This window comes from Rhodopirellula sp. UBA1907 (assembly GCF_002337565.1).
Classification (GTDB): domain Bacteria; phylum Planctomycetota; class Planctomycetia; order Pirellulales; family Pirellulaceae; genus Rhodopirellula; species Rhodopirellula europaea.
Genome location: NZ_DDGH01000090.1, coordinates 1 through 46,521, shown reverse-complemented (window position 1 = coordinate 46,521; position 46,521 = coordinate 1). Strand labels below are relative to the sequence as shown.

Annotated in this window: 32 protein-coding genes and 1 pseudogene; 20 read left to right on the top strand and 13 right to left on the bottom strand. The window is 55.9% G+C overall.

What is annotated here, in order from left to right; translation table 11 throughout:
* Window positions 1–189: pseudogene (locus B2R17_RS20770) on the top strand (hypothetical protein); the annotation flags it as partial.
* 369 nt (window positions 190–558) lie between these two features.
* Window positions 559–1,788: a DUF1559 domain-containing protein gene (locus B2R17_RS20765; protein WP_008672112.1), complete on the top strand. Its 1,230-nt coding sequence runs from the start codon at window positions 559–561 to the stop codon at window positions 1,786–1,788.
* A gap of 118 nt (window positions 1,789–1,906) precedes the next feature.
* Here B2R17_RS20765 and B2R17_RS20760 read toward each other — a convergent pair whose 3' ends face one another.
* On the bottom strand, window positions 1,907–2,098 hold the full coding sequence (locus tag B2R17_RS20760) for a hypothetical protein (RefSeq protein ID WP_007336362.1): 192 nt from the start codon (window positions 2,096–2,098) through the stop codon (window positions 1,907–1,909).
* A 378-nt stretch (window positions 2,099–2,476) separates the two neighbouring features.
* Between B2R17_RS20760 and B2R17_RS20755 the strand changes: the two genes are divergently transcribed.
* Both B2R17_RS20755 and B2R17_RS20750 read left to right on the top strand, forming a co-directional pair.
* Window positions 2,477–4,012 (top strand): hypothetical protein, encoded by a 1,536-nt coding sequence (locus tag B2R17_RS20755; RefSeq protein ID WP_037254274.1) that lies wholly within the window; start codon window positions 2,477–2,479, stop codon window positions 4,010–4,012.
* A gap of 16 nt (window positions 4,013–4,028) precedes the next feature.
* A complete protein-coding gene (locus B2R17_RS20750; protein WP_286765478.1) occupies window positions 4,029–5,519 on the top strand; it encodes an AAA family ATPase in 1,491 nt (496 codons plus the stop codon).
* A 22-nt stretch (window positions 5,520–5,541) separates the two neighbouring features.
* Here B2R17_RS20750 and B2R17_RS20745 read toward each other — a convergent pair whose 3' ends face one another.
* The gene (locus B2R17_RS20745; protein WP_008652688.1) at window positions 5,542–6,492 is read right to left on the bottom strand and encodes a ribose-phosphate diphosphokinase; all 951 of its coding nucleotides are present in this window, start codon (window positions 6,490–6,492) and stop codon (window positions 5,542–5,544) included.
* On the bottom strand, window positions 6,485–7,228 hold the full coding sequence (locus tag B2R17_RS20740) for a sugar phosphate nucleotidyltransferase (RefSeq protein WP_008672106.1): 744 nt from the start codon (window positions 7,226–7,228) through the stop codon (window positions 6,485–6,487). The genes B2R17_RS20745 and B2R17_RS20740 overlap by 8 nt, the downstream gene beginning before the upstream one ends.
* A gap of 659 nt (window positions 7,229–7,887) precedes the next feature.
* On the opposite strand from B2R17_RS20740, the gene B2R17_RS20735 reads away from it, so the two are divergent.
* A complete protein-coding gene (locus B2R17_RS20735) occupies window positions 7,888–8,274 on the top strand; it encodes a flagellar biosynthesis anti-sigma factor FlgM (protein ID WP_236616184.1) in 387 nt (128 codons plus the stop codon).
* Window positions 8,271–8,759, top strand: a complete 489-nt coding sequence (locus B2R17_RS20730; RefSeq protein WP_008672104.1) for a hypothetical protein — start codon at window positions 8,271–8,273, stop codon at window positions 8,757–8,759. Before B2R17_RS20735 ends, B2R17_RS20730 begins: the two co-directional genes overlap by 4 nt.
* A gap of 102 nt (window positions 8,760–8,861) precedes the next feature.
* On the opposite strand, the gene hemL is transcribed toward B2R17_RS20730, so the two are convergent.
* Both hemL and hemC read right to left on the bottom strand, forming a co-directional pair.
* On the bottom strand, window positions 8,862–10,181 hold the full coding sequence (hemL, locus tag B2R17_RS20725; RefSeq protein WP_008672102.1) for a glutamate-1-semialdehyde 2,1-aminomutase: 1,320 nt from the start codon (window positions 10,179–10,181) through the stop codon (window positions 8,862–8,864).
* 57 nt (window positions 10,182–10,238) lie between these two features.
* Window positions 10,239–11,219 carry a hydroxymethylbilane synthase gene (hemC, locus tag B2R17_RS20720; protein WP_286765483.1) on the bottom strand — a complete coding sequence of 327 codons (981 nt, stop codon included), beginning with the start codon at window positions 11,217–11,219 and terminating at the stop codon, window positions 10,239–10,241.
* A gap of 217 nt (window positions 11,220–11,436) precedes the next feature.
* On the opposite strand from hemC, the gene B2R17_RS20715 reads away from it, so the two are divergent.
* Window positions 11,437–14,289, top strand: coding sequence for a protein kinase domain-containing protein (locus B2R17_RS20715; protein WP_286765477.1), 2,853 nt, complete (start codon window positions 11,437–11,439; stop codon window positions 14,287–14,289).
* Here the strand turns inward: B2R17_RS20715 and B2R17_RS20710 are convergent.
* The gene (locus B2R17_RS20710; protein ID WP_286765476.1) at window positions 14,286–17,528 is read right to left on the bottom strand and encodes a glutamate-ammonia-ligase adenylyltransferase; all 3,243 of its coding nucleotides are present in this window, start codon (window positions 17,526–17,528) and stop codon (window positions 14,286–14,288) included. The genes B2R17_RS20715 and B2R17_RS20710 overlap by 4 nt on opposite strands.
* Before the next feature lie 496 nt (window positions 17,529–18,024).
* On the opposite strand from B2R17_RS20710, the gene B2R17_RS20705 reads away from it, so the two are divergent.
* Complete coding sequence (locus B2R17_RS20705; RefSeq protein WP_008672095.1) at window positions 18,025–19,713, top strand: RNA polymerase sigma factor RpoD/SigA; 1,689 nt, start codon at window positions 18,025–18,027, stop codon at window positions 19,711–19,713.
* A gap of 55 nt (window positions 19,714–19,768) precedes the next feature.
* Here B2R17_RS20705 and B2R17_RS20700 read toward each other — a convergent pair whose 3' ends face one another.
* Both B2R17_RS20700 and B2R17_RS20695 read right to left on the bottom strand, forming a co-directional pair.
* A complete protein-coding gene (locus tag B2R17_RS20700; protein ID WP_286765475.1) occupies window positions 19,769–20,983 on the bottom strand; it encodes a chorismate synthase in 1,215 nt (404 codons plus the stop codon).
* Window positions 20,971–22,245 carry an LL-diaminopimelate aminotransferase gene (locus tag B2R17_RS20695; RefSeq protein WP_286765474.1) on the bottom strand — a complete coding sequence of 425 codons (1,275 nt, stop codon included), beginning with the start codon at window positions 22,243–22,245 and terminating at the stop codon, window positions 20,971–20,973. The genes B2R17_RS20700 and B2R17_RS20695 overlap by 13 nt, the downstream gene beginning before the upstream one ends.
* A 286-nt stretch (window positions 22,246–22,531) precedes the next feature.
* On the opposite strand from B2R17_RS20695, the gene B2R17_RS20690 reads away from it, so the two are divergent.
* The 4 genes from B2R17_RS20690 to B2R17_RS20675 all read left to right on the top strand — a co-directional run bounded on the left by B2R17_RS20690 (window position 22,532) and on the right by B2R17_RS20675 (window position 26,540).
* Window positions 22,532–23,377, top strand: a complete 846-nt coding sequence (locus B2R17_RS20690; protein WP_008656119.1) for a sensor histidine kinase — start codon at window positions 22,532–22,534, stop codon at window positions 23,375–23,377.
* A 292-nt stretch (window positions 23,378–23,669) separates the two neighbouring features.
* Window positions 23,670–24,770: a redoxin domain-containing protein gene (locus tag B2R17_RS20685; protein WP_286765473.1), complete on the top strand. Its 1,101-nt coding sequence runs from the start codon at window positions 23,670–23,672 to the stop codon at window positions 24,768–24,770.
* 287 nt (window positions 24,771–25,057) lie between these two features.
* Window positions 25,058–26,008 carry a thiamine-phosphate kinase gene (gene thiL, locus B2R17_RS20680; protein ID WP_286765472.1) on the top strand — a complete coding sequence of 317 codons (951 nt, stop codon included), beginning with the start codon at window positions 25,058–25,060 and terminating at the stop codon, window positions 26,006–26,008.
* A 19-nt stretch (window positions 26,009–26,027) separates the two neighbouring features.
* A complete protein-coding gene (locus tag B2R17_RS20675) occupies window positions 26,028–26,540 on the top strand; it encodes a glycine cleavage system protein H (RefSeq protein ID WP_286765471.1) in 513 nt (170 codons plus the stop codon).
* An 84-nt stretch (window positions 26,541–26,624) separates the two neighbouring features.
* Here the strand turns inward: B2R17_RS20675 and B2R17_RS20670 are convergent, their stop codons facing one another.
* The 3 genes from B2R17_RS20670 to B2R17_RS20660 are packed head-to-tail and all read right to left on the bottom strand — an operon-like array spanning window position 26,625 to window position 30,786.
* Window positions 26,625–28,823, bottom strand: coding sequence for a sialate O-acetylesterase (locus B2R17_RS20670; protein WP_286765470.1), 2,199 nt, complete (start codon window positions 28,821–28,823; stop codon window positions 26,625–26,627).
* A gap of 41 nt (window positions 28,824–28,864) precedes the next feature.
* The gene (locus B2R17_RS20665) at window positions 28,865–29,725 is read right to left on the bottom strand and encodes an SDR family NAD(P)-dependent oxidoreductase (RefSeq protein ID WP_286765469.1); all 861 of its coding nucleotides are present in this window, start codon (window positions 29,723–29,725) and stop codon (window positions 28,865–28,867) included.
* Window positions 29,722–30,786 carry a PmoA family protein gene (locus B2R17_RS20660; protein WP_286765468.1) on the bottom strand — a complete coding sequence of 355 codons (1,065 nt, stop codon included), beginning with the start codon at window positions 30,784–30,786 and terminating at the stop codon, window positions 29,722–29,724. Before B2R17_RS20660 ends, B2R17_RS20665 begins: the two co-directional genes overlap by 4 nt.
* Window positions 30,787–31,023: 237 nt before the next feature.
* On the opposite strand from B2R17_RS20660, the gene B2R17_RS20655 reads away from it, so the two are divergent.
* The 4 genes from B2R17_RS20655 to B2R17_RS20640 all read left to right on the top strand — a co-directional run bounded on the left by B2R17_RS20655 (window position 31,024) and on the right by B2R17_RS20640 (window position 36,934).
* A complete protein-coding gene (locus B2R17_RS20655) occupies window positions 31,024–33,021 on the top strand; it encodes a DUF1549 and DUF1553 domain-containing protein (protein WP_339887377.1) in 1,998 nt (665 codons plus the stop codon).
* An 86-nt stretch (window positions 33,022–33,107) separates the two neighbouring features.
* Window positions 33,108–34,415: a DUF1501 domain-containing protein gene (locus B2R17_RS20650; protein WP_008656135.1), complete on the top strand. Its 1,308-nt coding sequence runs from the start codon at window positions 33,108–33,110 to the stop codon at window positions 34,413–34,415.
* Window positions 34,416–34,427: 12 nt separating this feature from the next.
* Window positions 34,428–35,477, top strand: a complete 1,050-nt coding sequence (locus tag B2R17_RS20645) for a DMT family transporter (RefSeq protein WP_286765466.1) — start codon at window positions 34,428–34,430, stop codon at window positions 35,475–35,477.
* Between the two features lie 647 nt (window positions 35,478–36,124).
* Entirely contained in the window at window positions 36,125–36,934 is an 810-nt protein-coding gene (locus B2R17_RS20640; protein WP_236616178.1) for a hypothetical protein, read from the top strand.
* 365 nt (window positions 36,935–37,299) lie between these two features.
* On the opposite strand, the gene B2R17_RS20635 is transcribed toward B2R17_RS20640, so the two are convergent.
* Both B2R17_RS20635 and B2R17_RS20630 read right to left on the bottom strand, forming a co-directional pair.
* Complete coding sequence (locus B2R17_RS20635) at window positions 37,300–38,733, bottom strand: sulfatase-like hydrolase/transferase (RefSeq protein ID WP_286765465.1); 1,434 nt, start codon at window positions 38,731–38,733, stop codon at window positions 37,300–37,302.
* Window positions 38,734–38,816: 83 nt separating this feature from the next.
* Window positions 38,817–40,490 carry a sigma-70 family RNA polymerase sigma factor gene (locus B2R17_RS20630; protein WP_007331910.1) on the bottom strand — a complete coding sequence of 558 codons (1,674 nt, stop codon included), beginning with the start codon at window positions 40,488–40,490 and terminating at the stop codon, window positions 38,817–38,819.
* A gap of 763 nt (window positions 40,491–41,253) precedes the next feature.
* On the opposite strand from B2R17_RS20630, the gene B2R17_RS20625 reads away from it, so the two are divergent.
* From B2R17_RS20625 to B2R17_RS20610, 4 genes are read left to right on the top strand one after another with little or no spacing between them, the layout of a single operon-like run.
* Window positions 41,254–42,864 carry a hypothetical protein gene (locus B2R17_RS20625; protein ID WP_286765464.1) on the top strand — a complete coding sequence of 537 codons (1,611 nt, stop codon included), beginning with the start codon at window positions 41,254–41,256 and terminating at the stop codon, window positions 42,862–42,864.
* A 12-nt stretch (window positions 42,865–42,876) separates the two neighbouring features.
* On the top strand, window positions 42,877–43,947 hold the full coding sequence (locus B2R17_RS20620; RefSeq protein ID WP_008656158.1) for a hypothetical protein: 1,071 nt from the start codon (window positions 42,877–42,879) through the stop codon (window positions 43,945–43,947).
* Between the two features lie 58 nt (window positions 43,948–44,005).
* Window positions 44,006–44,251 carry a 50S ribosomal protein L27 gene (rpmA, locus tag B2R17_RS20615; RefSeq protein WP_007327901.1) on the top strand — a complete coding sequence of 82 codons (246 nt, stop codon included), beginning with the start codon at window positions 44,006–44,008 and terminating at the stop codon, window positions 44,249–44,251.
* A gap of 25 nt (window positions 44,252–44,276) precedes the next feature.
* Window positions 44,277–46,292, top strand: coding sequence for an ATP-dependent helicase (locus B2R17_RS20610; RefSeq protein WP_008656162.1), 2,016 nt, complete (start codon window positions 44,277–44,279; stop codon window positions 46,290–46,292).
* Window positions 46,293–46,521 lie beyond the last annotated feature (229 nt).

Sequence of the window (46,521 nt, the reverse complement as noted above, 5' to 3'; positions counted from 1 at the left end):
GTTCTGATGGGCGATGGAGCCGTGAAGTTCATTACCTCATCGATCGAAGCTGGTAACCAGAACAACCCAGTCGTGCACCTGGGTGGCAACGCGGTCAATCTGAATCAACCGGGTTCGAAGAGCCCGTACGGATTGTGGGGCTCCTTGGGGTCTCGCGCATCTCGCGAAGTGATCGACGGCGAGTTCTAAGACTGCTTTTCACTGCTGAATCACCACGAACGCCACGTTGTCACTCAGCGTGGCGTTTTTCATTGGCTGGATGCCAAACTCACATTCCGTCTCGAAAACTGGTAGACAACCGAGCGTTTTCCGCACCCGGTTCGTCCAATCCTGGGATTTCAGATGAAAAAACTCTAGGAAAATGAGATTTGTTGCGGCGAGCTGATTCTTCGTTTCGCCAAGGAACTAACGGTGTTTACGGCGGCGAAGCGTCCGTTGTTGGGCTGATTACGGACTGGATGCGTCATTTGAGCATGGCATAGGCTCAGGAAATTGAATGTCTATGGAGAAGTATTTTGTCAGATCTTTTCCGCACTTCTTTATCCAGGATATGAACAAATGGTCACAAAAGGACGCTTTCAGCGTGGTTTCACTTTGGTCGAGCTTTTGGTTGTCATTGCAATCATCGGCGTGTTGGTTGGGTTGCTCTTGCCGGCGGTTCAGGCGGCTCGCGAGGCTGCTCGCCGAATGAGCTGCAGCAACAATTTCAAGCAGCTCGGTCTTGCCATTCACAACTACCACAGTGCCTACAACGGGGCCCCAATGCAAGGCGTCGGGACGGACGTGGGCAACGGCAGCCACAATTGGTGGACCAGCTACAACAACCACAACTACTGGCGATTGAGTGCTTTGGTTGGGATGACTCCGTTTATGGAGCAACAGGGGATTTGGGAGCAAATCACCAATCCGAATTCAGAGCGGACCGATGGCAACACGGGTGCGGGGATTGGGACGCCGACGAATCCATGGCCGCCAATGGGGCCAACTCCCCAGAACATTCAGTACAAGCCATGGGCGACGGAGCTTCCGACTTTGCGCTGTCCCAGTGATCCGGGCAAAGGTTTGCCTAGCTTGGGACGTACGAACTACGCGATGTCGATGGGGGACTCGTTCTGGTGGACCATGCACGGCGACCTCAGACCAGCGAACTCGGGAGCCGCAAACAATTACGCGCAGCATTCTCGCGCGGCCAACCGAGGCTTTTTCGTGAAGCACAAACAGGTGAAATTCCGCGACGTGCTGGACGGATTATCCAACACCATCGCTATGGGAGAAATCGCGACGGACCTTGGTGACCTGGACAATCGAACGCGTGCCAAGCGTCACCCCGATCGCCAGCCGGCGCAGACCGCGATACGTCAAAATCCACGGCTGTGTATCGAAAACGGAACAATGATTGATCCTCAACGGCCACAGTTTTGGACAGCGGGGGCTCTCGAGGGAGTCAGCAAAGGGCGTGGTTTTCGCTGGGCAGATTGCCAAAACGCTCAATCGCAAGTCCACACAATTCTGCCTCCCAACAGTCCCACCTGCATTCCTCACGATTCGAACGGGCCGTCAATCATGACGGTTTCCAGTCGTCACCAAGGGGGAGCACACGTGTTGATGGGAGATGGTGCGGTCAAGTTCATCACGGCTTCGATTGAATCAGGGAACCAGAACAATCCCGTGGTTTGGCGCAACGGGAATGATGCCAATATGAATCAAGCTGGCGCACAAAGTCCGTATGGTTTGTGGGGCGCACTCGGTTCACGAGGTGCTCGTGAAGTGATCGACGGCGAGTTCTGATCCACCGATGTTTGCAGGCTGCTTTTCCCGGCAGCAATCGCTCATTTGTAAAAGAAGAACGCCACGTTGTTTTCAACGTGGCGTTCTTCTTTTTATTGCGGCTGTTCTGTTGTGCGAATCACTCCGCGGCTTCCATGCCTTCCTGAGCTGCCTTCTCTTCTTCGGCGATCATTCGTTCGTAATCTGCGATCGCATCAAGGTCCGTTGAGTCCACGACGGATGCTGGTTCATCGGATCCGCAACCTGGCAATGCACAGGCGCCGAAGGCGATCAAAGAGGCGAAGCAAACGCCTTGGAAAACTTGTTTCATCGATTTGTACCGAAAGGTGAGTGGGAAGTTCAATTCAGGTGCAACTTAGCAGAGTCCGTGCGAACTGAGAATTGTCCCGGCTCGTTGGAGGGACGCGAAAGAGGACGCGAATGAAACGAATCGCGTGAAACTGGTTCGGCGGTTGTTGTTTGCTTGATCCGTCTTGTAGTCGCCCGCAAAGTTTCGCTATTCCGGATTTTCCTCAAGATCGTTTCTGTGTGATGTCGATCCGTGGAGGGGAGATGTTGCGCCTGGAGAGTCCTGTACGTGGAGGATGTTTCCGTAGACCACTCACGTTCCAAAACGAGAGAAGTACGCATGACAACCGCGTCCAAAAATACAAATCCAAGCCGTCGCTCCAATCCGTCTCGCACGGAGATGGATGAAATGGCGCCAACCTTGCTTCGATTGCCAGACCTTTGTCCGCCGACGGGTCCGGAAGAGACCTTTGTCGAAGACTCATCGGCTCCGGAGAAGTTGGAAAGCGATGCGGGCCTGTCGATGCAAGACATGCTCGACGCTGCAACGGAAGTCCCAACCAACTTGGACACTACTGCCAGCGTTTCGCGTTTGCCTAACTTGGTGCCGCCGCAGACGCCCGTGACTTCACCTGAAGTGACAACACCCGGTTCAGCGAGTGGCGTCCGCACGACTCAAGACACAACGTCCCAGCACACAACGCCCCAACACGCGTCGATACAAAACGCGACGGCTCAGAACACACCGTCGGTGCAACCGGTCTTATCGCCGCCCAGCGCCACCGCAACGGTCCTGGCCGATTCCAAGCGCACTGAAGCGGCGCCTAAAACGTCGTGGAAAGAAAGCTCGGAGACGTTTGGCAATCGAGCGTTGGCAGTCGTCGGATCACGCAACACGTTGCTGGTTCTGCTTGCAGTACTCGCGTGCTGGGCAGTGTTCGCGCCGCGACGAAATCCGAACGCTCAGCAAAATTCTGAAGCTTTAATTGCGAAGGACCCCGAGGTCGATCGTTCGGCTGCGAAGAAAGACGATCTGTCTTCGGTCAATTCAATTGCGAGCGATAATGCGAATACGCGACCGAAGAAACACTTTGATGATCGCAAAGCAGCGAACAATGTCGCAGTCAGCGAAAACACCAATCCAAAACCGAGTGTCGGTCAAGTCAAACCCAGGCTTTCCATGACCGCGGGAACTCCGAAGCATTCGGTTAACAAAACAACCTTGGGCCAACCATCGGCGACCAACACAATGGGAGCAGCCCCGGGTGGAACCAGTTTGGTTCAATCGCAATTGGCTTCTTCGACGATGCAGCATGGCGTCAATGCAGATGCTCCTTTTGGTTCGGTGCCATTCCATCAAGAAGTGTCAGCTGAAGCCGTTTCGCCGTCCGTTCGTGAACCTCAAGTCGCTTCGTCGCCAAGCAATGTCGGCATGTCACTTGATGCGTTGGCTGCAAACTACGCTGCTGGTTCTCCATCGGAAATCACCGCCGAAGAGTTCGACGCGAATGAGGCAACCACCAGCCAAGGCACTTCGTCTGGCAGTGAAGCATTGACGACGGATGTCTCACCGACTGACACGCCATCGTTCGAAGAAACTCCACCTGCGGTTCCAGTTCCACTGCAGACCGGAACGCCGGGGCCAATTTCAAACTGGATGGACTACCTGCCACCGATGCCATCGGAGACGGGTGATCAAGCATCCAACGCTGCACCTGCTGACGCTGGTTCGCCGGCAGCGACCGTTGCCGAGCAGGTTGCTGGAGCAAACGAATTTCCCGCAACTCGGTCACCAAGCACTCCCGATTTCCGCTTTGCATTGCCAGGCGATGGGCCGGAGGGTTCTGTCGGAAATCAAACCCCGGCAACGAGTGACCAACCCGAAGCCCGAGTTGCCGCACCGCCTTTCTATCCCGATTTTAATCTGCGCCGCTGAGTGACAGGGAAACGTGATGACTCAACCCAACAACTTCATTCAATCGCATGCTCGGAATCGTCGCTACGTTTCCAAGACGGTGGCTCAGATGCAGGCGGTCGATTCGATCGAATCCGTCACCGAGTTGCCGCGAACGAATGACACTGCCGCTCAGGAATCGTTGACCGGTTTGGAGCGATCCGAACGTGTCACCCGCCGCTTGGACGAAGCCGTTTTGCGACTGGATCGTGCGGCTTCAATGCGTCGCCAGCGAGAAACGGAAGGCACCGTTGCCGGAACGACATCGGAGCAAGCTGCTCCGGTAAGCGAACCGGTTGTCCCTGCACCGAAGGCTCAGTCGATCCAAAAGTCGTCCTCGACAATTGACCGACCATCCGATCGGTTGAAGCCGGTGGTTGGTGATCGCCGCGACGATGTGACCGGAATGCAGTTGGATGCTTCCGTGGCCGAATCGTCTTCGATCTGGATGGAGACCGCTGACCAGTCGACTCGTTTGCGGATTGATCGTCCGGTGAACGCGGAAGAAACGGCTCGGCGAATTGGCGAACCATTGATTGTTTCTGGCGTTGCAAAGGTTCCAGTTGCACCGGTGTCGGACACCAACACCATTGAGACGGTTGTATCGCAACCAGTCGCCTACACTTCGGCACCAAGCCAAGCTCCGAAACGAGAGCCTCAACCACAATCGATGCCCGAAGTCGCGAGTCGCGCGACTCAGACGATGAGTGAAGCGGAACGTTATCTCGCCGAATCGATGCGGCAGCAGACCGCGACCGCGACAGAGCCCGCACCTTCGATCGAACCAGAACCAATCGCCGCGGTTGAAACAGTCGCCGCACCAATCAAAGAGCCGGCGGAAGTTGCCAAGCGACCGTTTGTCGCTGCATGGCAAGTGAACGAGTTGGATATTCCGGATACCGTTTCTGAATTGTTCTTGTGTGGGACGCTGGCCGATCAACTTGGGCAGCACATTGTCGACGCGCAGCAGGATGGACTGGGATCGATTGCCATCACCAGTGTTCTGCCCGGTGAAGGTCGATCAACCGTCGCGATGGGCATCGCCCTGAGTGTCGCTTACACGGGGATGAAAGTTGCTTTGGTTGATGCCGACAGCAACGGTCCAACTCTGGTCGACGACTTCGCTTTGGAGTTGGATCACGACTGGATCGACGCGATTCGCGATGGCATTCCCGTCGAAGAAATTGCCGTGGCGTCTGAGTCGGACGCGTTGACCTTGATTCCACTGCTGCCGGGAGCGGACGAATTGTCGCCCGCGTCGAGCGAGTTGGAGCAGGTCGTCGAGCGACTCAAGCAATCATTCGATCTGGTGATCATCGACTGTGGCACGTCCGCATTGTCGACCGCGAGTCTTTGTGACTCGGCCTTGGTCGTGCGTGATGCAAGCCGAACGGACGTTTCGGAAATCGAAACGCTCGTTGACGAACTTCGTCGAAACGGATTGACCGGAATTGGCATCGTCGAAAACTTCTGCCAAGACTCCGAGTGACCACCGGTCGCTATGCGACTGATCAGCGTTCGCGAAAAAGTTCGCTGATCGATTGGTCGTGGTGAATTCGTTTGATGGCTTCGGCCAACAGCGGTGCCACCGAAAGCTGAACCAGGTTGGGCAACAACTTTTCGCCCGTCACTGGAATCGTGTCCGTGACGGTAATCGAATCAATCGGAGCGTCACGCAGTCGTTCGATGGCGGGACCGCAAAGAACGCCGTGAGTGCAAGCGATGTGAATCTCTTTCGCACCCGCTTCGTGAACCAGTCGGGCCGCACCGCAGATCGATCCGGCCGTGCTGATCATGTCGTCGAACATGAGAGCCACTTTGCCTTCGACGGGGCCGCCGATGATCGTGTTTTGGCGGACTTCCAAGGCGTTGGTACGACGTTTGTCGACGATGGCCAAATTGCCACCGAGTCGTTTGGTGTGGCCGAGAGCTCGTTTGATACTGCCTTCGTCGGGACTGACGACGACGACTTCATCGCCGGCGAATCGGCGGCTGACGAAGTGATCGTTGATGACTGGAGCGGCGTACAGGTGATCGACGGGAACGTCGAAGAATCCTTGGATTTGTGCGGCGTGCAGATCCATGGTGAGGACGCGATCGGCGCCGGCTCGCGTGATCAGGTTCGCAACCAATTTCGCGGTGATCGGCACGCGGCCTTCGTCTTTACGATCCTGTCTTGCGTAGCCAAAGTACGGAATCACGGCGGTGATCCGCTCGGCACTGGCACGCTTGCAGCAATCGATCATTGTCAACAACTCAATCAAGTTGTCGTTGACGGGCGGGCAAGTCGGCTGCACCAGGAAGACGTCGCGACCGCGAACATCTTCGTCGAGTTTGCAGTAGTTTTCGCCGTCCGGAAATTGGCCCAGCGTGATGCGGGCGGGTTTCAGGTGCAGGTGGCGACACAGTTTGTCAGCGAGGTCGTGGTTTGCTCGGCCACTGAAAATTTTCAGTTCACGCATAACCCATCGCTCGCATTGTTTGGTCGACCACTTGGAGTTCCTCGGGGTTGTTGATGGAAAGCGATTCGCAATCCTTCAAAACGGGCAACGCTTCGACGGGGCGTCCGGCTTCGTGAAGCAGGCGTGCACAATCCGTCAGGTAGTATTCGCCTTGGGCGTTGTCGTTGCTGAGTTTAGAAAGCGAATCGAGCAAGTCCGCGTTGTTGAACAGATACGTGCTCATGTTCACTTCGCGAATTTCGCGTTGTTCGTTGGTGGCGTCTTTGTGTTCGACGATGCCGGTGAATTGGCCGCTGTCGTCTCGCACGATTCGGCCCAGCCCCGTCGGATCGTCTTTGGTCAAAGTGCCGAGCAGCAACGCGGGGCGGGTGGCTTGGAAGTGCTCGATCAGCTTGATCAGGCTGGACGATTGAATCAGAGGGGAGTCGCCTGCGATGACGAGCGTGAGGCCATCGTGGTCGGCCAGCTGATCGCGGCACATTTGAACGGCATGCCCGGTTCCCAGCTGCTCGGTTTGCTCGGCAAAGGTCAGCGAATCATCGTCGCGGGTTTGAAGCTCTTTTCGCACCAGGTCCGCTTCGTAGCCCACCACCGCGATTTTCTTCTGGATGCCAGCTTTGTCGGCAGCGTCCAGGACAAAGTGAATCATGGGCCGATCGACGACGGGGCACAGAACCTTGGGAAGTTCGCTGTTCATGCGAGTTCCCTTGCCGGCGGCGAGGACGACCAGGCACACATTGGCGTTGGAGTTCGCCGTCGGGGGAGCGGAGGACTCTGAATTCGTTGTCATCGGGGATCCGAAATTACCGTTGCGGCGATGGGGATAGCGAATGGAAAACGAGTGGGGTCAACATCGTCCCTTGCCAGTACCTTTCGGGCAAGCCGGTAGCCGGACCAAACTGCCCATCCCCCGGGACGTGAGCGGTAAACTTCGGCGGTGAGTTGTGAAACCCAATCGTTTCACACCCAACTGTCACGGGGCAGCCGAGATCCGGTCAGGTGTTTTGGGAGTCGAGAGACGCTTCTCGGGTGGCAACTCGTGAGGCTTGAATCAATTCGTTTGCAAAAGCCAATTTTTTTGGCTGCGTTGACCTTGCCGGCGGTTTCACGCGATTGATAGTGTGACCGAACAGAATTTTGCCCAGAACTTTTGCTCAGAATTCAAATGAGACTGCAGGCCATCGGCGATTCAGGCCGATATCAGACGTGTTCTCGAAACTGCGCTTGCGAAGTCTCCACCGATTCTGACGGATTGATTCCTGGGACAAGGATTGCAACGCTGATAACCGAGTCGAGAGTTCCCTGATTGGATGCGCCCCGAGCGCACTCCCATGACGGATCGGTTGTCGCACCCACAATCCTTTTCAAACTTTTGTCGATCGATCGACATGCCAAATGGGCCACGAAGGTCCGGTATGTGATCCGGTTGTCAATTCCGCTTTCCGCCCGGGAGCACGCGTCAAGATGCAAATTTACGGTCCATTTCGACTTTCCACGAGCCAAGCCGCCTCGTCGGTTTCCAAGCCTGCTGCCAATGCCGGCGCGAACCGTCTGAAGCCGGACGCCACCACGACAAGAACCTCCGCGCCCGTGGACCAACTCGATTTGTCCAGCGCCGCGACCTCTGCGAATCGTTTGGATTCCGCGTCACCCATCGCTGGTGGTGGTGAAATCCGAATCGATCGCGTTGCTGACATTCGTCGTCAAATCGCCGATGGAAGCTACGACACTCCGGAGAAGATGGACGCGGCACTCGACCGCTTCCTCGATGAACTGGCGTGACCCAAAGCGACGTTCGAGATCTCGATTCGCTCGATGCCCTTCGCCAGGCCGTCGAGCGTTTGGCGGACCGCATGTGTCTGTCCAGCCAATCGATTCACGCGACATTGAATCGTGTGGATGAACACTTCTCGGTCAATCAAGTGACCTACTGGCGAGATCAAACCCGAGTCGCCGAACGCGAGCTGACCTCCGCGCAAGATCAGCTCAGCCGAAAACGTTCGACGGTGCGTCCCGGCGATCGTGTTCCAGCGACGGAAGAAGCCAAGAACGTGGCAAGCTGGAAGAATCGCTTGCGGTTGTGTCAAGAAAAAGAACGCTTGGCTCGCCGCATATCCATCGAGATACAGCAAGTGTGCGAGAAGACTCGAGGCCCATCGGCCGCGCTCACTGAACTTGGTGAAGTCGCCCTGCCCACCGCAGCGAATCGATTGCTGACATTGATCGATCGCTTGCGTGCCTATCAAGACGGGCAGAACCCCGGCTGATTGAACTGAGGCGTGATCGTAAACGCGATCGGTTCTGGATCATTCGCCGTCCGCTGCTTGGGCGACTCCGGTTGGATCATCGCCAAACCTAGATCGCCAACCCTACAGCGACTTCAGAACCTTTTCTGCCGCGCCGATGGTTTCGTCGATCATGGCCTCGGTGTGCTGTTGGCTGAAGAACAACGCTTCGAATTGACTGCATGGCATGTAGATGCCTTCATTGATCAATCCCCAGAAGTAACGGCCGAAGGCTTCTCGGTCGCAACGATCCGCCACGTCCCAGCAATCGACCGGTTCGGGATTGAAGAACAGTGTCAGCATCGCACCCGCTTTGGCGACCGTGTGAGCCATTCCTGCGGAGGTCGCCGCGCGATCCAGGCCATCAGCCAAGCGATCCGCCAATCGTTCGAGTTGTTCGTAAGGAGGGTTCTCTTTCAACAAACGAAGCGTCGCCGAACCGGCCGCAACCGCGACGGGGTTGCCGCTCAGCGTACCGGCCTGAAAGACTTTGCCCGCCGGAAGCACTTGGTTCATGATCTCGGCTCGACCGCCATAAGCACCCAGTGGCATCCCGCCGCCAACGATTTTGCCGAGCGTGGTCATGTCGGGCGTGACGCCGAATCGTTCTTGAGCCCCACCGTATGCCACACGAAAACCCGTCATGACCTCATCAAAGATCAGGATCGATCCATGCTTGGTCGTCAAATCACGAGCAGCGTTGAGGAATTCCATTGTGGGCAGAACGCACCCCATGTTTCCCACAACGGGTTCTAGGATCAAAGCCGCGATGTCGTCGCCGTGCTGATCAAACGCGTTTTGCAATCCAGGCACATCGTTGTACGAAAGGACCAAGGTGTCCTCGGCCGCACCGGGTGTGACACCGGGCGAATCAGGTGCACCCAGTGTTGCCGCGGCGCTTCCGGCTGCGACAAGCAATGAGTCGACATGTCCGTGATAGTTGCCCGCGAATTTGATGACCTTCTTTCGTCCGGTGGCTCCGCGAGCGACTCGCAACGCACTCATGGTCGCTTCCGTGCCGCTGTTGACCAAGCGAACTTTTTCGATGCTGGGAACGGCTTCGATGATTTGTTCGGCGAGTCGCGACTCGGCTTCGGTTGGTGCGCCGTAGCTGGTTCCTTTTGCAGCGGCATCCGTGATCGCGCTGATGACCTCGGGATGAGCATGCCCCAAAATCATTGGTCCCCACGATCCGATGTAATCGATGTATCGGTTTCCATCGATGTCGTACAAGTACGGGCCTTCAGCTCGCTCAATGAATAAAGGAGTGCCACCCACGGCACCGAATGCTCGGGCGGGTGAGTTGACGCCACCGGGCATCAACGCGGATGCACGTTGGAATGCGGCGACGCTTTTGGGACCAGCGGCGGGACGAGCAGCGGAAGAATTCGCAGGTGAGTTCATGGTCGTAGGTGGTGGTGAAGCGAAGTGATGTTTTCGTGCGGAGTGTGTCGCTGGACGTCAGTGGTTGTCTCGAACGTTGCTGATCAATTTGTCGGCACCCTTGTCTCGCAATCGTTTGGCAACGAGTGCTCCCAACTCGTGGGCTTCGAAAACTTGTAAATCGGCGTCGTTCGGTTCGACAGCGAGGCGAGCGTCCTCTTGCAAGCGTTGTTTGCCGTCGGCTGACATCACGATTGCCCGAAGGCATAGTTCGGTGCCCTGATCGGAAGTTTCCAATTTGGCATGGCAAGCGATCGGGGCCAAGCATCCGCCGTGTAGTTCGGACAGCACCTTTCGCTCCGCCGTCGCAGCCAATCTAGCTGCCGCGTCGTTCAGGCTTGCGATCGCATGCATCGCCTCGGCGTTGTCGCTTCGAACTTCGATTCCCAAAGCACCTTGGCCGGGGGCGGGGATCATTTCATCGAGAGGGAACAACCGGTGCGGCAGGTCGGTCATTTCCAAACGCAAGATTCCAGCATGGGCCAAGACAATCGCGTCGAACTCGCCCGCGTTGAGTTTGGCCAATCGAGTTTGAACGTTACCGCGGATGGGAAGGACTTCCAGGTCGGGGCGAAGTTGCTTCAGTTGAGCCAATCGGCGCGTGCTGCCCGTGCCAACCTTTGCACCCTGCGGCAAATAGGCCAGTGGTGAATCGGAGTCAGTTTGCGTTTCCAGAAGTGGGCTGTTGTCGGCAAACACCAGGGCATCCAGCACCGATTCTCGCGGCGGGACGGCGGCCAAAACGAAACGACTGTCCGGCTCGGTGGGCAAGTCTTTCAAAGAGTGAACCGCCACGTCGGCTTCGTCATCAACAAGGGCCTGTTGGATGCGTTTGGTGAACAAACCGACTTGGCGAGTCCCATCGATCGGCCGCATGTCCGTGTCGCCTTTGCTGACCAGAGGCACGATTTCGGTCAGAAAACCATGCTTTTTCAATGATTCAGCGACATGTTCGGCCTGCCACATGGCCAAAGGGCTTTCTCGGGTGGCGATTCGCAGACAGGTGGTGTCGGAGGGGGGAGTCGGGGCCACGGTTGCGGTTTATTCGGTGGAAGGGTGGACTGAACGGCCGAAATTGCGAAAATCATGGCGGAAAATCTTCCGCTGCGTCGTTACGCTAGTAGGAAGAGTGTAGGCCGAGGGTGCCAAATCCGGAACCGAGTGCGACTTGGTCTGGACGTGTCTTGGTTGTGTCCCGGGTGCACTCGCTGTGCACATGCTAACCCTCAATCTTCGTCTGCCATTGTCCAATTCTCCCGACGAACCGGAACTGATCGGCGATCCCGCCGGCCAGGCCATGCGACGTCTCGCCGATAGCTCGAAAGAGTCCGGCAGTGACGATGCGAGTTCGTGGGCTGATCGGTTGGAAGCTTCGCACGCGGATTCGATGGGCGACCTGACTCGCGACCAAACTCATTCCGAGGTTGGATTTGAAGTCGAAAGCTTCCATCGGTCCATCCCCGAGATTGTGGGTGTCTACAATGTGGGACGCCCGATCGGTCGAGGAGGCATGGGCGAAGTGTTCCTCGCGGAGCACCGATCGATGGGACGAAAGGTCGCACTCAAAATATTGCCAACTCGTTGGCTTGATCGAGTGGAGTCGGTCAATCGATTTTACGAAGAGGTTCGCGCGGCCTCGCGTTTGATGCATCCGAACATCGTCACCGCATTCGATGCGGGCGAAGCGGATGGCATCCACTACATGGCGATGGAATACGTCGACGGAAGAACTCTGTCGCAATGGGTGAATGATCAAGGCCCGATGGCGATCGGTGATGCGGCCTCGGCGATCCGCCAAGCCGCGTTTGCGTTGCACCACGCACATGCGGCGGGCATCGTTCACCGCGATGTCAAACCCGGCAACTTGATGCGAGCTCACGACGGAACCATCAAGTTGTTGGATCTCGGATTGGCTCGTTTCTCGGCCGAATGGTATCCGTCACCTCGCGGGGTGAAGCCACGCGAGCTGGATTTGCCCGATGACGATAACTCACACAATTCGGCGTCAACGGAAGCTAAAAACCGTCCGCTACTCGGGACGTTGTCGTTCATTTCACCCGAACAACTCGAAGATGCCAATTCGGCCGATTCGCGAAGCGATCAATACTCGCTCGGCGCGACGCTGTTCTACTTGTTGATGGGGCACCCTCCGTTCACCGGTGATTTGGTCGAACAGGTTTATGGTCACCGGCATGGCGAAGTGCCTGACCTGATGACGCTTCGAAACGACGTCGATCTGAAACTGGCCGATATCGTGCGGCGAATGCTGGCCAAGGATCCCGCTGAACGATATGGGTCGATGGACGAAGTCGCACGTGCGATGGCTCCTTACGACAACGACCGTTCGACCCCTGCTTGGGTGCTGGACTTTGCTCGCCGCGAAACGGGCGAAGACCACACGACCGTGGGCGGGGAATCCACGCGACGCGGGCTGCTCAGTGTCATTGGCATTGAGCTGGGAATGACCCATGCCGCCACCGCGATCACTCAGTCCGATGGAACGATGCTGGCCGGTTGGCCGGGAATGTCGACTCAAGGGCCTCGACCGTTGTGCCGAATCGCCGTTGCTGAAAAGACCGATCGCGATACCGGGCAATCGACCATCCTGTTTGGCGACAGTGCCTACGAACGCCGCGAGCGTCACCCACAGCGGGTAGCCCATTGCCAGATGATGTACTTCGGCCGTGACGACATGATGCGTCGAATCGGTGGGCGGATGTGCCCTCCCGAGGTCACGATGGGGTTGTGCATGCGGCACTTGCTGGGCAACACGCTGACTCAAGTGACTGCTCCGGGGTCACCCGATGGGGACTCATCGTCGACGACGGCTTTGGGAACGAGTTGGAAGCGTCATGAACGATGGCCCGATGCGGTCGCGATCACGGTTCCCTCGAGTTACGACCAACTGCATCGCCGAGCGATTTATCAGTCAGCACAATTGGCTGGTTTGCCGGCAGTTCGATTGATTGAACGAAGCGTCGCGGTGACTCGATTTGCGATGACAAGTCCACATTGCAGCAGTTTCGAAGGAACGCCGTTGCCGCCAATCGATTCCCAATCCTCGGCGCCAATTTTGTACGTGGGCCTGACGGGGCAATCGTTGGACATCTCTATCTTGCAGGTCTACGGCGGACAGATTCGGCAAATCGCGACCGCGGGACATTGGGGCCACAGCACGATGGCTTGGTCACGTCGATTGGTCGAAATGATCTCCTCGCGATTGCCTTGTGCACCCAAACGGATTCAAGGCTTACCCGCGAACCGTCAGGAATTGATTCATGTCACCCGCATTCAAATGGCGGGCGAACGTGCGATGAACCAATTGTTGCTGATGCCTGAAACTCGGGTCGAGATCGCTCATCAGGGGCACATCGATTCGGTGGAACTGACCAGAGATGAATGGCTGACCGAATGCGAAGACCTTTTGCTTTCCATCGAGGAAAGCATCCGTTTGGTTTGTCAGCGAGCCGGCGTGTTGCCTTCGGATTTGAAGCACTGTTTGGCGATGGGCCCGTTGCTAAGACTGCCCGCGATTCGTGATCGAGTATTGACGAAAGGTGCCCCCAACGCGGCGATCGCGTTTTACGATCAAGTCGATGCGGCTCATGGCGCTGCCGCGTGCGTGGCGTCTGAATTGCCGGGGCAATTGTGTTCTGAGCCTCCCGCGAAAGGTGTCGCGGGACACTCGATCGGATTTGTCGTCGCCGATCGCGATGGCAAGCGAAGGATCCTGCCGATCATCCCACGAGGAACACCCACACCCGCTCGGACGAATCGTCAACTCAACGGAACCGCACGCGATAACCGCATGACGTTGTCGTTGGTGGAATCTTCAGGCAAGAACGGTGAGAACTGGCAAACGCTCGGGCGTCATACGATTGAGGTTGCACCGGACGAAGTGAATCCGATGCGACGGCTTGGCTTTGAGCTCGATATCAACGGTTTGCTCTCGGTGCACTTGGAACGTCCCGATTTGGGACGCACCGTGATGCTGCCTTCACTGCCAACGTCCAGCATGGATGAAATGCAGTGGCAAGATTGGCGAGAGTGGATCGAAGCGACTCTTTAGGATTTCGGAACCAGTCGATTCAAAAGCTCGCGGTTTTCCTCGCGAATGGTCGCGCATTCTCGCAACAGTGCGTGTGGTGAGCCCGCCGAAGTCAAACTCACCAATTGCTTGAGTTCCAACGGCGCTTCTTCGTCATCAAAACCGAGTGGCAATTCGTGTCTCGCGACCGTATTGAGCAAGCGAAGTTTGCCTTCGATGCTTCGCAAATAGCGGTAATTGCGAGCCAACACCTGGACGTCCTCGGGCGAATAGCACTGGGCACGAGCGAGTTCTTCCAGGCACTGAACCGTGTTGGCGTGTAGCGGGAAATCTTCGTTGTTGGCGGTGCGAAGCACACCAACGGCGGCAATCAATTCAATGTCGACCAATCCACCAGCACCGCGTTTCAGGTTGTTGGGTCCGGCGGTCGATTCACCGTTCTCACGCCAATCACGAAGTTCACGATTCATGCTGTCTCGCCAACTGACACTCCGGGTCACGCGGCGAAGCATTCGTTCGATCGATTCGCGGGCTTCGCGAGAACCTGAGATCGGACGTGCTTTGCATAAAGCGACCGATTGCCAAAGCGACGCGGTTCTTTGACGAAACGGCTTGAGAAACTGGTCTCGTGACATCGCCAAGACAGATTCATCGGCTCCCCCGGCGAAAGGCAAATCCATTTCGTACAAACGCCCTTCGTTGGATTGATCCATCCGACGAAGGATGTTGCCGGCAAGTTGATTGAAAAATTGCCGGTTGGAAAGCGTGGATCGAGGACCGCCGACACGGCGTTGTGTCTCGCCTTCAGCCGTGTACACAAACGTGACGTCCAAGTCGCTGTGGTAGTTCATCTCGCCGCCCGCGAAACGTCCCAGCGCCACCGCAACCAATTCCGATGGTTCACCGTTTGAGTCGAGTGGATCGCCATACCGTTGTGCGAGGAGTTCGTGTTCCTGATCAACCACTCGTCGCAAGCAGGCTTCTGCGATGTCGGTCAACGATCGGCTGATCGCGTCGATGGATTCTTTGCCAAGCAGATCGCGAACACCGATCATCAGGTGAGCACTCGCTTTGACGTGCCGCAACACCTCGACGATCTCATCGACACCATCGCACAATCGAATCGTCTGGGCGTCCAAGCGTTCGGTGGTGGGCAAACGATCCATCACCAACGAGTCAATCAATTCGTCGATCATGCCCGGATGATCGATCAAAATGTTTGTCAAATAAGGTGCCAGCGAGCACATCGAAATCGTGAGTCGCAATGTCGCGTCATTGGTTCTCAGGAGTTCCCACAATGTCGCTTTGGCACCGATCGAATCCGTCATCGCGACCAAACGAGCGAGTGTCGAATCGGGATCGGGCGAGGCCGAGATCTCTTGCAGCACGCGTGGAGCGACGGCGGCAAAGAAGTGACGGCAACGTCGTGGCGACAAGAACGAAACCGTCTCTTGGCTGAGCGCGATCACGTTTGAAATCGCTTGCGGAACATTGCTGAACCGATACTGAGCGATCGTTTGTTCGAATGCATCGATGTCGGGATCAGGGTCCAAAATCAATTCTGTGATCACGGCTAGGTCATGCTGAGTACCAGCGCCATCTTTGGATCCTTCGCCCTGCCCTTCGCCAGATTCAGGCAACTCGCTCGGAGGCACTTCATCGACCATCAAGTGGTTGATGATTTTCCGATTCACATCGAATGTTTCCTGCAACATTTTCGCGAATCGTTCGGCGTCGCCTTTGACGTGAATCGCTTTGCCGCTCTCGGATTCTGTTCGAACGCCGAGACGCCAAGCCAGACGTGCTCGCACGTCGGGATCATCAGGCAGGTGCGAGATGCGATGATCGAACAGAACGGCCAGCAAGTGTTCTAAACGACAAAGTTTCGCGTGATTGGTCGACAAAATGGTGGCTTCTTGCGAAGTCAAACATCCGTGACGCGAAAGTTCGGAAATGGCGTGGAGCGTCCCGGTGACTCGAACATCGGGAAGGTCTCCCCCGTGAAGCAGTTGCAAGAACTGGATCGTCAGTTCAATGTCGCGGCGTCCGCCCGGGACATCAGAAATGGGTGTGCTTTCGGTTGAGGTCGTCGAGAGAGCCCGTTTTTCTAGCTTGCGACGCAGGACTCGGATGTCGGCGATTTCGCTGCGTGTCAGCAGGTGATGGTAGACCCACGGTTGCATGCGATTTAAGAACGATTTGGACAACGCTTCGTTGCCCGCCGCGTGCCGTGCTTTGACGAACGCGAGTCGTTGCCAGGTGCGACCGTTTCTCTCGTAGTGGGTCGCCGCTTCGCTGATTCCGAAGAAGTCGATGTCCGCCCCTGAGTTGACGCTGGTTTGTCTTCCCAATGAGGACTGCGTTCGAGTCGATTGCACGCCCAGACGTTGAGTGTCCGACAACGCCAATTCGTTTTGGGTGGGTTGGTGGTCAAACCGCAACGTGAACGGGATCACCTGACTGCCGTTGGACTGCAGCAGTTCCACCAGACTTTGCGCGACGCGTTTGTGAAATTCGACGTGACTGGAATTCTTCCGGTCAATTTGGTCGCACAGCAGCAGGAGGTCCAATTGCGACTCGTAACCAATCTCTTGTCCGCCGTAATTGCCGAGGGCGATGACCGAAAACTGAGGCTGGCTTCCGTCGATGCGTTGAGGGGCTGGTTTTCTGGACGAAACGGATGCCGTCGCGAATGCGAGCGCGGCCTCCATGATCGCGTCTGTGACGAAGCTGATCTGCGATTGAACTTTGTCCGGTGGCAATCCACGCACGAATTCGCCGTAGGCGATCCGCAGAATTTCGCGGCTGGCGAAACGCCGGATCGCAAAGGCGGCTCGGCGGTTGGTTTGGATCGTCTCCATTTCGCCGGATAGTTCATCGACCAAAACGGATCGCTGGGCGGGCGAGCCGTCGCTGGCTCGGATCAGGTCGAAGCTTTCCGGGTCATTGATCAGCAATTTCGCGATCGCGGGGCTGGTGCTCAGAACTTGCAGCAACGCCGGCAGCATCATCGGGTCGCGTTCGAACAACGCGAGCAACGCCATCGGGCTGCGTGACACGCCGATGAACTGACTCAATCGATCGATCGACTCATCGGGATCGTCGGTCAAGTGCAGGTGCTCGACCAAACCAGACCACAGCAATTGCAGCAGGTCGTCGGAGACCCCGCTGCCGGCGATCGCGGCCAATGATTTGGCAACACGCGACGGATCGGCGACATGTTCGGGGCTTAGCGGCGAGTAGTCGGCCCAGTCACTCATCCAATCCATCCAGTCGCATTCGAGGGCTCCACGGAACTTCACGTCGTCGAGTTGCGTCCAATTGTATGGACCGCATTCGCGATTGAGCACTTTTGCTTTGACGCGACAAGCGAGTTTAAACGGTGGGTGGGGATCGTTGTAGCGGACGGTGGGGCACCCCGATTCACCGATGCAGCTTCAAGGAGGGTTTGTTGTTGCTGGTCGGGTGGAGAGTCGTCCCCAAGGACCAGCTGGGTTGATCCACCGATGGGCGAAAATGATGACAACGAATTGCGAATCTTGTGTGACATCACTCAGACGTGACCTACGTTTTTATATGCGAGGCGGGGGAACGTCGTGCATCAAATAGTCACGAAGTTGAGGCGTGTGGTGGTTTTTCATCGAGCGTTGCGTGAACGCAACATCGGTGATGTCTTGAACCCACACGTCACGTCGCAAGCTTATCCACCCCGCAGGCGGTTAATCCGCCTAAACCTCTATGCGACAACGGTTTGCTATGATTTATGCGTTGCCTCAACAGGCGACTGGCACCTCCAGTGCTTGGTCTCATTCACCCAACCGTGTTGATGTTGTTTCGGGTGTCGAGGAGACCTTGATGGGAAAGAAGCTCAGCCGCCGTAGCTTGCAGGACGACGCCTTTGATGCCGAGGATTCGGTGAATCGCCGATCACGCACAATGGGCCAGGAGTTCTCGGATTCTATCTCCGAGGAAATTGAATCGGGTGCCGCGGGGGATGAGGACGCTGTTTCGCGTCGCGACGAGTTTCCAACCGACCCGACCGAAGATCCCGTGCGTATGTACTTGATGCAAATGGGGCAGATCCCATTGCTGACTCGGGATCAAGAAGTGGCTGCTGCCCAGCAGATCGAAGCCACTCGTGAACGCTATCGTCATTGCATGATGTCGACAGACTTCATGTTGCAAGCCGCTTTGAAGTTGCTGCAGCAAGTCCGCGACAAGCAATTGCGTTTGGACCGCACAATCGAAGTCAGTGTGACCAATGCGGCTGAGAAGAAGGCGATCATGAAACGGATCGTTCCCAACACTCGAACGCTCGATTACTTGCTGCGTCAAAATCGTGGCGACTACATGGTGGCGATCAACTCGTCGTTGCCGATGCGTCGTCGACGTGCCGCCTGGCGAAACCTGGTGATCCGCCGAAACAAAGCGGTTCGTTTGGTTGAAGAAATGAACCTGCGGACCAACAAGCTGCAGCCCATCTTTGAAAAGCTGCGTCGCAGTTGCGAACGCATGCAAGAAATCAAAGCCATTCTGGCGGACGCTCACCGTTCGACCATGCCGGGTATGCCATCAGGTGATGAACTGCGTTCTGAGCTTCGCAGTTTGATGCGATTGACCTACGAAACACCTCGCACGCTGTCTCGCCGAGTCGAGCGATGCGATACCTATCGCGATGACTACGACGCGGCCAAGCGTGTTCTGTCCGCCGGGAACCTGCGATTGGTCGTTTCGATCGCTAAGAAGTATCGCAACCGAGGTTTGTCGTTCTTGGATCTGATCCAGGAAGGCAACACTGGTTTGATGCGAGCGGTTGATAAGTTCGAACATGCTCGTGGCTACAAGTTCAGTACTTACGCAACATGGTGGATTCGTCAGGCGATCACGCGAGCGATTGCGGATCAAAGTCGTACGATCCGTGTGCCCGTTCACATGATCGACACGATGAACAAGATTCGCCAGATCACTCGTGATTTGGTCCAAGAGCACGGACGCGAACCAACCGCCGAAGAAGTTTCCAAGCGAAGCGGTTTGTCGCTGGATGACACTCGTGTGATCCTGAAGATGAGCCGTCAGCCATTGTCGTTGGATCAACCGGTGGGCGATCACGACGACAGCGTCTTCGGCGAATTCCTACAAGATCACCGGGACGACGATCCATTGGTCGAGACCAACCGAGAGGCCCTCAAGCATCAGATCGACTTGGCGATGGAAACGCTGAATTACCGCGAACGGGAGATCCTTCGCTTGCGATACGGTTTGGCTGACGGATACACGTACACGTTGGAAGAAGTTGGCCGGATTTTCCAGGTCACTCGCGAACGTGTTCGTCAGATCGAAAGCAAGGCTGTTCGCAAGTTGCAACAACCTTATCGAGCCAAGTCACTGGTCAGCTTCTTGGACGGAGCTGAGGTGTCGTTGTTCGAAGGCAGCGAAGCGATCTAAGGATCGACGGTGCAAGACTCGCTCGGTTTCGACCGAGCGAGCAACGTTTGCCCGTTCAAAAAAGCTTGATCGAGTCACCACAATGTGCGGTGGCTTGATACGCCAACACTGAGTTGAGAAGCTCGATCGCCATGCGTGATTCCAACGTCACGCCAGCTCGCACGCCGACGCATGGATCGTGCCGGCCCTTTGCCAGCTCAAATTCAATTTCGTCCAAGCGTTTGTTGACGGAATCTTGTGGCAGGTTGATGGTTGAGGTGGGTTTGAAACCAACTCGTGCCACCAATGGACTGCCCGTTGTGATGCCGCCGATCAATCCACCGTGCGTGTTGGATTGATAACCTTGGCTGCGAATCGGATCGTTGTTCTCGCTTCCGGTCCTCTCGATGACATTGACGCCCGATCCGATCTCGCAGGATTGAACCGCGTTGAGTCCACCGAGCGCTCCCATCAGCCGAACCTTTAGGCTTTGGTAGAGCGGTTGACCAAGCAGTGGCGGGACGCCAACGGCAACCACTTCCACAGCCGCACCTAGAGAATCGCCGCGTTTGCGAGTTTCCTTGATCAGCTCGCCCGCTTCGTTTGCAAAGTCGTGATCGATCGATGCGATCTCGGCTTCACCAAGCGAGGTTTCGATTTCGTCAACGTTGTCGATCGTCAACGTGTCGGCCAAGCTCCTTTGGGATTTCAGCGATCCGACTTGGCAAATGGACGAGACAAACCGCGTTCCAAAACACTCTCGCAAAATGATTCGAGCAACGCTGCCGCCAATCACATCGGTGATCGTGGAACGATAGCTCGATCGTCCGCCGCCGCGAACGTCGACGAAGCCTTTGGATTGATGAAACTTCACCAAGTCGGTGTGCCCGGGACGGACTTCGCCGGTCGGGCCGCTGAACTGGGTGTAGTCGCCTGACTTTTTGCTGGTCGACAAAACGATCGCCGCGATGGGTTCACCGGTCGTGAATCCATCTTCGTAGCCTTCAGTTTCGAAAGATTGATCGTCGACATCGACCGTCAGTTTCGATCCGGTCAGCAACGCGTCCGAGTCGTCTTGGTACAGACCGCTTAGAAAGACAACTTTGTCCTTCTCGTTTCGGGGCGTGCCGTGTTTGTTACCGCCGGGGCGACGTCGATCAAGGAACGGTTGCACATCGCAGCGACGAATCCGGAATCCCGGAGGGGATCCATGAATAATCGTTGTGACCGCGGGGCCGTGGCTTTCGCCAGCACCCGCAACTGCGAAATGGGGACCGCCTAGGATTTCCATTGGAAACCGGCTCCGCTCAACCGGGCAGCCGTTTCGGCCATCAAAGCGTCTTCCGCTGCTTCGTCTTCGGCGATGTAGGTCACGCTGAAACGAAGGAACGAACCGGCGTCATCCCATGGCACGGTGACGATACCGTTTTCTTCGATCAAGAATCGTGTCGCGTCTTCAGCCGCGGCAAAGGTTTCGCCACTGGCCGTACCCGTGGGTGACTTGGTGTAAAGGAAGTACGTGCCGCCTGGCATTTCAGCTTCGAAGCCGCAATCACGCAGGACCTTGACCAACTTTTCCATTCGTCGGCGGTACTTGGTGCGAATGCGTTCTGGAATCGAGTCGTCGTCGAGTGCCGCGGCAGCAGCTTTTTGAGTGGCGATGAACTGACCGCTGTCGCTGTTGTCTTTGACGTCCGAGAACGCTTTGACGACCAATGGGTGACCGGCGACGAATCCCATTCGCCATCCAATCATGTCGTAGCCTTTGCTCATCGAGTGAACTTCGACACCGACATCGAGTGCACCGGGAACTTCGAGGAAGCTGGTGGGTTTGCCATCAAAAGTCAGCATGATGTGGGCGGCATCGTTGACGACGACGAACTCTTTTTCTTTCGCCAGTGCGATCACGTCTTCAAAGAAAGACTTTGGTGCGGTGCCGCCTGTGGGCGAGTTCGGGTAGTTGAGAATCATCAACTTCGTACGCCGAAACACGTCGTCAGGAATCGCGTCCAAGTCTGGCAAGAAATTGTTCTCAGCCAGCAACGGCAAACGGTACACGTCGCCACCGTAGTAACGAGTGTGTGTGCCGGCGACTGGATAGCCGGGCACGGTCATCATCGTGATGTCGCCTGGATTGATGAAGCAGGCTGGCAACATCGCGTAGGCGGGCTTGCTGCCGATGCAGTGGTTGATCTGCGTTTCAGGATCCAACTTCACGCCGAATTGACGCTGCATGAAGCGAGCGGCGGCTTCCTTGTACTCGGCGACACCGTTGTCGGCATATCCGCGATTTTCGACTTGGTTGATTTCGCGGCCCATCACTTCGCGAATCGAGGCGTCGGCCATCGAGTCGTTTTCGCCGATTCCGAAATCAAGCAGTTGTCGTTCAGGGTGATCGGCGAGGGCTTTCCGCTTGGCCCGCTTGATCTTTTCGAACTTGTAAATCTCGGTGCTTTTGCCGTAGTTCGCTCCGCCAATTCGTTCGGCAAACAGCGATTGAATGTACGGGTCGGAGTTCTGAGTGGTTTCGGAAGCTGCGGCAGCGGAAGACATTTGCGACCCATCGAGATCGTTCGGGAAATGAAATGAGCGAGCCAAATGTTTTAGCTGCGAATGATGCATTCGTCGAGGTCGCGAGATCCTCGCCTTGGGCCTTCGAATCGTGTCGCATGCTTGATCCACTCGCCCACGCTGCAGATGACGGAATCAGGACGATCGCCCATGAAATCGCCACGCCGGCAATCGGCAGCGACCCGAATCAGCGATACAATTGACGGTTGCTGAGCCCTCCGGAGAGATGGGGCCGAACCGTCGCCCGCCCTTTGTCCCGCGTTCATCCATGTCCGAGCCCGTTTTTTCCAGTCAAGACAATCCCAGCCAGGACAACGCCTATCCCCCGGCCGAGTCGGGTGACGAGGTGAATGTTGGACGATCGGCGGCCTCTCGCAGCAAGCGTTCTCGCGACGAAGCCCGTCATGAAGCGGAAATGCGTGAGGCTCGCGGCCAGTATGAAGAATTGGCTGAACTGGCCGGATCGCTGGCTCACGAGATCAAAAACCCGCTCTCGATCATTCATATGAACATCGACTTGTTGAGCGAAGATCTGATGGAGATTGATTCTCCGTCGAGCCGGCGCTGCCAAAATCGAGTCGACATGGTTCGAAACCAATGCGAACGCATGGAAGGTTTGCTGCGAGATTTTTTGCGATTCGCCCGTTTGCGTCACATCGATTTGGTTCCTGGCAGTCTGAACGATCAGATCCAGCAAGTCCTCGATGCCTATCAGGCTCAGGCTGATTCTCAGGACGTGGAATTGCAACGGTATTTGGATCCCGACCTGCCATCGATCCGTTTGCACAGTGATGCGTTGCAATCGGCACTGATGAACTTGGTGAAGAACGCTTTGGAGGCGATGCCCGACGGCGGCCAACTTTGGGCACGAACGTACAGCACTCGCGGCGGCGTGAACTTGGATTTGATCGACACCGGAACCGGCGTCGACGACAACACGGTGCTGCACATGTTCGAGCCTTTTTACAGCACAAAAGACGGTGGGTCCGGACTCGGTCTGCCGACCGCTCGAAAAATCATCGAAGCTCACGGGGCGCGCATTTCCGTGCAAAGCGAAACCGGCCGCGGGACCAAATTCAGTTTGCAATTCCCGGTGCCAGCCCGATTGGGATGATCCACACCCGAGAATGATTGATGGCGGGGAATGGGTGGAAATGACCATTTCTGACCGGATCAATCGTTGACGATCGCCCGGCTCGACTTCACGAAAAGACGTGCGAGAAAAACTCATTGATACCGCCTCCGCACTACCGGTCTGTCACGGCTAGAAGTGAGGGTTGATCGTCGTGAACGCCGCCATGAGGCCCTGGATTTACACCAGTTCAGGACTGGTGGCTTCGTCCACTACCGTAAAAATAAGTCGTGATAGTCCACCAGCGATTCCGCCTTTTCCAAAGAGATTCCCTATGTCGATTCGAGTTGTTTTGATCTTGTTTGTCGCGGCAATGGGGACGTTGTCGGCATCGTTGATGTCGCCTCCAGCGGTCGCGGCTGAACCGTCTGCCGCACCGGCTCAGCCGTACGTGTTGCAAATGATCCGTGACGATTCCGTTCACGCGGAACTGCAGCTTTCGACCGACCAAGTGGAACAGGTGTACGACGCCATTGGCGAAGTCGATCCTCGATGGTGGGTCAACCGAATCGCTCCACTGGAAAAGCAAGGCAACGAGATTCGCGAGCTGACGGCGATGTTGAAATCACGACTCTCCAGCATCTTGTCCGACGATCAGATGAATCGTTTGGAGCAACTGGAAAAGCAAGCCGCGGGGACTCGGTTCGTGGTTCATCCCGATGCGGTCACGGCTCTGGGGCTGAGCGATCGCCAAGTCGAAACCCTGAAGGAAACCTTTGCCGCAACAGACAAAGAGGTCGCGAAACTGCAGAAGCAGGTTGCAGACAAGGAACTGGAAGCCACCGAGGCGGCCGCAGACGTGGCCGCGATCCAGGCACGTGAACGCCAGAGTTTGGTTGGCGAATTGACTCGGGATCAGCAAGCGAAGATTGGGGCGTTGTTGGGCAAGACGTTTGATTTTTCCAAGGTGAAACGAACCTACCCGAGAGCACCAGAGTTTGTGCTCGACGGTGCTGAGTGGCTTCAAGGGGAACCCGCGACGATGGAAGATCTGCGGGGCAAAGTTGTCGCGGTGTACTTCTACGCGTTTCAGTGCATCAACTGCCAACGGAACTTCCCTCACTACCAAGCCTGGCATGAAGATATGGCCGACAAGGGATTGGTGGTGATCGGGATTCAACGACCCGAAACGTCCGCCGAGCGAAGCCGAGAACGTGTGTTGGCAGCCGTCAAGAAAGATGGTTTCGAATACCCCGTGTTGTTCGATGAAGAATCCGGCAACTGGAACGCTTGGGGAAATACGATGTGGCCGACGACCTACTTGATTGACAAGGAGGGGTTCATTCGCAGGTGGTGGCAAGGCGAAATGAACTGGCAGGGCACCCCCGGTGAGCAGCAAATGCGAGAGAGCATCGAGCAATTGCTTGCCGAGTAGGCTGTGGGGGGATTGTATTGATGGGGCGTTGAGGCGAAGACAATCGCTTGTCGATTCAGCCATTTGGAATGTGTCGGCGTCCGGTAACCGCGGGCTATCGCCGATCGGCTGATTGTTTGATCCCCGAACTTATCGCATCGACAGCCTAGTCACTTCGGTTTTGGCGGAAGGAACCGTGGCGAACTCCAGTTCGGCTGATACGATTGGAATGCCACAAATCGAGGTAAGTCACATTCGGTGTGTCGCTGCCAGCTAATTTACCCCTGACATAGAAGCTGAAACTCAGAATGGAACAGTCCTTTCTCGCCTACCTTCGCGGTCGAACTCGCCAATTGCCTCAGGTAGCGGTCGGCATTGGCGACGATGCGGCGGTGATCGATTGGCCGGGAGCCGTCGCCTCCGACCAACCTCAGCTTCGTCAGGTCGCGTGCACGGATCAGATTCTCGACGGCGTCGATTTCCGATCGGAAGATCAGTCGCTGTGCGACATTGGTTTCAAAGCCATGGCGATCAACCTCAGTGACATCGCGGCGATGGGAGCGACGCCTTCCTCGGTTTTGGTGACCCTGGCGTTGCCCGCCGAAAACGCAACCGAGATTGCCGGCGAAGTCTACGAGGGAATCCTCGAAGCGGCACAAAAGTATCAAGTTGCGATCGCGGGCGGCGACTTGTCGACCTATGACGGTCCTCTGTCGATCAGCATCACCATTCTCGGTTGGACGGAGAAACCATGGTTGCGAACGGGTGCCGAAGAAGGTGACGCTTTGTTCGTCACGGGAGCATTGGGCGGTAGTTTGCTGGGGCGACATCTTCGACCTGAACCACGCGTTGAGTTGGCCGCAAAGCTCAAAGACAAAGTCAACGTGCATGCTGCGATCGATGTCAGCGACGGATTCAGTTTGGATCTCGACCGGATGCTCGCCGCCAGTCGCATGGGGGCGGAGTTGGAACTTGAGACGCTGCCGATCTCAGAAGCCGCACATCAGTTTGCTGAGAAAAGTGGCCGGACTCCGCTCGAGCATGCTTGGAGCGACGGCGAAGACTTCGAACTGATTTTCTGTGTGGCGCCCGAAGAAGCGGCGATCATCGAATCGACCGATTGGGGCGTGCCGGTAACGCGAGTTGGCAGAGTCGTTGGGCGAACTGGGCTATGGAAACGAGTTGCGACCAGCAAGTTTGAACGAGTGTTCCCGCAAGGTTTCGTGCATGGCGAAACCGATGTCGCCGCGACCAATTGATCCAACGAGCGCAATCTAAATGAACGATTCGGATTCGGACCTTGGAGAGCAATTCACGTTCGCAATGGGCGAGTTTGATGCGTCGTTTCCCAAAGGTTATCGCTACGCGAAAAATCATATGTGGGCGACGCCATCGCCGGACCAATCGGCTGCCACCGGCGATGATCAATGTGTGTGGCGGTTTGGTTTGTCGGCTTACGCCGTGCGTCTGCTGCAAGACGTCTACTTTCTGGATTGGATCGTGGACCCCGGGACGCCCTTGTCGGTCCGCAAAACGATCGGATCGATCGAAAGCAAGAAAGCGGAAAGCGATTTGTTTTCGCCCATCGCCGGTGAATTGGTTGCGATCAACAGTGACGCGATGGACGAACCTTCGGTCATCAATGCGTCGCCTTACATCGACGGATGGCTGATCGAAATTCGTGGCAACACATCCGAAGAAAATCTGTTGTCTTCTGACGTCTACGCCGAGCATCTCAACGAGGCTTGGGAAGTCGCTCAGCGAACGATCAAAGGCCAGGCCAACCACTGAGCCACAAAGCTTGTAGCTCAGTGGTCCCCCACCGAGTCAAAGCTCTGCGACATCAAACGACGTTCACACTGATGATCTTCGCGATCATTTCACCGGACGAACCAGGACCTGCAGTTTCTTGCTGGCGTACTGAGCCGCGTTGCTGGTGAAGGTCCAATCTTTGTGCTCGCCAGAATGGTTGCCAATTCCCAGATCAGCACCCGAGCCTTTCTTCCAATTGTTGATGGCAAAGACGGTTTGGCGAGCACTCACATTGTGAACTTGCATGCAGCCGTAGCCATCCACTGGCATTCCTGGATCATCGCCAAAGTCGAAAGCGGTCCCGGATGCGCCCGGCACTTTGGCGGCATTGCTAGGGCTGTAATTGTTGGGCCAAAATTCGATTCTGCCGTTCTTGATTTCGTTACCCGACGACACACTGCTGTCACTGGCGTAGACATTCATTGACTCGACGGTTTGCTGAAACTTTGCATTTGCATCGACGGTCGGAATCCCAATTTTCGCAATGTCGTCGGTGAATGCGTCCATGCTGACAAAGACTGACTTGACGTTGCCGCCGGCATCTTCGAGAGACACCAGGTAAGCCACTCGATCGAAGTCGGAGATGTCTTCATGTCGGTCCACGTCGTACTGGATCTTTGATCCCAGCTTGCTCAGGTCCAACTCATAAACCAGTTCGTAGTCCGCCGCGTTTGGAATCGTTTGAGCAAACTCGGGCACCTCACCGGCTCGGAATGCAGAAAGCGGCAGTCCGGTTGCTCCGCGAAGATTGGGTTCTGCAAGTTTGTCCCATCCAAATCGCATCGCGGTTGGTTGCTGGACTTTTGCCGAAGACAAAACGATTTCATCGCCTTCGATTTTGGCGTCTGCTTTTTGGAATCCGCCGGAGTTGGGGCCGATGATTTCGAACCAATTGGGCGCCTCACCATCGCTGGTTGTTAGTTTGCCGCCGGTGTGTTTGAACCGAAGACGCAGTTGGTTGTCCTCCGTTTGGATCGAGTCCAAGAGAGGACTGTGCGCGACCAGATCGGTTTTTCCGTAATCGTGGTGCAGTGCCAAGTCGGCCAAACGCTTGCCAACATCTTGTTTGTTCGGCGGGTGAATGTCATTGACGGTCGCGATGTCGTTGGTGACGACCATGCCCGTGTTTGGAATGGCTAGAGCAGCCGCTTGTGCTTCCCAGAACTTGGCCAAAATCGATCCCGCTTCGTCGCCATATTGATAAGGTGCGATCTGTACGAAGTAGAACGGGAACGGCCCTTGGTTCCACTTGGCTCGCCAACCTTCGATCAGAGCCCGCATTTTCGCGGTGTACAGCATTCCTTCGCGATGATTGGCTTCACCTTGGTACCAAATCGCACCTCGGATCGGCATGTGGATCAACGGATGAATCATGCCGTTGTAAAGCGTTGTCGGTTGGCTGCGGGTTGTGAACGGCGTCAACGAGCTTGGGTATTCGGGGGCTGGTTCGATGAACGAGTCGTTCGCCAATGCTTCTTCGGCTTTCGCGACCCAGTTTTTGGTCGATTGCAGGTGCTTCTGAAGTGCTGATTCAAACGCGTCTGTTCCGGGTGTGCGTTGCGTGACCGATTCAGAGATGTCTTTGAGTTCTTCGACACCTTCGAACCCAACCGGTGGCGTCCATGGTTCGATACGAGTCCCGCCCCAAGATGAGTTGACCAATCCAATCGGCACGTTCAGCTCTTGGTGCAGTCGCCGAGCCATGAAGTAGCCGGCGGCGGTGAATTGGCCGACGGTCTCGGGGGAGCAGACTTGCCAAGGTGCGGGAACGTCATCCGCGGCAACCGGCGAAGGAACACGCGGTACTTTCATGTGGCGGATCTGCGGGAAGTTTGCCGCTGCGATTTCTTCTGCCGCGTTGACGCTGGACTGGACTCGCCATTCCATGTTGGATTGACCCGAGCACAACCAAACTTCTCCGACCAAAATGTCGGTGAGCTGAATTTCGTTGTTGCCGGTTACCTTGATCGCAACCGGATCGGCACTGGCGGAGCGGGCGGGAAGCTCCACCATCCAATTCCCCTTGCGGTCAGCGGTCGCGGTCGCTCGATCGTCTCCGATAGAAACTTCGATCTTCTCCGATGGCTCGGCCCAACCCCAAACTCGGATCGGCTTTTCTTGTTGAACGACCATGTGATCGGTGAAGAAGCCTGGCAACTTCACATCGCCGTGGGCGATGAGCGGTTGCAAAACGCTCGCGGAAAGAGCAAGAGCGATGGCCGCAAACAGCGAACTTCTGGGACGCGAACCGAGTTGTGTCATGGTGAAAAACTTTGGTGGGAAGGAGGGGGAGGGAAAGCAGATCAACGTTCTGCGGGGAGGTCGGGTTGTTGCCACGCACTCATGCCGCCATCGACCAGCAGCGTTTGTCCGTGAACGTGCTGGGCGACATCACTGAGTAAAAAGATTGCCGCACCCACGCATGCATCAGGCGATGGGATTTGGCCATTGGGTGTGTGCAATTGCATCCACGATTCGATGGAAGCATCGTGATTGACCACATCGGTGAGTCGGGTACGAACCAGACCGGGGGCCATTGAGTTGACACGGATTCCATGTGGGGCCAATGACACGCAGAGCGAACGGACCATCGATGCCACGGCGCCTTTCGAAGTGTCGTAGGCGGTGTGATCGGGTTCGGCTAGGAAGCCATTGATTGAACCGGTGAATAGGACACGACCGGCGACTTGGTTTTGTACCCAACATTTCGCGAAGGCTTGCGTCAGAAAGTACCCTGCCCCGACGTTCAAATTCATCGTGGTCTGATAACGCTCGGGAGTCATTTCCAGAAACGGCACGTCGATGAACATTCCCGCGTTGTTGACCAACGTGTCGACTCCCGGCAACGCCTCGTCAATCTTGGCTAGCAGGTCATCGATCCAGGTTTCGGCGGGCTTGGACAAATCGCAGAGTATCAGCTCGGCGGTCCGGCCGTTTTCGCGGCAAGCGGTTAAAGTGGCTTCGGTCGCGTCGTCTCGTTCCAGACCAATCAAAACCAGGTCCGCGCCGACGCTGCTTAGTCCACGGGCGATCGCACCGCCGACACCTTGCGTGCCGCCAGTGACGACGACGCGGCGTCCGTCCAAACGAAATCCATTTGGATGAAACGCCGCTGCAGCAGATTCCGGTGAAGCGTCACCGGGGGATGCATCTGGCGAATTCAAAGCGACGGTTTGGTTTCGGAGTAATCAGCGAAGTGCTGCTCTGTTTTTTCGCGATCAAAGTCACCGTCGTGCAACACGATGCGGAAATGAAGATCCAAGTGTTCTCCATCGGCAATCTTGACGCCGTCGTATTCCGGTTGGCCAAAATGATGGCGTCCAAACGGGTTGGCCGCGAACAAACCGTACGTGCGAACGTGCCAGTAGCAGTCGGGTTGCGAGTTATCGGGATGATAAAACATCGTGATGCCCGCCGTTGGCCAATCAGATGGCTCGTCCGAATCGGCTTGTAGAATTGGGCCGCTGTAATCAACCCACGAAGACTTCTTGCCCCATGCGGCTCCGTCTTTCAAACCTTCCGCGTTCTGTCCGGTGCCGCCGAGTTTCGCATCGACTTTCATCGTGCCTGCCACTCGGGCTCCCAGTGTGCCTTCCTTGGTGTCACCAAATACAACGTCGCCATCGGTTGCCATCAAACGAACGTCCAAGTCGATGACGGTGTCGCCCTGCGATTCGGAAAAGCTCCAACGTCGTTGATCACTCAAGACGCGGTTGCCGTCGGGGTCGTTCCAATCGTTCTTCGTGGTCAGGGTGACTCCGTTTTCGGTTTCTTCTTTCGAGAGTGATGTCTGTACGACGTAGCCGGTGTGTGGCGTTGGCTTGTCCAACCAGAAGTCGAACTCGTTGACGATCCCATGGGTGAACCACAGCGAACGATGATGATGGTGATCGTCTTTTTCGTACTTCCCCTTTCCCTCAATTGGGTAGTCGCGGGTCAGCGGTTGTCCCGATGGCGAATGCAACGGATAGAGTCCGGGCGTGCCGAGGAGGCTGGAGTGGTGACGGGCGATCAATTTTCCACCCCGATAAATCTCAACATCCTGTTGATTCGAATCCTTATCATCAGACGCGACGGTTTTGGCTTCCCACGTGGCAGTGGCGTCGGAGGTTGCTGCTGCAGGTGGGGCGGCGGAAACGGCCTGAGCGATCGACAACGCTGCGACGGCGACGCAGGCATGTTGAGTCAGTGGCCGAAGGAACCGGTGAAAACAGAGTTGATTCATCAAGGTGGGTCCGTTTGGGTTCATAGTCAGTGGGAATGCGTTTGAATGTTTGGCGGCAATCGTTGTCCGAAGTGATCGTGATCCCAATGGCATCGGGAGTTTTTCATGATCGCGGTGCAACCAGTTGCTGCAAGGGTGGGATTGGGAGGGGGGAGCGAAAATCAGCGAGCAAACTGAGCGTCTGATTGGCCGGTTGCTCGCAGGTCGATGGATTATGATAGAGGGGGACGAAGCACGATGCCATCTTTTCTGATTTCTGTTTTTTCCGGAGCGGACACAATGTGTCACCGAGGCGGTTCGAAATGTTTGATCTGGGGTGTGTTGTTGCTGTTTTGCGTTGGCGGACCCAATGCGGACGCCCAAAGAACGAATCAGAGAAACGTCAAAAAGCCAAACGCAAAAACAAAGATTCGGCTCCCTGAAAGTGTTCGCACGAAGAAGCCGGTGGACATGGACGTCGCTCCCGTCCGGCAATCCAGTCGCAATGAGATTCGCTACGCGGCAAACGAACTCGATACCTTCATCGAGCGAGAGTTATTGGCCGAAGGAATCGCCCCTCAAGAATTGGCCAGCGACGAAGTCTTTCTGCGCCGGATTTACCTGGACGTTGCTGGCCGTATTCCAACTCTGCAAGAAGCGGAACAGTTCCTCGCATCGAAATCAAGTGATCGTCGAGAAGAGCTGATCGATCAATTGCTCTCCAGCCCCGACTACGTCAGCCACACGTACAACTGGTGGGCGGACACGCTGCGTCTGGTGGATCGCCCTCAACCCAACTTGGTTGCCGATCCATACAACGGATACGTCAAGGAATCGATCGCCGAGAACAAACCGTACGACCAATGGGTCTACGAGATGCTGACGGCGGACGGCAAAGTTTGGGACAACCCGGCCGTCGGTTTCCAGCTTCGTGACGATGGAATGCCGCTGCCATACATCGACAACACGGTGCGAGTTTTCCTGGGCACACAGATCGGATGCGCTCAGTGTCACGATCACCCGTTTGATGAGTGGTCGCAGTACCAGTTCTATCAATTGGCAGCGTTCACCGCCGGCACCACCACTCGCATGCGAAAAGGCGATCCCGGTTATGAAAAGACGAACCCCGCCAACGCCCTCATCAACGAAGGCAAGAAACGATTCGACAAGGGCCGTGTGCCCGGAGAGTTCCAACGTATCGCTCGAGCGAACACTTACATCGTCAGCGAACGACCTCGACGTTTGCGTTTGCCTCACGACTATGCCTATCGCGATGCCAAACCAAAGGATTTTGTCGAGCCAAAGGTGCTGTGGGGAGAGATCCCATCGTCCGCCGCCAAATCCTCCCCTCGTGAGCAATTCGCGGCGTGGGTAACCAGCCCCGAAAATCCTCGGTTTAGCCAAACGATAGTGAACCGCCTTTGGAAGCGTCTGATGGGAGTTGGCTTCGTCGATCCCGTCGATGACTTTCGGGATGAGAACCCATGCGTCAACGAAGCCGCGATGGATTACTTGTGCAAAGAATTGGTTCGCCGCGGTTTTGATTTGAAAGAGCTGACACGCATTGTGTTGTACAGCCAAACCTACCAACGCAAAGCCGTCGACTATGACATCACCGACGGTGACTTGTACTACTTCCCCGGACCCACCGTTCGTCGGATGACGGCCGAGCAGGTTTGGGACTCGATCTTGACGCTGGCGGTCGACAACCCTTGGCCATTTCAGCGTCCAACGGCAGAAGAAATGAAGCCAGTGATGGATCTGGATTTTTCCAAGGTCGATTTCGCGGAGGTCCAACGACGATCCGCGAAGTTCAAAGAAACCTATTTTGCATCCACCTACAAACGGAATCTCAATCAACACGCCTATCAACGCAACGTGTTGTGCCGTGCCAGCGAATTGCCAGCACCATTGCCTGCGGATCACTTTCTGCGTCAGTTCGGACAGGGCGACCGAGAGGTCATCAATGGTTCTCAAGACGAAGCCACCGTGCCGCAAATCTTGGCCATGTTCAACGGACCAATCACTCACGTGATGTTGGAACCCGGATCCGCTTTGGTCGACAACGTTTTGGAAAAGAACAACATCAAGAAACGGATCGATGCCATCTTCCTGAGCGTCTTGACGCGCGAGCCATCGACGGAAGATCGCGTCCTCGCCTCTCGCGAATTATCGAGTCAGAACCAGACCGGTGTCGGTTACGGAAACATCATTTGGGCATTGCTCAACACTCGAGAATTCCTGTTCGTCCAGTGAAGCGGACTGGCACAAATTGATGTTTCTTTTCAATCCTCATCCCACTCATCACCCGCGTTGCGGTTCAGCCCCCACGAGATCGAATCATGGCCGGAATTGAATTCACCCTGGAAGATCGACGACGATTCATCAAACGATTGGCAAAGCAAACACTCGGCGTGTCGTTCGCCGGTGGCATGCTAGGTGGACCGTGGTGGGATGAGCTGTCGCCTCAAAACCGTGCACATGCGGCATCGGCATCCGCCAAGAAAGCCAAGCACATCATCTATCTGTTCATGGATGGTGCGATGTCACACTTGGATACCTTTGATCCGAAAGAAGGCGTGGAGGAGGCGGGGGAGACGAAACCGATCTCAACGCGAGTTCCCGGCATTCAGTTTGGCGACCGATTTCCAAAGCTGTCGTACCTAGCAGGTGCAATCGCGACGGTTCGGTCCTTGTCGACAGAAACCGGGGCTCACGAACAAGGCCGCTATTTGATGCGGACCGCGTACAAGCAAATCAATTCGATTCAGCATCCCGGTATGGGAGCGTGGATGGTGGATCGACAAGGTCGCGCAAACAGAGAACTGCCGGGCAACTTTTTGATCGGCAGCGGCAACCGGCATCCGGGGGCCGGCTTCTTGCCGCCGGCGCTCTCGCCCGTCCCGATTGCGAATGCAAACTCTGGTTTGCAAAACATCAAATTGCCAAAGTATCTGGATGAGAAACTGTTTTACCGACGATTGGCTTTGGCCAACCGATTCGACAAATCGTTTCAGTCACAGCGCACGAACAACGACGTCGAAGCCTACAACCAGCTTTACCTGGAGACTCGCAAGCTGATGGGAAGCGAGCATTTGAAGGTCTTCGATCTGAACGAAGAAGATGCAAAGATCCGCGATGCCTATGGTCGCAATTCGTTTGGCCAAGGTTGCTTGCTCGCACGCCGTTTGGTGGAATCGGGAGCTCGGTTTGTCGAGGTCAATTTCGGCGGATGGGACATGCACCAAGACCTCTATTCGCGTTTGGATGAGAAGGCGACCCAGGTCGATGACGGGATGGGCTTTTTGCTTCGCGACCTTCACTCGAAGGGATTGCTGGATGAAACGCTCGTGGTTTTAACGACCGAGTTTGGGCGAAAGCCCAAGATCAATGCGAATGCGGGTCGGGATCACCATCCCGGAGTGTTCTGCAGCTTGTTGGCAGGTGCCGGAATCAAGGGTGGCCAAGTGTTGGGGGCATCGGACAAGCACGGCAGCTATGTCGATGAATACCCGGTCAGCGTTTCATCGTTCAACAAGACCATCGCTGCGGCGGCCGGATTGCCGTTGGACGAGGAGTTCTTCGCGCCCAACGGACGTCCCTTTAAGATCGGGGGCGACGACGATCCCATCCCCGAACTTCTTGCCTGATGTAAGCTCCCATTGTCAGAAACAGCTCAGTTGGTCTCGCATCGTCGTGCTGTTCTGGCGTTGGTCGTTGTCAACGTTTTGTGGGGATCTTCTTTCCCCTTCATGAAGACGTTGAATCTTCTCGCTGACGAACACTTTGGTGTGGATGAGCACACGGCCTCTGGAGCTTTTCGGGCCGCGGCATCCGCGTGGATGATCGGTTTGCGATTTACATTGGCCTTCGCGATGTTCGCGATCTGTTGCCGGGGTGTGATGAGACGCGTTCGCTGGCCGCACTTCCTCGCCGGAGTCGCGATCGGTTGCTTGTTCGTCATCGGCATGGTGTTGCAAGTATCCGGGCTATCGACCATTCCCGCATCTCGCAGCGGGTTCCTGACCAGCCTCGCTGTGGTTTGGACGCCCGTTCTCGCAACGCTTTTTGAACGAAAACGTCCACGAGTAATCGTTTTGCTCGCCGCCGGAGTTTCCTTGTTCGGTGTGGCGATTCTGACTGGATTGCTGCAGTGGGCCGACGGCGGCCTACGTTTCGCACCCGATGGACTTGGGCAATGGAAAACTGGCGACACGCTGACGCTGCTGGCGGTGCTGTTCTTCAGCGGCCAGATCGTTGCGGTCGATTGGTTTGGAAAGCGATTGGATTCGCTTGCGTTCACACCATCGATGTTCGGAACCACCGCCGTGTTGGCGTTGCTGTTCCTTGCGCTGATCCAGCCCAGCATCCCTGAGGTATCGGCAATCGATTCGGCTAGCGCGGGATGGTACGCATTGACGATTCAGCCGAGGTTCTACGTTCTGATCGTGTTGCTTTCGATCTTTCCGTCGTTGGTCGCGTTCTCGCTGATGAATCGATTTCAACCTAGCGTGTCACCGACGCAAGCATCGGTGCTCTACACCCTGGAGCCTCTGATGGCGTCCACCTGGGCCATGTTTGTTCCCGGGCTGCTCAGTGTTTGGTGTGCCGTCCAGTACGCAAACGAAACGTTAACCTTTGAACTCGTGCTCGGCGGAACCATCCTGATCCTCGCCAACTTGCTGGCACTCTGGCCATCAAAGGAAGCGTGATGAATACGCGAGAACTGTCCTAAACGGTGCCGTCACGTGGCCGTCCGAACCGAAGCTTCACAGTCCCGGCAAGGGCTCTGTCACCACTCCCAGAACCAAGAACGCAACTTCAAACCTCTTGCCTTGGGAAACCGATGCTCTTGCATCGGAATGTCTTTTCACTAACAGAGACTCCCCAGAAATTGCTAGCACCGCCCCCGTTGGGGCTTTGCAATCTTGGTGCCGTCACAACCCAGGGCGTTGCCCTGGGCTGGCATAGGGCTGCCCCGTTGGGGCGAAGTCGTGGAACAAAACCTACGCAGTCCAAAGCAGCGTCCAACCCAAAGATTGAGCAACCAGCCTTATCACCACACAACTCATTTTCTAACCTCACATCTTCTAACCGATTCACGGCTGCTCTCACTCCGTGACCACGCGAGAAAATGTGACGCGACAGAACCGTGCTGCGCTGACATCCTTCAGCGAGCCGCAAAGGGGGCACCCTGACACAGGGAATTCGATGGGCATTCTGGCTGCGAGATTGAACGCACCGGCGGACGCGAGTGTTCTTCCGCAGCCCCTTCGGATGTGTAATCTTGGTGCCCCGTCCTCGGGATGACGATCCTGGCGGTCACCGAACCGAACGCACCTTCCCTGCCGAAACCAACATGTCTCACGAATCAGCCGATGCCCAGAGTTCAGCTGCACGTTCAACCGAACCCAATCTCGATTCGACGAAATTTGCCGAGGTGACATCAGGGGTCTATCGTCGCTTTGATGCGGAATCGGTTTGGATGGCGTTGCGCTATGCGGTCGGGCAACGATTGTTCGATGAGAACCCGACGATCATGTTGATGTTCGTGCGAATTGCGGAGGTCTATCCGGAGGCTCATGCACGATTGCAGGAGATCCGGTCCCAGGAATCCGGTCCGTTGCGTCAAGCGATTGACTTGATTGTCGATCCCCCCAACGAGCTTCGTGAAGCGAAGTACCTGCCCGATTCGATTCAGTCGCCCGGTGAGATGGATCTGTGTTGGGCGGAATTTCTAGTGACCGGGAAAACGGAAGTCATCGAGAAGATTGTTGCAGTGCTGGACCGTGACGACCGGACTCGTGAATTCCTCAATGAAACGCTCTCCAGCGACGCGACTGATTTTCAATTGTCCGATGCGGAACGCACTGAGCTTCAACAATTTGGAATTGGAATCGGAAAGTTGTCGGAAGATGCCCGCTGGGAGGTCATGACGCCAGGTGATTCCGATCTGTTTCTATGGCTGGCGATCAAAGACCAAAATGAAACCTGTTCGCGAATTTTGCAAGCCATGGACGAACCACTGAAACTGCACTTGGCGAGCAAGGGAGCCGCACTCTGGTCACTTCAGGCGAATGCAACGCAGCACGGGACAATTCGCTTGCTTTGTGAACAGGCAAGCAAGCAACCTGGTGGTTTCGGGCGAAAACTCCTGGTTCCAGCCTGATGTGCCACCCACCAAGCTTTGAGTCATTCGTGGACGGCTAGAAAAATGGGACGGGCTAGAAAAATTGGACGGGGGTCAAATGAGGTTGGTTGGGTCACGTGGGCCTTCGTCTTGAGGGTAGTTTGGCCCACAGGTCGTATTTGTCAGCGAGCTTTTCGCCCGTGTCGATGTTGCCGAAGAGTTCTGAGCGGTGGTAGTTTTCGATTGGCGGGATGGGAGAGTTGCTTCGTTGGTGGTGTCGCTGCGGGGCGCGATTGAGGCGGTTCTTTCTTTGGTGGAACCGCCCCTGAAACGTTTTCGATTCAGAGGCGGTAGGTTGTCTGCTTTGCCGTAAGACGCCAAACAGCTTTTGGTAATCCATCTCTTTAGGAGCCGATCAGTTCGCTGGAAAGTTCGAGGTTGTCGCCGAGTTCTTTTTGCAGGCTTTGGAGTTGCTCGAAGAGGTGTTTGACGATCGGTTGCATGGCGGGATTGGTGGCCAGGTTGGTTTGCTCGCCGGGATCGTTTTGCATGTCAAACAGTTCTACCGTTTGGGCTTTGGGGAACACGATGAGTTTGTGCTCGGGTGTGCGAATGCTGCGTTGCAGATTCAGGTAGGCGCCGTAGATGGCTGGGTACGGTGTTACGCCTCCGTCCATCAATGGAAGCACGCTGTGGAAGTCAACGTGATCGGGTTTCTCGATCTTTGCTAGTTGCAATGTTGTCGGCATCACGTCTTGCAGGTAGATCGGTTCTTCAATTCGTGCGCCCGCTTTAATGCCAGGGCCTTTGACGAGAAACGGCACGCGAACGCTGTGGTCGTACGGGTTCTGCTTTCCGAGAAGACCATGTTGGCCGACTGCGAGGCCATGATCAGCAGTGAAGAAAATCCATGTGTTGTCGGCTTCTCCGGATGCTTCGACCGAATCGAGGATGCGGCCGATCATCGCGTCCATGTGCGTTAGCAACGCGTAGTACTCGCGACGATGAACTCGAACGGCGTATTCGGTTCGTGGAAACGGCGCCAGACGCTCATCTCGAAGTTTGCGTCCACATCCAATTTCTTCCGCATAGGGATGCAGTGGCTGGTAGTTTGCAGGAACCAAGATGTTTTCCGCAGGGTATTTGTCGAGGTATTCCTGCGGAGCCTGCCGGGGGTCGTGAGTGGCGTTGAAGGCCAAGTACATGAACGTGGGTTGGTCGTGCTTGGCCGCGTCGGCGAAGAAGTCATCGGAGTGGTTGGCGATGACCTCGCTCCAGTGCGTGCCGCCTTCCCAGAATCCGCCCCACTTGGGATCCGATGGCGACCACGGATCGGGTTGGCCCTCAATCGGCCGGTTGTAGCCTTCCGGGAAATCTTTGGGCATGCCGGGGCGGGTATCTCGAACGACGTCAAATGATTTCTCGGCGTTTGCCCGGCAGTGCCACTTACCAGTCATGTAGGTACGGTAGCCGGCGGACTTCATCATCTCGCCCCACCAGCGTCCTTCCTGACGTTCCTGTTCGGATTGGTTGTAGATTTCCTGTGCTTGCCAAACAAAACGTCCCGAGTTCAGCATTGTGCGGCTGGCGAGGCAAACGGCACCGCTCCACGAGCCCATGTTGTAGGCGTGATTGAACGACGTGCCTTCGCGAGCGAGGCGATCGAGGTTGGGAGTCTCAACCTCTTCATTGCCAAGTTCCGCGATGGAATCAAAGCAAAGGTCATCTGCGAAAATGAAGATGATGTTGGGGCGATCATCCGCGAAAGATTGAGCAGCGGAGAGGTTGAGGAAAAGCGTGCCTAGAGCGAGGCACGCTGCGATCATTGAGCGAGGCATGAGCAAAAAAGCTAGGTGGGAAGGGAGTGGGGAAGCCTCCCAGTCTAGCTCAATGAATTTGCTTTGGGTGAACTCGATGGAGTTCAGCTGGCACCGAGTTCGACGTCAATCTTGGCATCTCGTGCTGCGTCGCGAAGTTTGCTCAGTGCACGAGCTTCCAATTGACGAACTCGTTCTTTGGTCACGCCCATTTCTTCGCCGACCTCTTTCAAGGTCAAAGGTTCCACGCCGCGTTGCAGACCAAAGCGAGCGGTGATGATCTTTTGTTCGCGTTCATCCAGGCGATCCAAGATGCGAGCCAACTCACGTTGACGTTGCAGCTGGACGGTCTCTTCCAAGTACGGGTCCAAGCGTTCGTCTTGATGTGCGACGAACATCTCGTCCGGCGTTGCTCGGAAGCGATCGCGATGTTTGAATTCATTCGGAATGGTCCGAGCGAAGTTCTTCATGATCGCCCATGAGGCGTAGGTGCTGAACTTGTTGCCTCGCGAGTAATCGAATTTCTCGACTGCTCGGATCAAGGACATGTTGCCGTCGCTGATCAGCGAGAAGAAATCTTCCGCCGATGCGACGTGGCGTTTCGCGATGGAAACCACCAAACGCAAGTTCGCTTGCACGATCTTGTTCTTGACCTTGACCGCTTCTTCGTACAGCGATTGGATTTGGTCCATCACTGCCGTGTCCATGCGATCGGCGTCTGTCAACGATTGACGCAGTTTGTTCGCACGGTGTTTCAGGTAGTTCATTTTGCGGAAGAGGTGACCCTCTTGTTCCCGCGTCAACAGCGGCACGTCGTACAACGCAGCCAAGTAGCTCGGCAATTCCGAAGGGGCTCGCACTTTACGAGCGGTTTCGGAAACAGGCATCTCAGCCAAGTACTCGCTTTCGCGAGACGTGTCTTCGAAGTCTTCGTTGTAGATGTACTCAAGCGGCATCTCGAGCAAATGCTGCATCCGAACTTCGTTCAAGATCCGCTGGATGCTTGTTCGAGTTCGTTTGAACCGTTTGCACAATTGCGGGATGGTCGCACCGTGCAATTGCAATTGGTGAATGACTCGCTTGTCTTCGTCGCTGAGTGTTTCGCGGTGATGAGGGAAAATGGCCAGTTGGCGATTCTTGGCGTCGAAATTCTTCAGCGTGTAGCGAACCGTTTCAGGCGAGCGATGCATGATCGTCGCGATTTGCTGGATCACTTCGGCGAAGGTGGCGCCTCCCTCGACCAATTGCCGAGCACGTTCGACCATCTCGGTCTTTTCGTTGTCGGTCAGTTGGCTGAATCGTTCGCCGCGACGGACTTTGTCGCGGTTGTTGGCGATGAATCGATCGACGCTGCTGTTGAGAAAGCCAACGCGTTTTCGTTTGCCAAACAAGAATTTGCGACTGACCAAACCGGCGTCACGCCAGCGGCTGATTGTTTTGGTTGAGACGTGGAAATTGCGGCTGAGGTCGGCCACGGTGTGCACGTGTTCGCCGGCTTCGTTGGCACCGATATCGGCCGAATCCGACAAGTCTTCGATTAGCAAACGCAGGTCGTGCACCAAATCAGCCGACGCGATTGTTTGTCGCAGCGATGATTCGGGACGGTAATTGGTGATGCGGAACGTGACGTAATCCATCGAATAATCGCGATCGGGCTGAATTTCCGACAGCAATTTTTCGGCCAACAACGACTGTTCGATCTTCTTGGCTCGGGGGCTAAAGCGAGACAATTGATCGCGAAGTTCTTTGACAGCAATGTTTCGGTAAGACGTATGCATAATCTAGGTTTCCCATGCCAGATTGTCCGTGCCGTTGTCCATGCGACCCCGGCGGGTCGTCAGCACGTCAATCCAATTTGCCCGGAGGTCGCCTTATCCATAAGACGATCGGTTAGATCGGGCGGGGAGACTTTGTCTTTGGAACCACCAAAAAGGGGGCTCTCAAAAACCATCCAATTTCTCACCACCGTCTCTTCCGGCGCGACTCCGTGCCACGCCAGTTGAAGAAAACCGGGCATCAGAGCACTGAATTTCGGCAGACTTCGTGGGCTGTACTGATTAGAGCGTGTGATCTCGTCGAGAGTTCGCTGAGACCACCGTTGATAGCGAAAAAGACGAGTTTTTTCGTCTCCGACACGTCGCCAAGTTCCCCTCGTTGACCCAATGTCAAACCGAAAGTGAACCTGTCGAAATGCGCGGCTACCCTGCCCAAATCAGGACGGAGGGTCACTAGTGAAAGTTTCAGGCCAAACGATGCTCCCAAAGTCGAAAATCGCATTTGACTTTGCAAGTGTCCCGCAAAACGCTTGGTTTTCGCTGGCACAAAATTTTTGAGCGTGCGGCAAGTGTCCTTGTCGCTGTCAAAAAAGTGCAAAGTTTACAATCAGTTTGAAACTTTGGCGGTCTCACAATGAGAAAGCCGGCAAGAAGGACGAGATCGGATCAACCGCGAGAACCGGTCGAGCCGATTGAACAGATTGAGACCGCTGCTGCGATGCGGTCGTGCGATTTTCGACTCTGCCGCCAATCCGCTGAATAGATCATGACGAATTCGACTTCCAAACGTGCCACTCCGAATTCTTCGCCCGCATCTCGCCGTGCGTTCCTGGGACGCTTGGTCGCAATCGGCGGCATGGCAGGGACATTAGGAACGAGCCAAATCGCCTCCGCGGCAGGTTCATCGACGAACGACGTGATTCTTCGGCCGCGTCTCGACCTCGGACTCTACCGCGTTCGAATGGAGATGGACGTCAAAGGAAACGTCAATCTGACCAAGGATCCGTTGCTCGCATTGACGGCGAAACCGAGCACCAAACAGCAATTGCCGATCACGGCGAAAGTCGCATTGGACTACGAAGAGCGTTATCTGCGACCCAAAAACGCCGATATGGAATCGCCCATCATTGCCGCCGAACGGCACTACCACTCGGCTCAGGGCGTGAGCCGGTTGAGCCGGATGGATCAGACCACCGAATTGCGTGACAATTTGGGCCTCGTGGTGGCTCGTCGTGACACATTGCCGGAGGCGATTTATGCCTCCGACGATTACTTGAATCACGACGAATTGGATCTCCTGCGGACCCCCATCGCCAGCGTCGCACTGGACCGGCTTCTGCCGACTCAAACGTTGTCGATTGGCGAAAAGGTTGCGTTGGATTCGAATGATTTGGCATCGGCTTTCAACCTGAGTGGCGTCGTCAAAAGCGACGTCGAAATCAGTTTGGTTTCCAACGATGCCAGCAACGCGAAGTTGCAGTTTCAAGGAAAGATGGATGGTTCGGTCAGCGGTGTTCCAACGCAATTGCGAGTGTTGGGCAAATTGACGTTCCAGCATTCCACTCGGACCGTCACTTGGGCGGCAGTCGCGATCCACGAGACTCGCGAAATTGGAATGGCGGAACCTGGATTCGACGTCACCGCGACGATTCGAATGATCCGCAAACCGCTTGAAATACCTCAGGTTTTGCCCGCTTCCGCGGTCGCCGTCGATTTTGACTCGCCACCACCATCGGACCGAATGCTGATGGCAGTGGATTGCGAGAAAATCGGCGTCAACGCGCTTCTGGACCGTCGTTGGCGGATCATGCAGGACGGCGCCGGACAGGCGATCCTGCGAATGATTGAGAACGAGCAAAGCATCGCTCAGTGCAATCTGCGGTCGCTGCCGCGTCTTCCGGAAGGCAATCAGTTGACGCTGGAGGCATTCGAAGCCGACGTTCAGCGAACTTTGGACAAGCAGCTCGACCAATTGGTGCGGTCCGAAGAGCAGTTGTCTGACTCCGGCCTACGAGTTTTGCACGTCACCGCGACGGGCGAAGTCGAGGGGATTCCGATCCAGTGGATTATGATGCACTTCAGTGACGATTCGGGTCGCCGCGTCCAGGCCACCCTGACGATGGAAGGCGACAGCGTGAATGATTTGAGCGGTTCGGACGTCCAATTGGCGGCATCGTTGCAGTGGTCCGGCCCGGCGGTCACCGCGGGCGAGGAAATCGAGCTGGATCCAGCAGAAAAATCCGGCTTGGACGGCACGGAAACAGCTTCCTCGGCCGGTCAGCAATTAAGATTAGAGCCGGCTGACCTGGTTGCTCCGAGCAAAAATCGTCCGGAGCACGTAATCTCAGCCAGTGACCTTCCCACGACCAAGCGTTAACGACGGCTTTTCATGTCAATCATCGCCACACGAACTCGATCTTTGGACGCCTCTTCGGCCGGCTTGCCGCCGCGGTGGGGCTGGACCGGCGTGATGGCGCGATGGAGCCAAAAATCGATCGTCGCTGTCGCGATGTGCGTCTCGGCGAGCACCATTTGTGGCTCCGCACACGCACAAGAGGCTGCTCCGTCGGCCAAGGTGCAAACTGAATTCGCACCGGGAGTTGTGACCGCGATTCCACCGGCTCCGGATCCGAAGGAAACCTTCGATGGTCCACTGACGCTGAAATCGATTATCAACAGCCATCCCGAGATCGCTTGGCAGAGCGACAATCATCCCAACGGCGAGCCTCATTTCGAGCCACGCTCGCGCACGCTGGAAGAAATGGCGAAGCAAGTGATTTTGCGTCGCGAAATTTTTTGCTTTGAGTTTTCGTTCAAACCACTTCGCCAGATGTACCTCGATCTGCCTCGTCCTGACGGCCGATTGCAACGCAAATTGGTGCATTACATGGTGTATCGCGTTCGTTACCGCGGCGGCGATTTGCGTCCCGCCGTTGACGATCCGGACAATCCGATCTACCAGCGAATCGAATCGGTCAGCTACAGCTCCCGCCGGTTCTTTCCGATGTTGGTGCTGAGGGATCACGAAAGCGATCGCAGTTATGTCGATCAAATTCTACCGATCGCCCGCGATCGCATCGCGATTCGTGAGCAAATCACCGCTCCACTGCACAATTCGGTCGATATCAGCACGGTCAAAATTCCACGAACCTCCGACGAGAGCGCACCTGGCGTTTGGGGGGTGGCGACTTGGGTGGACGTGGAACCCGGTTTGGATTTCTTCTCAATCGACGTGTTCGGTTTGACGAATGCATTCGAACAGGACGGTGAAGGCGAAGACGCACCGTATCGCCGCAAAGCGTTGACGTTGAACTTCTATCGCCCCGGCGACAGAATGGACCAAACGGAAGATCGCGTTCGCTTTGGCGTGCCCGCGTATTCGGATCCGGAAGAGCAAAAATACATGCTGGATCAATATGGGCTGGAACAACGACTTGATTACACGTGGACGTTCCGCTAATCTCTCGCCCTCTCAAAAATCTACAACCATTTCTCACTGATCAAAACGCAGAACTTCGATGGCACACAAAAAGGGTCAGGGCAGCAGCCGCAACGGTCGTGACAGCAACGCGCAACGTCGTGGTGTCAAGAAATTCGGCGGTGAAGCCGTTATCGCCGGCAACATCTTGGTCCGTCAGGTTGGAACGAAGTTCCATCCAGGTGCCGGTGTTGGAATGGGCAACGACTACACTTTGTTCGCATTGGTCGACGGCAAAGTCCGTTTTGACCGCGAAGGTCGTCGCGTCAACATTGACGTTGCCTGAATAAAAACCGGCTGACTCTTCTTCCTTGAGCACGTTTGATGTTGCGGGTCTGAACCCGCCACAAGCCAAAGCGGTGCAGACATTGTCTGGCCCGCTTCTGGTGCTCGCCGGTGCTGGCACGGGAAAAACCCGCGTCGTGACGTTTCGCATTGCGAATCTGATCAAGCACGGCGTGAAGCCTGATCGCATCTTGGCGGTGACGTTCACCAACAAAGCGGCTGGTGAAATGCAGGATCGCGTCGGCGAACTGCTGGGCTACAAGAATCAAAAACGGAAACGTGGCCAAAAGGGCCCGCCGAAGCCCACCATCAGCACGTTCCATGCTCAGTGCGTGAGGATCCTCCGCGAGCATGCGCCCGCGATCGGATTTCCCGCGACTTTCGCGATCTACGACCGCAGTGACCAAGAGTCCCTCGCGCGGGCGATTCTGCGTGAGTTGCGGTTGCCGAACACGGCTTTGAAACCCGGTGACATGCTTTCGATCATCAGTGGTTGGAAGAGTGCGTCCGTGTTTCCGGAACAAGCGATGAGCATCGCGAGCACCGACAAAGAGCATTTCGCAGCGTCTGGTTACCGCCGATATCAAAATGGTCTGCGTGCTCGCGGGGCCATGGATTTCGACGATCTGCTGCTGCACACCGAGACGTTGTTCGCCGAGCACACCGATATTCGCGATCGCGAAGCGGGCAAGTATGACCACGTCTTGGTTGACGAATATCAAGACACCAATGGCAGTCAGTACCGGATCACCAAACACCTGACTGAGGTGCATCGGAACCTTTGCGTCGTCGGCGACGATGATCAATCGATCTATGCGTGGCGCGGTGCGGACGTGTCGCACATCCTTAGCTTCAGCAAGGATTGGCCGGACGCGGAAGTGGTTTGGTTGGAAGACAACTATCGCAGCACCGGTGCCATCCTTGAGATGGCCAACACGCTGATTGATTTCAACACGGTTCGTCACGACAAGGTGCTCAAACCGTTTCGCCCGTCAGGCAAGCGTCCTCGGATTGTGCAGCACAAGGATGAGCAAGCTGAGGCCGAGACGGTCGTTCGTGAGATCAAGCACCTGATTGAAAACGAACACATCCAGCCCAAAGACATCGCCATCCTGTTTCGCACCAACGAACAGCCTCGTTTGTTCGAGACGGAGTTGCGAAAGCATGATGTGCCGTACGTGATGTTGGGTAGCCAGTCGTTCTTTGACCGACGTGAAGTCCGTGACATCGTTGCGTATTTGAAATGGATCAATCAGCCCGACGATGAGATCTCGTTGTTGCGCGTGATCAACACGCCCGCTCGCGGACTGAGTAACAAGTCCGTGCGGATGTTGGTCGATCGTGCCGTGTCGAAGGGCATCCCCGTTTGGCAGGTGATGAATGATCCTGAATCAGTTGCGGATCTGACCCCGGCGGCTCTTCGGGGAATCGATCAGCTGAAGCAGTTGCTGGGCGATGTGCAGCAACGGTTGGCAAACGAAACGATGCGGGAGGGTCTGGAGACGCTGTTGCAGCGGACCGCCTACGCCGATGAAATCGCTCGGCTTTACGATCAACCCGATGAGCGTGAATCACGCATGGCATCGATCGGCGAAGTCGCCAACGCGGTCGCGGCTTACGAAGACAAGAATGAAGAGCCTGATTTGTCGGGTTTCTTGTCCGACATCGCATTGGCCGGTCGAGAGATGGGCAGCGAGAAGGACAAGTTGGCGATGAAGAACGCGGTGTGGTTGCTGACCATGCACGCGGCCAAAGGACTGGAGTTCCCGGTCGTTTACATGGTCGGGATGGAAGATGGCATTTTGCCCCACAGCCGAACGCTGAAAGGCGGGATGGAAGAAGACATCGCCGAAGAGCGGCGTTTGTGCTACGTCGGCATCACACGCGCCCAAGATCAGTTGACGATGTCGCTGGCTTTGACGCGTCGTAAATGGGGCAAGCCTCGTCCGACCAAGCCGAGCATGTTCCTGTACGAGATCACCGGGCAGGCCGACAATCCAAACAAGTATCGCAAGCGGAAACAGGGCGCGTCACGGTCGTAACGTGTGGAGTTGAAGACGTTGCTTCAGCGATGGCTTGTTCTTCAGAAGATCGTTCGGCTTTGGCTCGGGGAGGGTAACACGGGGCACTTCCCATGCTCGGCCCTCACCCTCGCGTACGCCTGAACGGCGTCGCTCGACCTCTCCCCAAACTTCGTTTCGGGAGGGGTACGCGGTGTGTAAATCAGGCGAAAAGCGGCATCAAAAAAATACACGACCTCTACGCCTGAAC

Excerpts from the sequence above, each read along its gene's own strand:
- rpmA (WP_007327901.1), top strand. The coding sequence starts at position 44,006 with ATGGCACACAAAAAGGGTCAGGGCAGCAGCCGCAACGGTCGTGACAGC.
- B2R17_RS20745 (WP_008652688.1), bottom strand. The coding sequence starts at position 6,492 with ATGCGTGAACTGAAAATTTTCAGTGGCCGAGCAAACCACGACCTCGCT.
- B2R17_RS20760 (WP_007336362.1), bottom strand. The coding sequence starts at position 2,098 with ATGAAACAAGTTTTCCAAGGCGTTTGCTTCGCCTCTTTGATCGCCTTC.
- B2R17_RS20670 (WP_286765470.1), bottom strand. The coding sequence starts at position 28,823 with ATGACACAACTCGGTTCGCGTCCCAGAAGTTCGCTGTTTGCGGCCATC.
- B2R17_RS20660 (WP_286765468.1), bottom strand. The coding sequence starts at position 30,786 with ATGAATCAACTCTGTTTTCACCGGTTCCTTCGGCCACTGACTCAACAT.
- B2R17_RS20755 (WP_037254274.1), top strand. The coding sequence starts at position 2,477 with ATGGATGAAATGGCGCCAACCTTGCTTCGATTGCCAGACCTTTGTCCG.
- B2R17_RS20655 (WP_339887377.1), top strand. The coding sequence starts at position 31,024 with ATGCCATCTTTTCTGATTTCTGTTTTTTCCGGAGCGGACACAATGTGT.
- B2R17_RS20675 (WP_286765471.1), top strand. The coding sequence starts at position 26,028 with ATGAACGATTCGGATTCGGACCTTGGAGAGCAATTCACGTTCGCAATG.
- B2R17_RS20640 (WP_236616178.1), top strand. The coding sequence starts at position 36,125 with ATGTCTCACGAATCAGCCGATGCCCAGAGTTCAGCTGCACGTTCAACC.
- B2R17_RS20650 (WP_008656135.1), top strand. The coding sequence starts at position 33,108 with ATGGCCGGAATTGAATTCACCCTGGAAGATCGACGACGATTCATCAAA.
- B2R17_RS20700 (WP_286765475.1), bottom strand. The coding sequence starts at position 20,983 with ATGGAAATCCTAGGCGGTCCCCATTTCGCAGTTGCGGGTGCTGGCGAA.
- B2R17_RS20765 (WP_008672112.1), top strand. The coding sequence starts at position 559 with ATGGTCACAAAAGGACGCTTTCAGCGTGGTTTCACTTTGGTCGAGCTT.
- B2R17_RS20630 (WP_007331910.1), bottom strand. The coding sequence starts at position 40,490 with ATGCATACGTCTTACCGAAACATTGCTGTCAAAGAACTTCGCGATCAA.
- B2R17_RS20685 (WP_286765473.1), top strand. The coding sequence starts at position 23,670 with ATGTCGATTCGAGTTGTTTTGATCTTGTTTGTCGCGGCAATGGGGACG.
- B2R17_RS20625 (WP_286765464.1), top strand. The coding sequence starts at position 41,254 with ATGACGAATTCGACTTCCAAACGTGCCACTCCGAATTCTTCGCCCGCA.
- B2R17_RS20690 (WP_008656119.1), top strand. The coding sequence starts at position 22,532 with ATGTCCGAGCCCGTTTTTTCCAGTCAAGACAATCCCAGCCAGGACAAC.
- B2R17_RS20620 (WP_008656158.1), top strand. The coding sequence starts at position 42,877 with ATGTCAATCATCGCCACACGAACTCGATCTTTGGACGCCTCTTCGGCC.
- B2R17_RS20705 (WP_008672095.1), top strand. The coding sequence starts at position 18,025 with ATGATTTATGCGTTGCCTCAACAGGCGACTGGCACCTCCAGTGCTTGG.
- B2R17_RS20635 (WP_286765465.1), bottom strand. The coding sequence starts at position 38,733 with ATGCCTCGCTCAATGATCGCAGCGTGCCTCGCTCTAGGCACGCTTTTC.
- B2R17_RS20735 (WP_236616184.1), top strand. The coding sequence starts at position 7,888 with ATGGGCCACGAAGGTCCGGTATGTGATCCGGTTGTCAATTCCGCTTTC.
- thiL (WP_286765472.1), top strand. The coding sequence starts at position 25,058 with ATGGAACAGTCCTTTCTCGCCTACCTTCGCGGTCGAACTCGCCAATTG.
- B2R17_RS20695 (WP_286765474.1), bottom strand. The coding sequence starts at position 22,245 with ATGTCTTCCGCTGCCGCAGCTTCCGAAACCACTCAGAACTCCGACCCG.
- B2R17_RS20750 (WP_286765478.1), top strand. The coding sequence starts at position 4,029 with ATGACTCAACCCAACAACTTCATTCAATCGCATGCTCGGAATCGTCGC.
- B2R17_RS20715 (WP_286765477.1), top strand. The coding sequence starts at position 11,437 with ATGCTAACCCTCAATCTTCGTCTGCCATTGTCCAATTCTCCCGACGAA.
- B2R17_RS20710 (WP_286765476.1), bottom strand. The coding sequence starts at position 17,528 with ATGAGTGACTGGGCCGACTACTCGCCGCTAAGCCCCGAACATGTCGCC.
- hemL (WP_008672102.1), bottom strand. The coding sequence starts at position 10,181 with ATGAACTCACCTGCGAATTCTTCCGCTGCTCGTCCCGCCGCTGGTCCC.